49 protein-coding genes, 1 tRNA gene and 2 riboswitches (1 of these 52 running past the window's edge) are annotated in these 48,427 nt (G+C 66.6%); of the genes, 25 read left to right on the top strand and 25 right to left on the bottom strand.

What is annotated here, in order from left to right; genetic code table 11:
• Window positions 1-106 precede the first annotated feature (106 nt).
• Entirely contained in the window at window positions 107-1,516 is a 1,410-nt protein-coding gene (locus tag AB0313_RS15210; protein ID WP_366306493.1) for an aldehyde dehydrogenase family protein, read from the top strand.
• Between the two features lie 66 nt (window positions 1,517-1,582).
• Here AB0313_RS15210 and AB0313_RS15205 read toward each other — a convergent pair whose 3' ends face one another.
• From AB0313_RS15205 to AB0313_RS15175, 7 genes are all read right to left on the bottom strand, one after another.
• Complete coding sequence (locus AB0313_RS15205) at window positions 1,583-1,969, bottom strand: hypothetical protein (protein WP_141946723.1); 387 nt, start codon at window positions 1,967-1,969, stop codon at window positions 1,583-1,585.
• Window positions 1,970-2,180: 211 nt separating this feature from the next.
• The gene (locus AB0313_RS15200; RefSeq protein ID WP_141945393.1) at window positions 2,181-2,606 is read right to left on the bottom strand and encodes a helix-turn-helix transcriptional regulator; all 426 of its coding nucleotides are present in this window, start codon (window positions 2,604-2,606) and stop codon (window positions 2,181-2,183) included.
• A gap of 15 nt (window positions 2,607-2,621) precedes the next feature.
• The gene (locus tag AB0313_RS15195) at window positions 2,622-3,593 is read right to left on the bottom strand and encodes a DnaJ C-terminal domain-containing protein (protein ID WP_366306491.1); all 972 of its coding nucleotides are present in this window, start codon (window positions 3,591-3,593) and stop codon (window positions 2,622-2,624) included.
• 270 nt (window positions 3,594-3,863) lie between these two features.
• Window positions 3,864-4,553 (bottom strand): nucleotide exchange factor GrpE, encoded by a 690-nt coding sequence (locus tag AB0313_RS15190; protein WP_307303807.1) that lies wholly within the window; start codon window positions 4,551-4,553, stop codon window positions 3,864-3,866.
• Window positions 4,554-4,555: 2 nt separating this feature from the next.
• Window positions 4,556-6,427, bottom strand: a complete 1,872-nt coding sequence (dnaK, locus tag AB0313_RS15185) for a molecular chaperone DnaK (protein WP_307303806.1) — start codon at window positions 6,425-6,427, stop codon at window positions 4,556-4,558.
• A 234-nt stretch (window positions 6,428-6,661) separates the two neighbouring features.
• Entirely contained in the window at window positions 6,662-6,958 is a 297-nt protein-coding gene (locus AB0313_RS15180; RefSeq protein WP_366306488.1) for a hypothetical protein, read from the bottom strand.
• Between the two features lie 96 nt (window positions 6,959-7,054).
• A complete protein-coding gene (locus AB0313_RS15175) occupies window positions 7,055-7,798 on the bottom strand; it encodes a WHG domain-containing protein (RefSeq protein ID WP_307303802.1) in 744 nt (247 codons plus the stop codon).
• Between the two features lie 135 nt (window positions 7,799-7,933).
• Between AB0313_RS15175 and AB0313_RS15170 the strand changes: the two genes are divergently transcribed.
• The gene (locus AB0313_RS15170) at window positions 7,934-8,854 is read left to right on the top strand and encodes an NAD-dependent epimerase/dehydratase family protein (protein WP_141946719.1); all 921 of its coding nucleotides are present in this window, start codon (window positions 7,934-7,936) and stop codon (window positions 8,852-8,854) included.
• 18 nt (window positions 8,855-8,872) lie between these two features.
• Here AB0313_RS15170 and AB0313_RS15165 read toward each other — a convergent pair whose 3' ends face one another.
• Entirely contained in the window at window positions 8,873-11,074 is a 2,202-nt protein-coding gene (locus AB0313_RS15165; RefSeq protein ID WP_366306486.1) for an efflux RND transporter permease subunit, read from the bottom strand.
• A gap of 206 nt (window positions 11,075-11,280) precedes the next feature.
• Here AB0313_RS15165 and AB0313_RS15160 point away from each other — a divergent pair, with 206 nt between their 5' ends.
• The 8 genes from AB0313_RS15160 (at window position 11,281) to AB0313_RS15125 (ending at window position 18,414) form a co-directional block, all read left to right on the top strand.
• On the top strand, window positions 11,281-11,781 hold the full coding sequence (locus AB0313_RS15160; RefSeq protein ID WP_366306484.1) for a MarR family transcriptional regulator: 501 nt from the start codon (window positions 11,281-11,283) through the stop codon (window positions 11,779-11,781).
• Between the two features lie 29 nt (window positions 11,782-11,810).
• Entirely contained in the window at window positions 11,811-12,629 is an 819-nt protein-coding gene (locus AB0313_RS15155) for a methyltransferase domain-containing protein (RefSeq protein WP_141945379.1), read from the top strand.
• 67 nt (window positions 12,630-12,696) lie between these two features.
• A complete protein-coding gene (locus AB0313_RS15150; RefSeq protein ID WP_366306482.1) occupies window positions 12,697-12,996 on the top strand; it encodes a type II toxin-antitoxin system prevent-host-death family antitoxin in 300 nt (99 codons plus the stop codon).
• The gene (locus AB0313_RS15145) at window positions 12,993-13,385 is read left to right on the top strand and encodes a type II toxin-antitoxin system VapC family toxin (RefSeq protein ID WP_366306480.1); all 393 of its coding nucleotides are present in this window, start codon (window positions 12,993-12,995) and stop codon (window positions 13,383-13,385) included. Before AB0313_RS15150 ends, AB0313_RS15145 begins: the two co-directional genes overlap by 4 nt.
• Window positions 13,386-13,430: 45 nt before the next feature.
• On the top strand, window positions 13,431-14,054 hold the full coding sequence (locus AB0313_RS15140) for a LysE family transporter (RefSeq protein ID WP_141945375.1): 624 nt from the start codon (window positions 13,431-13,433) through the stop codon (window positions 14,052-14,054).
• 183 nt (window positions 14,055-14,237) lie between these two features.
• Window positions 14,238-14,771 (top strand): low molecular weight protein-tyrosine-phosphatase, encoded by a 534-nt coding sequence (locus tag AB0313_RS15135; protein WP_366306478.1) that lies wholly within the window; start codon window positions 14,238-14,240, stop codon window positions 14,769-14,771.
• 110 nt (window positions 14,772-14,881) lie between these two features.
• Window positions 14,882-16,978: an aminodeoxychorismate synthase component I gene (gene pabB / locus AB0313_RS15130; RefSeq protein WP_366306476.1), complete on the top strand. Its 2,097-nt coding sequence runs from the start codon at window positions 14,882-14,884 to the stop codon at window positions 16,976-16,978.
• A gap of 137 nt (window positions 16,979-17,115) precedes the next feature.
• On the top strand, window positions 17,116-18,414 hold the full coding sequence (locus tag AB0313_RS15125; protein ID WP_366306474.1) for a multidrug effflux MFS transporter: 1,299 nt from the start codon (window positions 17,116-17,118) through the stop codon (window positions 18,412-18,414).
• Window positions 18,415-18,430: 16 nt separating this feature from the next.
• Here the strand turns inward: AB0313_RS15125 and cls are convergent, their stop codons facing one another.
• Window positions 18,431-19,903: a cardiolipin synthase gene (gene cls / locus AB0313_RS15120; RefSeq protein ID WP_366306498.1), complete on the bottom strand. Its 1,473-nt coding sequence runs from the start codon at window positions 19,901-19,903 to the stop codon at window positions 18,431-18,433.
• A gap of 96 nt (window positions 19,904-19,999) precedes the next feature.
• Between cls and AB0313_RS15115 the strand changes: the two genes are divergently transcribed.
• Together AB0313_RS15115 and AB0313_RS15110 are read left to right on the top strand one after the other, a co-directional pair.
• The gene (locus AB0313_RS15115; protein WP_366306472.1) at window positions 20,000-20,926 is read left to right on the top strand and encodes an aminodeoxychorismate lyase; all 927 of its coding nucleotides are present in this window, start codon (window positions 20,000-20,002) and stop codon (window positions 20,924-20,926) included.
• Window positions 20,927-20,986: 60 nt separating this feature from the next.
• Window positions 20,987-21,451, top strand: coding sequence for a pyridoxamine 5'-phosphate oxidase family protein (locus AB0313_RS15110; protein WP_141945363.1), 465 nt, complete (start codon window positions 20,987-20,989; stop codon window positions 21,449-21,451).
• A gap of 6 nt (window positions 21,452-21,457) precedes the next feature.
• Here the strand turns inward: AB0313_RS15110 and AB0313_RS15105 are convergent, their stop codons facing one another.
• On the bottom strand, window positions 21,458-22,162 hold the full coding sequence (locus AB0313_RS15105) for a TetR/AcrR family transcriptional regulator C-terminal domain-containing protein (RefSeq protein WP_366306470.1): 705 nt from the start codon (window positions 22,160-22,162) through the stop codon (window positions 21,458-21,460).
• 223 nt (window positions 22,163-22,385) lie between these two features.
• On the opposite strand from AB0313_RS15105, the gene AB0313_RS15100 reads away from it, so the two are divergent.
• Window positions 22,386-22,640 (top strand): hypothetical protein, encoded by a 255-nt coding sequence (locus AB0313_RS15100; protein WP_366306468.1) that lies wholly within the window; start codon window positions 22,386-22,388, stop codon window positions 22,638-22,640.
• Between the two features lie 56 nt (window positions 22,641-22,696).
• Here the strand turns inward: AB0313_RS15100 and opgC are convergent, their stop codons facing one another.
• The gene (gene opgC, locus AB0313_RS15095) at window positions 22,697-23,167 is read right to left on the bottom strand and encodes an OpgC domain-containing protein (RefSeq protein WP_366306466.1); all 471 of its coding nucleotides are present in this window, start codon (window positions 23,165-23,167) and stop codon (window positions 22,697-22,699) included.
• Window positions 23,168-23,193: 26 nt separating this feature from the next.
• Here opgC and AB0313_RS15090 point away from each other — a divergent pair, with 26 nt between their 5' ends.
• The 4 genes from AB0313_RS15090 to AB0313_RS15075 all read left to right on the top strand — a co-directional run bounded on the left by AB0313_RS15090 (window position 23,194) and on the right by AB0313_RS15075 (window position 25,783).
• Window positions 23,194-23,361 (top strand): hypothetical protein, encoded by a 168-nt coding sequence (locus AB0313_RS15090; protein ID WP_366306464.1) that lies wholly within the window; start codon window positions 23,194-23,196, stop codon window positions 23,359-23,361.
• Window positions 23,362-23,774: 413 nt separating this feature from the next.
• Window positions 23,775-23,890: riboswitch (SAM riboswitch) on the top strand.
• 13 nt (window positions 23,891-23,903) lie between these two features.
• Window positions 23,904-24,167, top strand: a complete 264-nt coding sequence (locus AB0313_RS15085; RefSeq protein WP_366306462.1) for a DUF1737 domain-containing protein — start codon at window positions 23,904-23,906, stop codon at window positions 24,165-24,167.
• Window positions 24,164-24,574 carry a rhodanese-like domain-containing protein gene (locus AB0313_RS15080; RefSeq protein ID WP_141945352.1) on the top strand — a complete coding sequence of 137 codons (411 nt, stop codon included), beginning with the start codon at window positions 24,164-24,166 and terminating at the stop codon, window positions 24,572-24,574. The genes AB0313_RS15085 and AB0313_RS15080 overlap by 4 nt, the downstream gene beginning before the upstream one ends.
• A complete protein-coding gene (locus AB0313_RS15075) occupies window positions 24,575-25,783 on the top strand; it encodes an O-succinylhomoserine sulfhydrylase (RefSeq protein WP_366306460.1) in 1,209 nt (402 codons plus the stop codon).
• Between the two features lie 127 nt (window positions 25,784-25,910).
• Here the strand turns inward: AB0313_RS15075 and AB0313_RS15070 are convergent, their stop codons facing one another.
• The 5 genes from AB0313_RS15070 to AB0313_RS15050 form a co-directional block, all read right to left on the bottom strand.
• On the bottom strand, window positions 25,911-27,137 hold the full coding sequence (locus tag AB0313_RS15070) for a glutamate--cysteine ligase (RefSeq protein ID WP_366306458.1): 1,227 nt from the start codon (window positions 27,135-27,137) through the stop codon (window positions 25,911-25,913).
• A gap of 69 nt (window positions 27,138-27,206) precedes the next feature.
• Window positions 27,207-28,730 (bottom strand): UDP-N-acetylglucosamine 1-carboxyvinyltransferase, encoded by a 1,524-nt coding sequence (locus AB0313_RS15065; RefSeq protein ID WP_141945346.1) that lies wholly within the window; start codon window positions 28,728-28,730, stop codon window positions 27,207-27,209.
• Between the two features lie 119 nt (window positions 28,731-28,849).
• Window positions 28,850-29,650: an energy-coupling factor transporter transmembrane component T gene (locus tag AB0313_RS15060; RefSeq protein ID WP_366306456.1), complete on the bottom strand. Its 801-nt coding sequence runs from the start codon at window positions 29,648-29,650 to the stop codon at window positions 28,850-28,852.
• Window positions 29,647-31,194 (bottom strand): ABC transporter ATP-binding protein, encoded by a 1,548-nt coding sequence (locus AB0313_RS15055; RefSeq protein ID WP_307303776.1) that lies wholly within the window; start codon window positions 31,192-31,194, stop codon window positions 29,647-29,649. Before AB0313_RS15055 ends, AB0313_RS15060 begins: the two co-directional genes overlap by 4 nt.
• Window positions 31,194-31,817, bottom strand: coding sequence for an ECF transporter S component (locus AB0313_RS15050; protein ID WP_366306454.1), 624 nt, complete (start codon window positions 31,815-31,817; stop codon window positions 31,194-31,196). The genes AB0313_RS15055 and AB0313_RS15050 overlap by 1 nt, the downstream gene beginning before the upstream one ends.
• Before the next feature lie 66 nt (window positions 31,818-31,883).
• Window positions 31,884-32,024, bottom strand: a riboswitch (TPP riboswitch).
• Window positions 32,025-32,111: 87 nt separating this feature from the next.
• Here AB0313_RS15050 and AB0313_RS15045 point away from each other — a divergent pair.
• A complete protein-coding gene (locus tag AB0313_RS15045) occupies window positions 32,112-32,654 on the top strand; it encodes a heme-degrading domain-containing protein (RefSeq protein WP_141945338.1) in 543 nt (180 codons plus the stop codon).
• Window positions 32,655-32,783: 129 nt separating this feature from the next.
• Window positions 32,784-33,047, top strand: coding sequence for a DUF4235 domain-containing protein (locus tag AB0313_RS15040; RefSeq protein WP_141945336.1), 264 nt, complete (start codon window positions 32,784-32,786; stop codon window positions 33,045-33,047).
• Between the two features lie 8 nt (window positions 33,048-33,055).
• On the opposite strand, the gene mnhG is transcribed toward AB0313_RS15040, so the two are convergent.
• The 6 genes from mnhG to AB0313_RS15010 are packed head-to-tail and all read right to left on the bottom strand — an operon-like array spanning window position 33,056 to window position 39,544.
• Window positions 33,056-33,460, bottom strand: a complete 405-nt coding sequence (gene mnhG, locus AB0313_RS15035) for a monovalent cation/H(+) antiporter subunit G (RefSeq protein WP_366306451.1) — start codon at window positions 33,458-33,460, stop codon at window positions 33,056-33,058.
• Window positions 33,450-33,725, bottom strand: coding sequence for a monovalent cation/H+ antiporter complex subunit F (locus tag AB0313_RS15030; protein ID WP_174237624.1), 276 nt, complete (start codon window positions 33,723-33,725; stop codon window positions 33,450-33,452). The genes mnhG and AB0313_RS15030 overlap by 11 nt, the downstream gene beginning before the upstream one ends.
• Complete coding sequence (locus AB0313_RS15025) at window positions 33,725-34,270, bottom strand: Na+/H+ antiporter subunit E (protein WP_366306449.1); 546 nt, start codon at window positions 34,268-34,270, stop codon at window positions 33,725-33,727. The genes AB0313_RS15030 and AB0313_RS15025 overlap by 1 nt, the downstream gene beginning before the upstream one ends.
• The gene (locus AB0313_RS15020; RefSeq protein ID WP_366306447.1) at window positions 34,267-35,874 is read right to left on the bottom strand and encodes a Na+/H+ antiporter subunit D; all 1,608 of its coding nucleotides are present in this window, start codon (window positions 35,872-35,874) and stop codon (window positions 34,267-34,269) included. The genes AB0313_RS15025 and AB0313_RS15020 overlap by 4 nt, the downstream gene beginning before the upstream one ends.
• Window positions 35,871-36,488, bottom strand: a complete 618-nt coding sequence (locus tag AB0313_RS15015; protein ID WP_141945325.1) for a Na(+)/H(+) antiporter subunit C — start codon at window positions 36,486-36,488, stop codon at window positions 35,871-35,873. The genes AB0313_RS15020 and AB0313_RS15015 overlap by 4 nt, the downstream gene beginning before the upstream one ends.
• Window positions 36,485-39,544 (bottom strand): Na+/H+ antiporter subunit A, encoded by a 3,060-nt coding sequence (locus tag AB0313_RS15010; protein ID WP_366306445.1) that lies wholly within the window; start codon window positions 39,542-39,544, stop codon window positions 36,485-36,487. The genes AB0313_RS15015 and AB0313_RS15010 overlap by 4 nt, the downstream gene beginning before the upstream one ends.
• 195 nt (window positions 39,545-39,739) lie before the next feature.
• Here AB0313_RS15010 and AB0313_RS15005 point away from each other — a divergent pair, with 195 nt between their 5' ends.
• The 3 genes from AB0313_RS15005 to AB0313_RS14995 all read left to right on the top strand — a co-directional run bounded on the left by AB0313_RS15005 (window position 39,740) and on the right by AB0313_RS14995 (window position 42,877).
• Window positions 39,740-41,143 carry an MFS transporter gene (locus AB0313_RS15005; protein ID WP_307303766.1) on the top strand — a complete coding sequence of 468 codons (1,404 nt, stop codon included), beginning with the start codon at window positions 39,740-39,742 and terminating at the stop codon, window positions 41,141-41,143.
• Between the two features lie 64 nt (window positions 41,144-41,207).
• The gene (locus tag AB0313_RS15000) at window positions 41,208-41,690 is read left to right on the top strand and encodes a cation:proton antiporter regulatory subunit (protein WP_141945318.1); all 483 of its coding nucleotides are present in this window, start codon (window positions 41,208-41,210) and stop codon (window positions 41,688-41,690) included.
• A gap of 5 nt (window positions 41,691-41,695) precedes the next feature.
• Window positions 41,696-42,877, top strand: a complete 1,182-nt coding sequence (locus AB0313_RS14995) for a cation:proton antiporter (RefSeq protein ID WP_141945316.1) — start codon at window positions 41,696-41,698, stop codon at window positions 42,875-42,877.
• A gap of 34 nt (window positions 42,878-42,911) precedes the next feature.
• Here the strand turns inward: AB0313_RS14995 and dcd are convergent, their stop codons facing one another.
• Window positions 42,912-43,487 carry a dCTP deaminase gene (gene dcd, locus AB0313_RS14990; RefSeq protein WP_141945314.1) on the bottom strand — a complete coding sequence of 192 codons (576 nt, stop codon included), beginning with the start codon at window positions 43,485-43,487 and terminating at the stop codon, window positions 42,912-42,914.
• A gap of 142 nt (window positions 43,488-43,629) precedes the next feature.
• Here dcd and AB0313_RS14985 point away from each other — a divergent pair, with 142 nt between their 5' ends.
• Window positions 43,630-45,342, top strand: a complete 1,713-nt coding sequence (locus AB0313_RS14985) for a CAP domain-containing protein (RefSeq protein ID WP_366306442.1) — start codon at window positions 43,630-43,632, stop codon at window positions 45,340-45,342.
• 21 nt (window positions 45,343-45,363) lie between these two features.
• Here the strand turns inward: AB0313_RS14985 and AB0313_RS14980 are convergent, their stop codons facing one another.
• A complete protein-coding gene (locus AB0313_RS14980) occupies window positions 45,364-45,825 on the bottom strand; it encodes an SRPBCC family protein (protein WP_141945312.1) in 462 nt (153 codons plus the stop codon).
• A gap of 235 nt (window positions 45,826-46,060) precedes the next feature.
• On the opposite strand from AB0313_RS14980, the gene AB0313_RS14975 reads away from it, so the two are divergent.
• Window positions 46,061-46,134 (top strand) — tRNA-Gly (locus tag AB0313_RS14975).
• Window positions 46,135-46,150: 16 nt separating this feature from the next.
• On the opposite strand, the gene AB0313_RS14970 is transcribed toward AB0313_RS14975, so the two are convergent.
• A complete protein-coding gene (locus AB0313_RS14970) occupies window positions 46,151-47,530 on the bottom strand; it encodes an MFS transporter (protein WP_141945310.1) in 1,380 nt (459 codons plus the stop codon).
• A gap of 141 nt (window positions 47,531-47,671) precedes the next feature.
• Between AB0313_RS14970 and AB0313_RS14965 the strand changes: the two genes are divergently transcribed.
• On the top strand, window positions 47,672-48,427 hold the 5' portion of the coding sequence (locus tag AB0313_RS14965) for a LysR substrate-binding domain-containing protein (RefSeq protein ID WP_141945308.1). The gene runs 99 nt beyond the window's last position; the window shows 756 of its 855 coding nt (coding positions 1-756); the start codon lies at window positions 47,672-47,674; its stop codon lies beyond the right edge, outside the window.

Below are 48,427 nucleotides of genomic sequence, written 5' to 3'. Positions count from 1 at the left end.
ACCGACGCTTGACTTCAGGCGACATCTTGTTCGGGGCGTACCTGGGCATTGGAATCCCTCACGATCAGGATTCGCAACGACCGTTAGACACTGCCTGGAGTATCCCTTGGAAACCTATGATGCGCTCCTCGCGTCCGTTGCCCCCGACTCCGGCACAGGCCGGACCATCTTTGACCCGGCAACCGGTGAAGCCGTGGGCGAAGCCCCCATCCACGACCTCGATTACCTGGAAAACGCCGTGGCCGCAGCCGTCGCTGCCCAGCCCGCCTGGGCTGCCCTGGGCCACGACGCCCGATCAGCCGCGCTCCTGAAAGCAGCCGACGCCGTCGAACGCTCCGCCGAGGAACTGGCCCAACTGCTCTCCCGCGAGCAGGGCAAGCCGCTCAACGGCCCCAATGCCCGGTTCGAAGTCGGCGCCTGCGTCGCGTGGCTGCGTGCCACCGCCGGCCTGCCGCTGGAACCGGAAACCATCGTGGACGACGGCGAGACCCGGGCCGAACTGCACTACCGGCCCATCGGCGTCGTCGGCGCCATCGGCCCCTGGAACTGGCCCATGATGATCGCCGTCTGGCAGCTGGCCCCGGCCCTGCGCATGGGCAACGCCGTAGTCGTCAAGCCCTCCGGCAACACCCCGCTGTCCGTCCTGGCCCTGGTCAAAGTCCTCAATGAGGAACTCCCGGAAGGCATCCTTTCGGTGGTCTCCTGCGGCCGCGACGTGGGCGCGCGACTGACCGACCACCCCGCGATCGGCAAGATCATGTTCACCGGTTCCACCGCCGGCGGCCGCGCCATCATCAAGTCCTCCGCCGACACCGTCAAGCGCCTCACCCTGGAACTGGGCGGCAACGACGCCGGCATCGTCCTGCCGGATGCCGACCCCAAAGCCATCGCGCAGGACATCTTCTGGGGTGCGTTCCTGAACACCGGCCAGACCTGCGCCGCCTTGAAGCGCCTCTACGTCCACGACAGCATCTACGACGCCGTCTGCGAGGAGCTCGTATCGGTGGCCAGGCAGATGCCCATGGGCAACGGCCTGGACGAGAACAACGTCCTGGGTCCGCTGCAGAACAAGGCACAGTACGACGTCGTAGCGAACCTCGTAGAGGCGGCCAGGGCCTCCGGAGCACGCGTCCTCCTCGGCGGAAACCCGGACACCAGCCAGCCCGGCTACTTCTACCCCACCACTCTCGTGGCCGACATCGACAACGACAACCCGCTGGTGGCAGAGGAACAGTTCGGGCCCGCCCTGCCCATCATCCGCTACAGCACCATCGACGAAGCAGTGGAAAAAGCGAACGGGCTCGACGTCGGCCTGGGCGCCTCCGTCTGGTCGCGCGACCTGAAGGCCGCCCGTGAGGTCGCCGCCCGCATCCAGGCAGGCACCGTCTGGATCAACCGGCACGGCGCCGTGGACCCCCGTATCCCCTTCGGGGGCGCCAAGCAGTCCGGCTACGGGGTGGAGTTCGGCGTCGAAGGACTCAAGGCGCTGGGCGTGCCGCAGGTCATCAACGGCTGAGAGGTCCTGGAAACGGGAGCCCCGCATGCCAGCCGGCGTGCGGGGCTCCCGGGCTTTTGGTCCTGGCTACCCCATGGCCGGGGCGGTGGACGTGCGCCCGGCGAACTGCCGGCGGGCCCACCGGGCAAGCTTCTTGCCCTTGCCCTTCCACCAGTTGTCCTCGTCCTGGTTGTGGTGGAACCGGAAAACAATGGCCACCAGCACGAACATTCCCATCACCACATCCACCCAGGACGACATCACCAGGGCCACGAAGACCGTCATGGCGTTGGCCATGACCGACGGGATCGCCAGCGTGCGGAACACGGTGCTGGCCACGTAGCGGCGGTGCGACCTCGGGACGGACAATTCACGGACCATGTCGAAGCAGACGCACACCACCACTATGGTCTGCCCGAGGGCCAGCAGGATCTGGCCCGGCATTGAGCTGCTGAAGGCAGCCACGGACTGCATTCCCGGACTCATGGCCGGGCCTTGCGGTTGAAACCTTTGCTGAGAACCTTAAGCACGAAAACCCCCGGAACTTGTGGAACCACCGCCGCTGATCCGGCGATGGTTCCATTCAAGTTCCGGGGGTTCGTCCGGACACGAGTAGTGGGTACTCTAATTTTCCCGGCTGCCGAAGAGCGGTACTTGCTGTCCCGGGCTTCTACTGGCCTGGGTTCTACTGGCCGATCGCCCTGGGGCGCCACAGCACCACGGCCTGTGACCGGGGACGGGGCCGCTGTCCCCGGGCCAGGCTCACCACGTCACCGGCTGCGCCGGCGGCGAAGATCCGGGAGTCCACGGACCGGGGGCGCCGCCCGAGTTCCTCGGTGAGTTCCGAGATGCGGCTTTGGAGGGCGGCCACCTGGTTTTCGAGCTCCAGGATGCGCTTGATCCCCTCCAGCGATACGCCTTCCTGGGACAGCCGCTGCACTTCCCGCAGCATGTTCACGTCACGCTGTGAGTAGCGCCGGGACTTGCCGGGCGCGCGGCTGGGCTTGACGATGCCAAGCCTGTCGTACTGCCGCAGGGTCTGCGGGTGCATGTCCGCCAGTTCGGCCGCCACGGAGATCACGAAGATCGGCTGGTCAGCACTGATGTCCACGGCTCACCTCCGACCCTAGAGCCGGGCCTTGGCTGCCAGGCCCTCGCGGACGTCCGCCGACGCCGTGGCTTCGGCGAACGCCTTGACCGCAGCTTCGGCGTCCTTGTTGAGGTTCTTGGGGACCGCGACGTCGATGGTCACCAGGAGGTCGCCGGTGCCCTTGGAGGTCTTCACGCCTTTGCCCTTCACCCGCAGGGTACGGCCCGACGGCGTTCCCGCCGGCACGCGCACCTTCACTTTGTCGCCCTCGATGGTGGGAACTTCGATGTCCGCTCCCAAGGCAGCTTCCGGGAAGGTGACGGGAACGTGGATACGCAGGTTGTCGCCGTCGCGCGTGTAAAAGGCGTGCGGCTGGACGGAAACGGACACCACAAGGTCACCGTTGCCGGCCGCACCGGGCTGGCCCTTGCCGCGCACGCGGACTTTCTGGCCGTCCTTGATGCCGGCGGGAACACGGACGTCAATGACCTCGCCGCTGGGTTCACGCAGGCCGATGGTGGTGCCGCGGATGGAACCGGCGAAGGAAATGCTGGTGGAGGCGGTCCGGTCGGCGCCCTTCTGCGGCGTGCGCTGGAACCCGGGGGACCCGCCGAATCCGCCAAAGAGGTCGGCGAACTCAGGCGGGATACCGCCGCCGGCGGGGTTGAACCCACCAGCGTGACGTCCGGTGTTGCCGGTGAAGAGGCCGCCGAACATGTCCTCGAACCCGCCGTTGGGGGCCCCGGCGCCGCCGGGGGCAAAGCGGGCACCGCTGCCCATGGCCCGGATGGCGTCATACTGCTGGCGCTCGTCGGGGTCCGAGAGCACCGAATAGGCCTCCGAGATGTCCTTGAACTTCTTCTCGGAAGCAGCGTTTCCTGCGTTCGTATCAGGGTGGTGCTGCCGCGCCAGCTTCCGGTAGGCCTTCTTGATATCGGCATCGGAAGCGTCCTTGGCAACACCAAGGATCTTGTAAAAGTCCTTGTCCACCCAATCCTGGCTAGCCAATGGCGTTTCCTTTCAAGTCTCTTAACTAATAGCTCTCCGCGGTACAGGGGCCCCCGCCCCTACGCGTGGTGGCTCGGTCCTGACGGACCAAGCCACCACGCTCCGGCAGGCCCGATGCCACTCCCGGGGCCCCTGTACCGCTGCGAGCTTCGTGGTTACCTCACCTTAGGCGAGATGACCGTTGGCGCGGAGGCCGGATATGGGGCGGCGGTGTGGAGGGCACCGCGAAGCGGGCACCGCCCCATATCCGGCGTAGCGCCTGGTGACCGACTACGCAGGGACCGCGACGATGACCTGGGCTGCGCGGAGGACGCGTTCTCCTGATTTGTAGCCTGAGCGGAGGACCTGGCTGACGGTGTCAACCTCGATGTCTTCGCCGGGCTGCTGGATCAGGGCCTCGTGGATCGTGGGATCGAACTCCACGCCGGTCTCGTTGATGCGGACCAGGCCGTAGGTCTTCAGCGCGTTCTCCAGTTTGTTGGCGATCGCGGCGAAGGGCCCGTCGGTGAGGTCGCCGTGCTGCCGGGCGGCGTCGACGTCGTCCAGGACCGGGAGCAGGGAGTTCAGGACGCCGATGACGGCCATTTCCCCTGCCACGGCGCGGTCGCGTTCAACGCGCTTGCGGTAATTGACGTACTCAGCCTGGAGGCGGAGGAGGTCGTTGCGCAGTTCGGCCGCCTCGGCGTTGCCGGAGCCGGCCGGGACGCCCTGGGCCACGGAGTCCTCCGCCGGCACGTCCACGCCGTTGAGAATCTCCTCGGCCTGGGCCAGGGCGTCGCCGTCGGAATCCGCCGGGGAACCGGTCCCGTGGGCGGACTGGCCACCCTCGGGGTGCCGGGCCTGGCCGGTCACCGGGTCAACCTTGCGGTTGTCCCGGATGACCGGTTCCTGGCCGTTGCCCTGATTGGCGTCATGGTTCGCGGATGAGTTGTGCTCTTCCTCGTTACCGTGGTGCGGCATGGCTACTTCTTCGCTTCGTCTTCGTCGATGATCTCGGCGTCGACGATGTCCTCATCGGCCTTGCTGCCCGCAGAGGCACCTGAGGCACCCTGGGCACCGGCAGCGCCGGCACCGTCCGGCGAACCGGCCTGGGAGTAGATGGCTTCGCCGAGCTTGGTCTGGGAAGCCTGCAGCTTCTCGAATGCGGACTTCACAGCGGCGTCGTCGGTGCCTTCGAGGGCCTTCTTGAGGCTGTCGACGTCGCCCTGGACCTCGGTCTTGACCTCTTCGGGCAGCTTGTCCGCGTTGTCGGCGATCAGCTTGTCCACGGAGTAGGCCAGCTGCTCGGCCGTGTTGCGGGTGTCGGTCGCCTCGCGGCGGGCCTTGTCCTCGGCTGCGTGCTCTTCAGCGTCACGGACCATCCGGTCGATGTCCTCCTTGGAGAGGCTGGAGCCGCCCGTGATGGTCATGGACTGTTCCTTGCCGGTGCCCTTGTCCTTCGCGGACACGTGGACAATGCCGTTGGCGTCGATGTCGAAGGTGACCTCGATCTGCGGGATGCCGCGCGGTGCCGGGGCGATGCCGGTGAGCTCGAACGTGCCCAGCGGCTTGTTGTCCCGGGTGAACTCACGTTCGCCCTGGAAGACCTGGATGGCCACGGACGGCTGGTTGTCGTCGGCCGTGGTGAAGGTCTCGGACCGCTTGGTGGGGATGGCGGTGTTGCGTTCGATCAGGTGCGTCATCACGCCACCCTTGGTCTCGATGCCGAGGGACAGCGGGGTGACGTCGATCAGCAGGACGTCCTTGCGCTCACCCTTCAGCACACCGGCCTGCAGGGCTGCGCCGACTGCCACGACCTCGTCCGGGTTGACGCCCTTGTTGGGCTCCTTGCCGCCGGCCAGTTCCTTCACCAGCTCGGAGACCGCGGGCATACGGGTTGAACCGCCCACCAGTACGATGTGGTTGATGTCGGAAAGCTTGATGCCGGCTTCCTTGATGACATCGTGGAATGGCTTCTTGGTGCGCTCCAGCAGGTCCTTGGTGAGGTCCTGGAACTTGGCGCGGGTCAGCTGCTCGTCCAGGTGGACCGGGCCGTCGGGGGTGACGGAGAGGTACTGGAGCGAGACGTTGGTGCTGGAGGAGGAGGACAGTTCCTTCTTGGCCTGCTCGGCAGCTTCACGAAGGCGCTGCAGGGCGATCTTGTCCTTGGAGAGGTCGATGCCCTTGACCTTGAGCTGGTTCAGCAGGTAGTCAACGACGCGCTGGTCCCAGTCGTCGCCGCCCAGGCGGTTGTCACCGGCGGTGGCGCGCACCTGGATGGTGGAGAAGTTGTCTTCATCCTTGCCGACTTCCAGCAGCGAGACGTCGAACGTACCGCCACCGAGGTCGAAGACCAGGATGAGTTCGTCTTCCTTGCCCTTGTCCAGGCCGTAGGCGAGTGCCGCGGCGGTGGGTTCGTTGACGATGCGCAGGACGTTCAGGCCGGCAATTTCGCCGGCTTCCTTGGTGGCCTGGCGCTCGGCGTCGTTGAAGTAGGCCGGGACGGTGATGACGGCGTCGGTGACCTTTTCGCCCAGGTACGACTCGGCGTCGTTCTTGAGCTTCATGAGGATGCGGGCGGAGATTTCCTGCGGGGTGTACTTCTTGCCATCGATGTCCACCTTCCAGTCAGTGCCCATGTGGCGCTTGACCGAAGCGATGGTGCGCTCGATGTTGTTGACGGCCTGGCGCTTGGCGATTTCACCAACCAGGACCTCGCCGGACTTGGAGAATGCAACGACCGACGGCGTGGTGCGGCCACCCTCGGCGTTGGCAATAACGGTGGGCTCGCCACCTTCGAGAACGGAGACGACGGAGTTGGTGGTTCCGAGGTCGATACCTACTGCACGTGACATGTGTTGCTTCCTTCTTTCCTTGGAAACTGGTTGGCGCCCTAAGCATTGAGCGTTCTGCACTCAACTCTACTCAGGGCGCCAGCGATGTCAATCCAAAGTTGAGCGAAGGACGCTCAACTTTGAGGGCTACGCACAGATTCAGCCTTCACGTTCCGCGGATTTTCGCCGCCACAGCCGCAAAAGTTCGACGGCGGCGGGCAGGTTCGCTTTCGGAGAACGGCTGTGCGGAGGTGCTCAGCGCTCCGTGCCGCGGTCTCCGTGCAGGGGGCCGCGCTCGTCGTCCGCTGCCTGGACCTGGCCTGCCGTGAGCCCTTCGCGGATGGCTTGCTCGGTGCGGGCGCCACCGGTCGAGCCGGCATCGCCGTAGTCGCCTTCCTCGTATTCACCGTCAGCGGCACCCCGTTCGGGCTCATTGATCGTGCCGGCATCGCCATAGTCGCCGTCCACATACTGCCCGCCCTCACCCTCCAGCCCCGGTGCACTGCTGGCCCTGCGGGGCTCCTCGGCGGCAACTTCAGGATTCTCAGTCATGGTGCATCTCTCCTTCGAGGCTCGGCGTCCTTGGGGGGCGCACTTGGCAGTCTATCGACGGAGCGGGCGCACCAACAGGGCTGCGACGGCCCCGCCTCAGCCGACCGCCGGCGGCAGGCCCGCGACGCCGGCCAGGACTGAAAGATGGTGCTCGAAGAGCTCCGCCGGGGCCGTGAAGGTGTCCGGCCCGTACTGGTTGAACACCTCGAAGCTCACCGCACCGAAGAGTGAACTCCACACCAGGACGCCACGGGCCACAAGCTCCTCCGGCATCGCCAACCCGAACTGCTTCCGGATGGCGGCCAGGTTCCCTGCCAGCGTGGGCGGCAATTGCGGGGACGGTCCCGCAGCCGCAAGACATCCCGCCCTGGAGGCGGACTCCAGGATGCCGATCAGGCTCACAATGACACGGGTGCCCGGTGCGGTGGTGCGGTCGGCCGGCGCGTTGTAGCCCGGAACCGGGCTGCCGAACAGGAGTGAGTAACAGGCAGGTTCCCGGAGGGCCCACGTCCGGACCGCCCGGCCCAGCGCTGCGAAGCGGCCAAAGTGATCCCCTTCCGGTGCCTCGCCCACAGCCGCATCCACCTCATCCCCCAGCTCATCGAAGGCATCGATGAGCAGAAGCGTCAGCAGTTCATCCCGGCTCTCCACGTAGCGGTAGACGGCGGAGGACACCACCCCCAAGTCCCTTGCCACGGCGCGCAGGGAGAGCGCAGCCGCCCCGTCAGTGGCCAGGTGCTGCCGGCCCAGCCGGACAATGTCCGCCACGGTCTGCACCCTTGCCCGCTGCCGCGGCGTCAGCGGGCGGGACTTGCCGGCAGTGCTGTCGATGTCATCCACAGCTTCAGCATGCCACGAAAGAGAGCAACAGCACCAAAAGAGAGCACCGCTCTTGACTTTTCCTTCAGGCAGCTCCATGCTGGCCTCTAGAGAGCAGTGCTCTCGCTAACTCAAGAGGAGACCAAAGTGTCGGATATGTATGTGGTGACAGGCGCGGGCCCGGTGGGCTGGACGGTCGCAAAGCAGCTGGTGCAGCAGGGGCGCCAGGTCCGCATCCTCACGCGATCAGGAAGTGGGCCGGAGCACCCGCTGATCGAGCGGATCAGCGGGGATGCGATGGATCCGGCGGTTGTGGGGGGCGCCCTTGCCGGCGCGAAAGCGGTCTTCCACTGCATCCACGGGTCGGCCTACACCGCCCAGGCCTGGCGGGCCGAACTCCCGGCCGCCGAGCAGGCGGTACTCAAGGCAGCCCGGGAGGCGGGCGCCGTCGTCGTCTTTCCCGAAAGCCTCTACTCCTACAGCGAGCCGGACCGCGTGATGACCGAGGACAGCCCCCGCCGGGCAGTCGGGGGCAAGCGCGGCGTACGGACGGAGCTGCTGCAGGCCCGCGAGGCCTCACCCACGCCAACGGTGAGCGTGGTGTCGGGCGACTTCTTTGGTCCCCGCGTCCGGATGGCCCACGGCGGCGAACGCATGGTGGCTCCCATCATGGCGGGGAAGAACGTCAGCGTGGTCGGAAGCTCCCGGCAGCCCCACTCGTTCACGTTCGTTCCTGACCTTGCCCGCGCCATGATCGCTGCGGCCAACAGTCCGTCTGCCTGGAACGCCGTATGGCATGCACCCACGGGCCCTGCCATCACCCAGAAGGAACTTGCATCCGCCTTCGCCGCCGCTGCGGGACAGCCCGCCCCCAAGGTTCGCGTCCTCCCCGGCTGGACGCTCCGGGCGGCGGCCCTCATCTCGGCGGATGCGCGGGAGCTCGCCGAGATGCTGTACCAGTTTGAGCGTCCGTTCGTCATGGACTCTGCGGCGTCCGAGGCAATGCTGGGCGTCAAACACACCCCATTGGAAACGGCTGCTGCCGCCACCGTGGAATGGTGGCGGCAACAGGGTTAGCCTCCGGCAAAGGCCGGCCTAGCGGCTGGGAACCTCTTCAAGGGGCTCGACGCCGGACTCCCGCCTGCGGACGGCATTGCCGGCATCCGTCCGGCCCAGTTTGCTGGGCCACCAGATCTTCGGGCCAATGTCGTACGCCAGGGCCGGCACCAGCAGCGAGCGCACCAGGACCGTATCCAGCAGGACGCCGAAGGCCACGATGAAGGCCAGCTGCACCAGGAACATGATGGGAATGACACCCAGTGCAGCGAACGTGGCGGCCAGGACTACGCCGGCCGAGGTGATCACGCCGCCGGTCACCACCAGGCCGCGCAGGATGCCGGGCCTGGTGCCGTGCTTGAGCGATTCCTCGCGGACGCGGCTCATCAGGAAGATGTTGTAGTCCACGCCCAGGGCCACCAGGAAGACGAAGCCGAAGAGCGGAACGGTGGCGTCGGCTCCCGGGAATCCGAAGAGGTTGTTGAACACGAAGGCCGAGACTCCCAGTGCGGCCGCGTAGGACACCACCACCGAGAGCACCAGCAGGACCGGGGCCACGACGGAGCGCAGCAGCAGCATCAGGATGAAGAGGATCACCACCAGGACCACCGGGATGATGACCACCAGGTCGTGCTGGGCGGTGGTGTTGGTGTCCAGTGCCGTAGCAGTCACGCCACCCACCAGGGCACCGGGATCAACGGCCTTCACCTCGGCACGCAGGGCCTTGATGGTCTCCTCCGCCTCAAGCGAGTCAGCGGCATTCTTCAGCGTGGCGTTGATGAGGACCTTTCCGTCCCGGACGTCCGGTGCGGTGGGAGCGCCCGGGGCTCCGGTGACGGGCACGCTGCCGCGCCCCAGCAGGTAAGCGTCGCCCACGCCGCCGTCCGCTTTCACCTTGTCCAGCACCTCGGCCGCCTTGCCCTGGTCCGCAACCACGACGGCGGGGCTGCCGCTGCCGGCGTCGAAGTGGCGGGCCAGCGCGTCCTGGCCGTCCACTGCGTTGGAGGCGGTGAGGATGACATCGGTCTGCGGCACGCCGTTGGCTTTCAGCTGGAACAGTCCGCCCGCGGCAACCAGCAGCAGGAGGACCGAGGCCACCCAGATGGTCCTGGGGCGCCGCGACACGAGGGAACCCGTAGCCCGCCAGAGGCCCTTTTGGCCTTCCAGGCCGGTGACCAGGTCCGGTTCGCGCTGGTCCGCAGGAAGGAGCTTGGGCCGGAAGGGCCAGAAGGCGGCCCGGCCCAGCAGTGCCATCAGGGCCGGCAGCAGGGTCAGCGCGGCGAACAGTGCACAGAGGATGCCTGCGGCCGCAACCGGGCCCAGGGCCTTGTTGGAGTTGAGGTCGGAGAAGAGCAGGCACAGCAGCGCGATGATCACGGTGGCCCCGGACGCGAGGATTGGCTCGAAGGATGCCTTCCAGGCCGTGAGGACGGCTGCCGTCCGGTTGGTGGTGTGGGTGAGGGCCTCCCGGAACCGCGCCACGAAGAGGAGGGCGTAGTCCGTGGCGGCGCCGATCACCAGGATGGAGAGGATCCCCTGGCTTTGGCCGTTGAGCTGGATCCAGCCGGCCTTTGCCATGCCGAACACCAGCAGGATGGCGGCGCAGAGGGCGAACACCGAGGTGAGCAGGACCATGATGGGCAGCAGCAGGGACCGGTAGACGATCAGGAGGATGACGAACACCGCGGAGAGTGCCACGAGCAGGAGGATCCCGTCAATGCCGCCGAACGCTGCAGTGAGGTCCGCCGCCAGGCCGGCCGGCCCGGTAACGAAGGTCCGGGCACCCTCCGGGGCCGCCGCCGTGACGGTGTCGCGGAGTTCCTTCACTGCGTCCTTGATCTCGCCCGAGGACCCGATGGGAACCACGAACTGGACTGCCTTGGCGTCCTTCGACGGTATCGGGCCAATCACGGTGCTGCCCAGCTTGAGGTCTTCAAGGCTGGTCTTCAGCTTGGCCAGCTCCCCGAGCTGCTGGGGAGTGAAAGCCTCGTTCTTCTCGATGACGATGATGCCGGGAACCTCGTCCGAGTCCCGGAACTTCGACTGCCAGTCCTGGGCCTCGGTGGCCTCCGCGCTTGCGGGGAGGAAGGACGCCTGGTCATTGGATGAGACCTCCTCCAGGCGCCCGAACGTGGGGCCGCCAACCCCGGCGAGTCCCAGCCAGGTCAGCACCAGGACCACCGGTACCAGCCAGCGAAGCCAGAACGGAACACGTTCCCTGGCGACTTTTGTGCGATTCATGATGCCTTCCGTCCACGAGCAGGGGGAGTAAAATTTGTTTCCAGCATAGATTATCTCCGCCATAGAGATAAGTGCCAGTCAAGCTTTATGCGGATTGTGTGATCCGGTCAGCAGCAACGTCAGCAGGCGATGTCCCGCGCTGGAGTAATATCCGTCAGGACGCCGGCACAGAAAGTGGCCCGGGACGGAACGACAGGGAGGTGGAGATGGAAGGAAAGAGCGCTCCCCCGCCATCCTCCTTCGAGCGGTCGGGCCCGGAGTTCGGCCATCCCCTGCTCAGGATCCTGCAGGAGTTCACCATTGAAGCGAACCGGTACGTCGATGCCGCCGGGGAGCGCAAGGACATGCACCGCACTGACATGAACGCCCTGGCTGTGATCATGCGGCATACGGCACGGGGCAACGTGGTGACGCCGGGCCTGCTGCGGAAGGAACTCAACCTGAGTTCACCGGCCACCACGGCGCTGATCGACCGGCTGGACAGCTCCGGACACGTGGTCCGTGAACGGCACAGTACGGACCGGCGGCAGGTCCAGCTGAAGATGACTCCAAAGGCCTTCCAGGAGGGCGGGGCCATCTTCGCCCCGCTGGCGCAGCACATGGGCACCGCCATGGCAGGGTTCTCCGAAGCGGAACTGGAAACCGTCACGCGCTTCATGACGGCCATGATCGATGCCACCGTGGCGGCCAGGACGGAATCCGGGTAGCGGGCCCCCGCAAGGGGTAGCGTTTGGTTATGAGTGCGCAGCAGCCTGAAGAAGACGTTTACACGCACGGCCACCACGAGTCCGTGGTCCGGGCCCATGCCGCCCGCACCGCCGAGAACTCGGCCGCCTTCGTTCTCCCGTACCTCACACCCGGGTCAACCCTGCTCGACGTCGGCTGCGGGCCCGGAACCATCACCTGCGATTTCGCCGCCCTTGTCAGCCCGGGCCATGTCACCGGCCTGGACCGCTCGCCTGACGTCATCGCCCAGGCACAGGCACTCGCCGTAGAGCGGGAAGTGCCCAACGTCGAGTTCGTGGCGGGCAACATCTACGACCTGGACTTCCCCGACGAAACGTTCGACGTCGTCCACGCACACCAGGTGCTCCAGCACCTCACGGACCCCGTGGAGGCACTCCGGGAGATGCGGCGGGTGGCCAAGCCTGGCGGCATCGTGGCGGTCCGCGACGCCGACTTCCACGGGATGAGCTGGTACCCGGAAATTCCGGAACTGGACGAATGGATGGATCTGTACCAGCGGATCGCCCGGCGCAACGGAGCAGAGCCCGACGCCGGGCGGCGGCTGGTCAGCTGGGCCCAGTCAGCGGGTTTCACCGACGTCGCTCCCACCAGCAGCAACTGGCTGTACGCCACAGCCCAGCAGCGCCGCTGGCAGGCGCGCGTCTGGGGCGAACGGGTCCTGCATTCCGCCTTCGCTGAGCAGGCACTGGAGTACGGATTCGCCAACGCGGCGGACCTTGCCCGGATTTCGGCCGGCTGGCACCGCTGGGGTTCCACGGACGACGGCTGGTTCCTGATCCCGAACGGCGAGGTGATTGCCCGGGCCTGATCCCTGGTTGTCCCCATAGCCGGAGCTTCCTTCCCTGCGCAGGATTGGCCGCACGCAGCCTCGGGACATGACGTACTTCGGCGACAACGGCTACTGGTCCGAACCTACTGCGGAGGAGGTTGACCAAGTAGACTTGGTCAACATGGGGCAATACAACGTCCAGGAAGCCAAGACCCGCCTTTCCGAGCTGTTGAACCTTGTGGAGCGCGGTGAGGACGTGGTCATAGCCAAGTCCGGCAGGCCCGTTGCGCGGCTGGTCAAAATAGAGCGGCCCCTCAAGCGGGAGCTGGGCTTCCTTGCTCCGCTCCACATACCCGACGACTTTTACGAGCCTTGGACTGACGAGGAAATGGGAGTTGCCGAGTGACGCAGCTGCTGCTGGATACCCATGTGTTCCTGTGGGCGATCGCCGAGCCCAGGAAACTCTCATCCCAAGCCCGGAATGCGATCACGAAACTCGAAAACCAGGTCTTCGTCTCACCGGTGACAGCCTATGAGCTGTCCTATAAGCACCGGCAGGGAAAGCTCCCCTCCGGAGCTGCGATCGTCACCAGCTTCGGGCGCCAGGTTGCCCACCTTTACGCCTCCGAGATCGGGATAAGCTCGCCACACGCACTTGCCGCAGGGCAGCTGGACTGGGATCACAAGGACCCGTTCGACCGGATGCTGGCGGCCCAGGCCATGGTGGAAGGGTTCACGCTTGTCACCGCCGACGATCATCTGAGGGCCTTCGAGCCGGTTTCCACGCTCTGGTAAGGGTTCCCCGCCATGGACAACCGGCCTTGGCCATAAGATTGATCAGTGCAATTTTCCCTGTGGCTGGCCCTGGCGGGTGCCGGCGCCCTCATCAGCTTCACCCCCGGAGCCGGGGCCATCAACACCATGAGCAACTCCCTGAATGCCGGATTCCGGCGCTCCATCTGGGGGATCCTCGGGCAGCAGGCAGCCCTCATCGTCCACGTGCTGATTGTGGCCCTGGGCGTCGGCGTGCTCGTGGCCAGCTCGCCCCTCGCCTTCAACGTGATCCGCTACGCCGGGGCGGCCTACCTCGTCTACCTGGGCATCCGCCAGTTCCTCAGCAAGCCATCCGCCGCACAGGAGCAGGCCGCCGCGCTCAGCAACGAGCCCGCCTGGTCCATCTTCCGGCGCGGCTTTTGGGTGAACCTGCTCAATCCCAAAGCGATCGTATTCTTCCTCGCCTTCACGCCGCAGTTCATCCGCCCGGACCAGCCACTGGTCACGCAGTATGCGGTTCTGACGGCCACCATCGTGGCCATCGACATCCTGGTCATGTGGTTCTTCTTTGCCGCCGCGGCGAAGTCATTCCAGCGCTTCACCACCACGGACCAGGGGCAAATGGTCCTCAGCAGGGTGTTCGGCGTCCTGTTCGTGGCTGTCGGCATCCTGCTGGCCCTGATCCACTGACCGAGGCCCCGGCTGGAGCTGCTCAACCACCAAGCAAACGGAGCTGCTGACGCCGGCCACTCAGAACGGGCACCATCGTGGGACGTACCCATGCCGGCGCCCGTCATGCATCTTTACAAGGCTGTAAAGCAATGTGAACCGACAGCTAGCCAAGAGCGATCGGATGCGCGCATGCTTGGGGGCATGGACTCAACGTCGAGCGCATACCGCGTCATCACCGTCTGCACGGGCAATATCTGCCGGTCCCCCATGGCCGAGCTCATGCTCAAGGCAGCACTGGAACGCGAGGGCCTTGACGGGTTGGTGGAGGTGGACTCCGCCGGAATCACCGGCTACGAGGCCGGGCGTCCCATCGATCCCCGGGCAGCGCGCCGGCTCGCTGCAACCCAGCTGGCCTCGGAACAGCACATCGCGCGCGAATGGGAGCCGGACTGGTTCCACGAGCGAGACCTGATCCTGGCCCTCGACATCGACCACTTTGCCTGGCTGAGCCAAGCGGCGCCGGACCAGGATTCCCTGGGCAAGATACACATGCTCCGCAGTTTCGATCCCGCCATGGCGGAGCGGGACCGGCTGGACCAAGGCATTGAGGACCCCTGGTACGGCGGCCACGCGGACTTCGATGCCGTGTGGCACCAGATCCACGCCGCCCTGCCCGGCCTGGTCCGGCACATCAAGGCAGCTGTCCTGCAGAACACCCAGCTTCAGCCGCACTAGCTGGGTCCCGTCGCAGGAAAGAACCGGTGCAACCCGGCAGGAGGAATGCCTCCCGGCAAAGCGCCGTTCATGGATGAAAGCTGCCAAGGGAAAACGGTACGCTCTAGTCCATGAGCCCAGCCCCCGTCATCATCGCCGTCGACGGGCGTTCCGGCGCAGGGAAGACCACCCTCGCCGTCGAGCTTGCGGCCAGGCTCCGCGCCCACCATAAGGTCTCACTGTTCCACCTTGAAGACATCTACCCCGGCTGGAACGGCCTGGCGGCCGGCGTCGAACGCTATGTCACAACAGTCCTTACGCCGCTGAGCCGCGGCGAGGCCGCCACCTGGACAAGCTGGGACTGGAAGAACCATTACGACGGCGACACCAGGGTGACGCTGCCCGCGGAGATCGTGATTATCGAGGGAGTGGGGGCAGCGGCAGAGGCAGCCCGGCCGATGCTCCAAGCAGTGATATGGGCGGAGTCTCCCGACGACATCCGCAGGACGCGGGCGCTGGACCGCGACGGGGCGACGTATGAGCCGTACTGGGACCAGTGGGCAGCGCAGGAGGACGAGTGGCTGGGCCGCGACGACGTCCCCGGCCATGCGGACCTCCGGGTCCACAACCTTGCCGACGGCTCGGCTCCGGCCGAGCTGCTGCAGCTCCTCCCCTATCTGCCCGCCCTGGCACCGGCGCTGGCGCCTGAATTGTCCGCACGCCGCGGCCTGCGCCTGCATGCCGAGCGCCTGACAGCCATCTCCGATGCGCCCGCGCTGTTCCACGCCCTGTACGGCCGCTCTGCCAATGCCGTCTGGCTGGATTCCTCGAATGCGGCTGCCGGCAAGGACGACGCTGGACAGGACGCGGGGGACCAGGCAGCACGGACGGCAGCGGAGCGCAGCCGGTTCAGCATCATGGCGGACGACGGCGGAACGTTCGGCCAGTTGGTGACGCACCGCGCAGGCGTAAGCCGGATCAAGGCGGGCTCGTGCACGGCCACCGTTCCGGGCCCGTTCTTCCGCTGGCTGGACACTGTGTGGGGCCGGCGGGCGGTGGCCGTCCCGGACGGATACCCCGGCGAGTTCACCTTGGGCTGGCTCGGCTGCCTCGGCTACGAGCTCAAGCGTGAAACCGGCGGCAGCGACGTTTCGGCGCCCACGCCGGATGCCGCCCTGATCTTTGCCGGCCGGGCGCTGGTCCTGGACCACGCCGATGGTGCCGTCTGGCTCCTGGCCCTGGAAGCTCCCGACGCCGGCGAGTGGCTGGCTCAGGCACGCACGGCTGTTGAGAATGCCGCGATCCGCGCCGATCCTGGCCGAGCAGCGGAAGCCGGCGCCAGCACCGGCGTCGTACTTCCTGAACCGCCTGTCTTCCGGAGCCGGGACACGGGCAAACGGTACCGGGAGAAGATCACCGCCGCCCAGCACCAGATCGCCGAGGGAAACACCTACGAGGTCTGCCTGACCACCACCCTCGAGGCCCGGATCCCGGCCGCCTCGCTGGATCCCTGGACCACCTACCTGGCCTTGCGCCGGAGGAACCCGGCCCCGTTCGCCAGCTACCTGCGGCTGGGAGAACTCTCTGTGGCCAGCACCTCGCCCGAGCGGTTCCTGAAGATAGCGTCCGACGGCGGGATGCGCGCCGAGCCGATCAAGGGCACCCGGCGCCGGGCAGCCGACCCGGAAGAGGACCGGCAACTGCGCACCGACCTGGCCACGTCCCTGAAGGACAGGGCCGAGAACATCATGATCGTGGACCTGCTGCGCAACGACCTGAGCCACTTTGCCGAGCCCGGATCGGTGACCGTCAGCAGGCTGTGTGCGATCGAAACCTACGCCACGGTCCATCAAATGGTCAGCACCATCGACGCCCGCCTCCTTCCCGGTGCCCTGCGGGCGGAGGCGGTGGCAGCGTGCTTCCCGGCCGGTTCCATGACCGGTGCCCCGAAGATCAGCACCATGGCCATCCTGGACCAGCTCGAAGCCGGGCCCCGCGGCCTCTACTCGGGCGCCATCGGCTACTTTTCGCTCAACGGGGCGGCGGACCTCGCCGTCGCCATCCGGACCCTGGTGGTCAGCACGACGGGTGACGCAACGGCTGAACTGTCCCTCGGCGTCGGGGGCGCCATCACGTCGGATTCCGTACCGGACGATGAATATGAGGAGATCCGTACAAAGGCCCACGGGGTGCTCTCCACCCTCGGTGCGGACTTCCCCGACGACTGATTCCAGGTGACCGGTTCCCCTATCCACAGTGCGGACGACCGTTTAGGAGGAACCAGCCGGGGGTAGGCACCTGATGGTCAGCTGACCCGCCCAAGCCATGCGGCGGACCCAAGCGCCCACACAAGGTAGGTTGCCGCATGACGGAACCATCCCATCCCCAAAACTCCAGCAGGCAGGCACCGCGCAGTTTCAAGTATGTGCTCATGCTCGGGGCCCTGGCGGCGCTTCCGGCGCTCACCACGGACATGTACCTGCCCTCCCTGCCCGCCGTGGAGGCGGACCTCCACACCACGCAGGCGGCCGCCCAGCTGACGTTGTCCGGAACGCTCGTGGGCGCCGGCATCGGCCAGCTGGTCATCGGCCCCTTCTCGGACCGGTTTGGGCGGCGGCTGCCGCTGCTCATCGGCATCTCACTTCACGTCGCCATCTCGCTGTTGTGCTCCATGACGCCAAACATCGAAACGCTCACAGGGCTGCGCGTGCTGCAGGGCTTTTTCAACGCGGCCGCCGCCGTGGTGGCCCTCGCCGTCATCCGCGACCGGTTCGTCGGCTCCGCCGCAGCCCGGCTGCTGTCCCGGCTGATGCTGGTGATCGGGGTGGCACCGCTCCTGGCCCCGACCGTGGGGCAAGCCATCGCCGGAGCCTGGAACTGGCGCGCCGTCTTCTATGCGCTGGCTCTCATCGGGTTCTATGCGCTGGCTCTCATCGGGCTGGTTCTTGTGGCGGTTGTCGTGAAGTTCATGCCGGAAACGCTGCCGGAGGACCGGCGCAGTTCCGGCCACCCCAGGCATGTGGCCCGTGCATACTGGACGCTGCTGCGGGACCGGCACTTCATGGCCCTGGCAGTCATCCCGGGCCTGGGCCTGGCCCTGATCATGAGCTACGTGGTGGGCTCGCCCTTTGTCTTCCAGAACGAATACGGCCTCAGCCCCCAGCAGTTCGCCCTGGTCTTCGCCCTCAACGGCGCGGCATTGGTGCTGTCAGCCCAGCTCAACGCCGCCCTGGTCCGAAAATTTCCGCCGTCACGCCTCCTGCGCACCGCCCTCCTGGTCCAGCTGGGCTTCGCCCTGCTGCTGCTCCTGGTGGTGGCAACCGGTGCCGGCGGCGCATTTGGAGTGGTCGCCGGGCTGTGGCTGGTCCTGTCAATGCAGGGAATGATCCCGGCCAACGCTTCCGTCCTGGCCCTCCACAACTACGGGCATATGGCAGGGACGGCGGCGGCCGTCATCGGAGCCCTCCAGTCCGGCGTGGCGGGGCTCGTCAGTCCCCTGGTAGGGGTCCTGGGCGGAAACTCGCTGTCCATGGTCTGCGTCATGATCGGCAGCTGCGCCCTGGCGGTCCTGGTGCTGGCCCTGGGAACTCCTGCGTACCGGAAGGGCGGCTGGCCCGAGCACGCAGGGAACGACGGCGGCCAACGGGTAGGTGCCGACGGGTAAGTACGTGCCGTCCGCCCTATTGGACCGTGGCTGTCAACCGGGCCACGTTGTCCACATACCGTGCAGCGAGCGGCCGGGTTAGCCAGTCCGCGAGTTTGAGCTCGTGCGAGATGTCCCGGTAGGTGTCCTCCACCGCCCGCATCTTGTTGACGATGTCCTCGCCCAGGAGCATCACCGAGACCTCCAGGTTCAGGGAGAAGGACCGCATGTCCATGTTGCTGGAGCCCAGGACGGCCACCTCGTCGTCGATGGTGAAGTGCTTGGCGTGCAGTACGAACGGGGCCTTGTACAGATAGATGCGCACGCCGGCTTCCAGGAGCGCCTCGTAGTAGGACCGCTGGGCGTGGTGGACCAGGAACTGGTCCCCCTTCTCCGAGACGAACAGCTCTACGTCGACGCCGCGCTGGGCCGCGGTGGTGATCGCATACAGCAGCGAATCGTCCGGAACGAAGTAGGGGCTGCAGATCGAGATCCGGTGCTGGGCGGAGTAGATGAGCGTGTTGAACAGACGGAGGTTGTTCTCGGTGATGAACCCGGGCCCGCTGGGTACTACCTGGGCCGTGACGCCGCCGGGCTCGGGATCCGCCGGAAGCTGCAGCTGTTGTTCCAGTGACTCGTTCGTTTCGCTCAGCCAGTCGGTGGCGAAGACCACGTTCAGGGTGGTGACGATTGGTCCCCGCAGGCATGCCATCAGCTCCACCCACTCACGGCCCGCTTTGCGGTGCCGGGGATTGTTATAGGAGGGCTCGATCAGGTTCTGCGACCCCGTGAAGGCGACCTCGCCGTCCACCACCATGATCTTGCGGTGGTTGCGCAGGTCCGGCCGGCGCCACTGGCCGTGGATGGGCAGGAGCGGGAGCATCCGCTTCCATTGGATCTTGCCCGCCCTCAGGCGCTTGAGCAGCTTCCTGTAGCCCTTGATGCGCAGCGTGCCGATGTGGTCGAACAGGACGCGCACTTCCACGCCCCGCTCCGCGGCTTCCTCCATGGCAGTGAGCAGATCATTGGTCACGTGGTCCGAGCTCATGATGTAGAACTCGGCGTTGACGAATTTCTTCGCCTTCCGCACGGCCTGCGTCATGGCCAGGATGGAGTCCGGGTACCCGGGGATAAGGTCCACGGTGTTGCCGTCCACCATGGGCAGCGACCCCAGCGTGCGGTTGAGTTCAGCGGCGGACGTGACCCACTCCGGACCCGGGTAGTCGCTTTCGGCGTCCGAGAGCGCAGTGATGCCGGCCTGCACCCGGTCGTTGACCAGCTGCTGCTGCGCGCGGCGGCGGCTGGACAGCTGGAAGTTGCCGAACAGCAGGAAAAGGACGATGCCCACAAACGGGATGAAGAAGATGCCCAGCAGCCAGGCCATGGCCGTGGTGGGGCGCCTGTTGCCGGGGATGATGCCGAGGGCGAGTACCCTGATGGCCAGGTCGATGAAGCCCAGGAGCACCACTACCCATGTCGGCGCGGTGCCGGCAAGCGAAAAAGGCCACAACACGTCTATAACTCCCGGGAGATTGGGCTCCGGGGAACGGCTTCCGGCCGGTGCACTCCGCCCAGCTTAGCCGCGGCACCGCACTAAGCTGGTGCCATGACCTCTCCAGCACCCGTGGTTCTCCTTTTCCTCGACCCCGATTTCCCCGACGGCCGGGTGGCCGATGCGTCCAAGCCCCAGCTGCTGGTCACGGACCTGGGGGTTACCAGGGGCGATGGCATCTTTGAAACCATGCTGGCTGTGGGTGGGTCGGTGCGGAAAATGCAGGCCCACCTGGACCGGCTTGCCGGCTCTGCGGCGGCACTGGACCTGGCCATTCCGGAGCAGGACGTGTGGCGCCGGGCCATCACTGCTGCCGTGTCCCGGCACCGGACGGAAAACCCGCCGCCAGACCCCGCGGCTGATGAACTGGTAGTCAAGCTGGTGGTGACCCGCGGGGTGGAGGGCGCCCCGGCTCCCACGGCCTGGGTGCAGGCGTCCCCGGCGGGTGCGTCCGGCCGCCGCCAGCGGGAAACAGGCATCGACGTGATCTTCCTTGACCGTGGCTATGACAGCGATGTGGCCGAACGGGCACCCTGGCTGCTCCTTGGCGCCAAGACGCTTTCCTACGCCGTCAACATGGCGGCACTCCGCTATGCCCACAAGCAGGGTGCGGACGATGTCATCTTCCTGTCCTCCGACGGCCGCGTCCTGGAAGGCCCAACCTCCACCGTGCTGCTCGCGCACGTGAAGTCCGACGACGGCACTCCGGTTAAGCGGCTCATCACACCTCAGTTGGACAGCGGCATCCTGCCCGGAACGTCCCAGGGCGCACTCTTCGCCGCCGCCAAGGCGGCAGGCTGGGAACTGGGGTACGGCCCCCTGGAGCCACAGGATCTGCTGGACGCCGACGCTGTCTGGCTGATATCCAGCGTCCGCCTGCTGGCACCCGTGAACACGATCGACGGCAAGCAAATCGGCACCCCGGCAGTCCAGAAGGAACTGACAGCGGAATTGAGCGGACTTTTCGCCGGCATCCACTAGACCTGCGCCCGGCGCCGCGGTCCCTTTTCCCGCCCCCTGATCACCCGTAAGGTGTGGATCATGGACTCGCGAAACCTGCCGATCGAAAAACTGTCCTTCGACGACTGCTGGGAACTGCTCGACACCGACACGGTGGGCAGGCTGGCCATTGTGGTGGATGAACATCCGGAGATCTTCCCGGTGAACTACGTTGTCCATCTGCGCAGCATCGTCTTCCGCACGGCTCCGGGCTCAAAGCTGTGGGGCGCACGGATGGAACGGCCGGCAGCCCTGGAAATCGATGGCTATGATCCCTCCAGTGAGCAGGCCTGGAGCGTAGTGGTCCGGGGCGACACGGAAATCATCGAGGACCAGGCCGTCAGGGATGCTGTGGACGGCCTTGGCCTGGAGCCGTGGCAGCCCGGCGAGAAGGCCAATTACGTCAGGCTCAACGCCAAAGCGCTGACAGGGCGCCGGTTCAAAGTCAACAGGCCTGATGTCTGGAACACCCGCCTCCAGGACCGGCGCCGGGCCTCGTTCGAGTAGCCGTCGTCAGCGACCGGAACGGGCAGCCTGCCTGGAAAGCTGTGCCTCCAGCCCGGAAAGCAGGATGGTAAGTCCCTGGTCAAGCTCCGTGGCGCCATCGTACTCCGCCAGCGCCGGGGCCAGGGCGCGCAGCTTTGGAAACTCCTTGGCGGGGAGGCGGTGCAGGCCAAGCCGCAGCAGGACTTCGTTCTCTTCAGGGTCCACCACGTACTCCTGCAGTTCGTTGAGGATGTGCCCGTAGAGGAAGCCGTAGTAGGCGCGGTAGACGTGCAGCGCATCGGCCGGTTCGAATCCTGCGGCCACCAGCAGGGACAGGATCTGCTCCAGGGGCCGCAGCGTGCCCAGCGGGCGCAGGCCCAGCGGGGTGGAAAGGGGCCGGGTGACCAGCAGCGGCACCACGTTGGGGTGCCTAAGTGCCAGCATGCGCAAATTGTGCGCGATTTTCCGGAGCTGCTCTTTCCAGTCCGGGTCCTCGGGATGGATGTTGAGCTGGTTGAGGACCAGTTCCGAGACTCCATCCAGGAGGGCGGCCCGGTTCTCGGCGTACCGGTAAAGGCTCATCGGATCCCGGCCAAGCTCCATGCCCAGGCGGCGCATGGTCAACGCATCCAGCCCTTCGGCATCCACGATTTCCAAGGCCTTGGCCAGCACCACCTCCCGGCTGAGCGGGGCCTTGCGGCCGGCTGTTGTCACCGTTTTTGGGGAAGCCATTTTGTCCGTCCTGAGTGCCGGCGCTTCATGCGACCAGTTACTCCAGTCGCTTGCCGTATCTGTAGTCTACGAGTAAAGTCTACATCGTAGATACGGAGTTAGCGCCGCTTCTGGGCCAGGGGTATAAAGGCCCAATTCACCCTTCTTTGCCCCCGTGCAGGGCATCGAGGTCCGCTGCTGTAGCCGAATAGCGGCACCGAGCACCGAGCGAAGGGACGCCGTCATGGCACATTCGCAGTTCGACATTTTCCTCAACGAAGCCACCTACTTCGACCAGGCGTCTGAAACCACCCTGGATCCGGACCGCCTTTACGGGCTCTACACGAGCTGGTGCTTCATCAACCAGCAGGCCCCCCGCCCGGAATCAAAGTTCTGGGCCGCGATGAAGACCAAGGTGTCACCCGGCCACCGGGGCCTTCGCATGAAGGGCCCGGCTGCCGCGGACTACATCCTGAGCAGCTATCCGGGACTCGTGTAAGGGCAACAAGCAGTAGACGATCAATGCTGCGGCACGCACAGGTGCCGCAGCATTTTTCATGTGGGGATGATTCGGAAAAGGAACCTGGTACGGACCATGACCCACAACAGCCCCAGGACCACGGCATAGGCCGCTGTGTTGAGAAAGCTGCTTTGTTGCTGGAGACCGGGAATATTGGGGACGACGGCGATCAGCACCACGTGCATGATGAAGACGTTAAGCGTTGCCCTGCCCAGCGGGATCAGGAACCAGCCAAGTAGACGCTGCACCGGTTTCCAATAGGCGCTGAGGAACGCATAGGCCGCCACCACCAGGACCAGGACGACGAGCAGCCGGCCGGGGGCCAGGTACGTCCGGCCGAAGAGTGCGTCATACATGGGGCGGTAGGCGGCATCCGGTACGAGCGCCAGGCGGACGTCGTAGGTGTTGGCCAGGTAGGGATTGCCCCAGGACAGGAAGGCCAGCGCGAACGCGGCTGCCGTTCGTATCCAGCAGGGCGAAACCTTCGCTTCCGGGCTGCGGCGCATTCCGGCTCCGGTCGAAGGGGTAGCCCGTGCCCAGGTACGGCGCCCACACCATGGTGGCCCTGCCGCCGTCGTACTTCCTGAACGCCGCCGCCACGTTCCGGAATGCCTTCCGGCAGTCGGCCGGCTGCTGGCAGGGCGTGCGACCCTTTGGTTGCGGCCTGCTGGAGGAAGCCGTCGAGGTCATTTTGTTCTGAATCCCGGTAGGGAACGGTGATGTCGTGCCCGAAGACGGCGGGACTGGCCCCGAGCCGGTCGCTGAAGCCGGCGGCGGTATCCTCACCCCACTCGAGCACGGCCCCCAGCCACGGCTTTCCCTTGTCCGGGGCCGTGTCTGCCGCCCGGGCCGGCACTGCCGGGACCAACAGGGCCACGAGGGCGATCAGTGCGGCTGCCAGGAAGGTTCCGGCGGAACACGGACGGTTCCGCCCGCCGGCGGCGTGGTGGTGCGATACGTGTGCCCGCATGCTGACAAGGACCCACGTACTCATTGCTCTGGAGACGGGGCGGCGCCCCCGGTAAGAACTTTATCGCCCTGCCGCCCGCTCAATTACGGAACATGACGACGGCGGCGGTGCAGGTTGGCGCCTCAGGTGTTATTTTTTTGGGGAGTAATGAGTACCGGTGCTAAGCCCTGACTGGCCGGTCGGCAACCCTCCCTTTCGCGGCGGGGTGCCTCAGGTGAATACTCGGCATATCGACCGATTCGAGCTGCAAGCGTGAAAGAAGGAGATCCGTCGTGTCTGACGCACCCGCCCCTGACGAAAGACTGTCCTACCGCCTGATTACCGGGGCGGACAACCGTGAATTCTGTGAACGGATCTCGGCTGCGCTGGCGGACGGCTACGTGCTGCACGGCAGCCCGGCAGCAACGTTCAACGGCACCAGCGTGATCGTGGCGCAGGCCGTCGTCCTTCCGGCCGCAATCGCGTCCGCGGATGCCGCAGTGGCCACTGCCGTGGACGAACTGGAGGGCGAGTTCGACGGCGAGGGCCACGCATGAGCTACGCAGGGGACCTGACGCCCCAGGAAGCCTGGGCCAAACTGGAGCAGGGCGCCGTCCTGGTGGATGTCCGCACCGAGGGTGAATGGGCCCACATTGGCATTCCGGACACCAAAGCCACCGACAACGACCCCCTCTTCATCCAGTGGACCTTCCCGGGCGGCATCCCCAACCCCGACTTCGTGAAGGACCTCAAGGAGCAGGCACCCCAGGACCCTGCCACGGAACTGGTGTTCCTGTGCCGTTCCGGCCAGCGTTCCATCGCCGCAGCCACCGCAGCCACGCAGGCGGGCTTCACGGCCTACAGCGTCCTGGAGGGTTTCGAAGGCGACCCCGACCGGTACGGCGAACGCACCCTCAATGGCTGGAAGAACCGCGGCCTGCCCACCAACCTCGGGAAGAACTAAGTGACTTTCAACCAAGACTCCTCCGGCTGGAGCCCCGATACCCAGGCTGTCCGCGGCGGGCTGGACCGCACCAACTTCCAGGAAACCTCGGAAGCCCTCTTCCTCAACTCCGGGTTCGTCTATGAGTCCGCGGCCGCGGCCGAACGAGCCTTTACCGGGGAAGACGAGCGGTTCGTGTACTCCCGCTACGGCAACCCGTCGGTGGCCACGTTCCAGGAGCGGCTCAGGCTGCTGGAAGGCACCGAAGCATGCTTTGCGACGGCGTCGGGCATGTCCGCCGTGTTCACTGCGCTGGGTGCATTGCTGGCTGCCGGCGACCGGGTGGTAGCTGCCCGTTCCCTTTTCGGTTCCTGCTTCGTGATCCTGAACGAAATCCTTCCGCGGTGGGGCGTGGAGACCGTGTTCGTCGACGGGCCGGACCTGGACCAATGGCGTGAAGCCCTCTCCAAGCCCACCACCGCCGTCTTCTTCGAGTCCCCGTCCAACCCGATGCAGGAAATCGTGGACATCGCCGCGGTCAGCGAACTGGCGCACGCCGCGGGCGCCACAGTGGTGGCCGACAACGTCTTTGCCACTCCCCTGCTGCAGCGCTGCGGTGACCTGGGCGCGGACGTGATCGTCTACTCCGGCACCAAGCACATCGACGGCCAGGGCAGGGTCATGGGCGGTGCGATCCTGGGCACCAAGGAATTCATCGACGGGCCGGTGAAGCAGCTGATGCGCCACACCGGCCCCGCGCTTTCCCCGTTCAATGCCTGGGTCCTGACCAAGGGCCTGGAGACGATGGGCCTGCGGGTGAAGCACTCCTCCGCGACTGCCCTCCGCCTCGCCGAGTGGCTTGAACAGCAGCCTGCCGTCAGCTGGGTGAAGTATCCGCTGTTGAAGTCGCATCCGCAGTACACCCTGGCGGCGAAGCAGATGAGCGCCGGCGGCACGGTACTGACCCTCGAGCTCGCCCCTTCCGGCGGACGCTCCGGCAAGGAAGCCGCCTTCGCACTGCTGGATGGGCTGCGCATCATCGACATCTCCAACAACCTGGGCGATTCCAAGTCCCTGATCACCCACCCCGCCACCACCACGCACCGCGCCATGGGCCCGGAGGGGCGGGCGGCGATTGGACTGAGCGACGGCGTGGTCCGGCTCTCCGTTGGGCTCGAGGACCCGGAGGACCTCATCCGCGACCTGGAACAGGCGCTGAAGCAGATCTAGGTTTCGACGCGCCTTCGCATTATCGACGCGCACGATCCCCTTCGCGGCCCGAATGTGAGTCGCGTAGGGGAATCTGCGCGTCGAAAAGGAAACGGTGCGTCGCCCATGAATTGTCGCGGGCTGACCGTCAGGCCTGGCGGACGCGCAGGAGCTCGGGCGTTGTCTCCACCTCTGCCAGGTCCAGCGAACCGCGCATGGTCACGTACACGGCCTGCCGGACCACCGCGCCGAACCCCATGTCTTCCGGCGGCGGTCCGGCAAGGGCCTTATCGCGGGCGCGGCGCTGTTCAGCGGCCCCCGTTCCGCGTGCAATGATGTCCTCCACTCCACGCCGGGCCAGGGCCAGTTCCCCCTGCTCTTCCAGCACGGGGGCAAGGTAGTCCACCAGGGAACGGGCCACGTCCGCGGCCGGGGCGGGGCGGAAGTTGCCAAAATCAAGGAGCTCACCGCTCAGCCCTTCACTGCTTGCCTGCCATGAGGCCATCCGCAGCAGGACGGTGGGAACGGGTGCCGGGTCCACGTCCCCACGCCATTCCCGGCTTGCCGACTCCACCAGCGCCCGGACCAGCACAGCGATGAGCGCGGCGTCCTCGGCCCGAAGGCAGACATCCGCAACGCGAACCTCCACGGTGGGGTGGTTGCGGGACAGACGGGCATCGAAGTAGAGCATGCCTTCGTCCAGCATGACCCCGGTGTCCAGCAGCCGGGTCACTACGCGGCGGTAGGCAGGATAGGTACTGTAGATGCCCGCCGGACCCGCCGTCGGCCAGCGGTTCCACGCCTGCGTCCGGTAGCTTTCGAACCCGGTGGAGACCCCGTTCCAGAACGGCGAATTGGCACTCAGGGCTGTGAGCACTGCCAGTTTGTCGCGGATGCGGTCCAGGACCGCCACGCCCTCTTCCGGCGATTCGATGTAGGTGTGGACGTGGAAGCCGCAGGTCAGCTGCTCCTGGGCGGTGAGGCCAAAGCGTTCCAGCATCCTCGCGTAGCGGGGATCGGGTGTCGTGTGGCTGGGGGAGGCCACCGGCGACGTGGCGAGCGCCGCCACCCGGGCCCCGTGCTTCCTTGCTGCCTGGTCCGCCAAGGCACGGCCGGCACGGATTTGTTCCAGCAGGCTGCCGTACTCCGGGCACGGCCGGGTCTGCGTCTCGATCTGCTCAAGCTTCAGCTCGGCACTCAAGCCCATTTCGTCGTCGTAATCCGCTTGGTTCCCGATGTGGTGGACATCCCGGTCCACGGGAAGATCGTCAGCTGCCACGTTGTGGCCTGCAAGGAGGGCGTCAGCCAGGGCAAGCGGCTCTCCGGACTCCGGATCAACAATCAGGAGTTCTTCTTCTACGCCGAATGTACGCATACGAACATTCTGCGGGCAGCAGCCGGGCATAGGAACTGTCACACGCGGTTCATGACGAACCGTGAATGCTTAGCCCTGGAAGTACTCCACCCTGGCGCCGATGGTGTTCAGCCTCTCCGCCAGGTCCTCGTAACCGCGCTCGATGACATAGATGTTCCGCAGCTCCGATACCCCCCGCGCGGCGAGCATGGCCAACAGCAGGCAGGCGGCCGGACGGAGCGCGGGCGGGCAGCCCACCTCGGCGGCACGCCACTTGGTGGGTCCATTGACGTAGATCCGGTGGGGGTCCAGCAGCTGCACCTGGGCACCGAGCCGGTTGAGTTCCGTCAGGTAGATCGCCCGGTTCTCATAGACCCAGTCGTGGATCATGGTCTGGCCGTGGGCGTTGGCGGCAATGACGGCAAAGAAGGGCAGGTTGTCGATGTTCAGCCCGGGGAAGGGCATGGGGTGGATCTTGTCCTCGGGGGCGCGCAGCTCGGAGGGCTTGGTGGTCACGTCCACCAGCCGGGTGCGGCCGTTGCGGGCCATGTACTCGCCGGAGATCTCCAGCTTCTGCCCCATCTGGCCCAGGGTAGCCAGCTCGATTTCCATGAACTCGATGGGGACCCGCCGCACGGTGACCTCGGAGTTGGTGACAATGCCGGCGGTGATGAGGCTCATGGCCTCAATGGGATCCTCAGAGGGGAAGTATTCGATCTCGGCATCGATTTCCGGCTTGCCCGTGATTTTCAGGGTGGTGGTGCCTACGCCTTCAATACTGACGCCCAGCATCTGGAGGTAGAAGCACAGGTCCTGGACCATGTAGTTGGGGCTGGCGTTGCGGATCACGGTTGTGCCCGGCCGGTGTGCGGCGGCCATGATGGCATTCTCGGTGACGGTGTCGCCGCGCTCGGTGAGGACGAAGGAGCGGTCGCGGGTATCGGCAGGGGGCGCCTGGACCGTGTAGAAACCGGCCGTGGCCTCCACGGACAGGCCGAACTCGCGCAGCGCCTGCATGTGGGGCTCCACGGTGCGGGTGCCAAGGTCGCAGCCTCCGGCGTAGGGCAGCCGGTACTCGCGCGACTCGTCCAGCATGGGGCCGAGCAGCATGATGACGCTTCGCGTCCTGCGTGCCGCGTCCACATCCATGGCTTCAAGGTCCAGGACAGCTGGGCGGCGCAGGCGCAGGTCCGTGTCGTTAAGCCAGGTGCACTCCACGCCGATGCTGGACAGCACCTCGACGATGCGGTTGACTTCCTCGATCCGCGCCAGGCGGCGGAGCACAGTGGTTCCGCGGTTGATGAGGCTGGCGCACAGCAGGGCCACACCGGCGTTCTTGCTGCTGTTCACGTCAACGGCACCGGACAGGGTGCGGCCGCCCTCCACCCGCAGGTGCGTCATCTGCGGCTTGCCCACGTTGACGATGCTGCGGTCGAAGATGTTCTCCAGCCGCTGGATCATCTTCAGGCTCAGGTTCTGCTTGCCCTGTTCCATCCGGGCAACAGCACTCTGGCTGGTGCCGAGTTCGGCGGCCAACTGGCCTTGCGTCCAGCCCTTTTCGCTCCGGGCATTCCTCAGCATGGCGGCAACGTGTTCGGCGGTTTCCTGCGTCATACCCGAAAATATATCATAAATGAGTTACTGCGCCGGTCTTGGGGGTGCTACGGGCTCCATATGGGGGCCGGCCCTCCACTCCTACCCAGCAGATGCGATAGGGGCTCGCACAGCACAAGTCAGCTGCCCAGCCACACCATGTTCCAGGTCCCCGCGGTGACCGCCGCAATCAGGGCGAGCGCGGCCACGAGGACACCGCCGGCCACCACCCAGAGGTCCAGCACGCTGAACGTGGATGTGCGTGCCCAGGTCCGCTTGCCGCCGCCAAAGCCCCGCGCTTCCATGGTCACGGCCAGCCGTGACGCGCGCCGGATTGCCTGCACCAGGAGCCCGAAGCTCTGTCCCAGTGTCGCCTTTACCCGCTGTGCCAGGTTGCCGCGCGAACCCACGCCCCGCGCCCGGCGCGCCATGCCGATGGTCTGCCACTCCTCGGCCATCAGGCCCACCAGGCGCATCGCGGCCAGGGTCCCCAGGACGAACCGGTGCGGCAGGCGTGCTTTCTGCGCCAGCGCGTCTGCCAGGTCCGTCGGGTCGGTGCAGCTCATCAGGAGCACTGCCGGCAGGGCGATGGCAAAGCCGCGCAGGAGGAAGCCGATGCCCAACTGGAGGGAGCCTTGGCTCATGGTCCAAATGCCGGCGTCGAGCAGGATCCTTCCACTGTCCGGCGCCAGGATGGACGTGCTCCAGCCTCCGATGGCGGCCGCAACAATCAGCGGCCAGCCGCGCTGCCACAGCAGTGACAGGGTGAGTCCAGCCAGGGGAAACAGGAAAAGTTCAAAGACCAGGGCCACTGATGCAGACACCCAGTCGATGGACAGCGCCAGGACCGCCGTGATCAGCAGCACTGCCACGAATTTGCTCAGCGGGTTGGCGCGGGCCAGGAGCGCATGGTTGCCGTGCAGCGTCAGTTCCTGCCTCATGGGGCCACCACTTCCGCCGCAGCCATCCGCAGCTCCACCCCGCCCAGGGCGGCCGTGAACTCGGCATCGTGGGTGACGGACACCACCGCTGTGCCTGCGTCCAGGAGCTCGGACAGGAACGAGGCCAGCTCAGCCCAGGTGTTGGCGTCCTGCCCGAACGTGGGCTCATCGAGGACCAGGACCTGCGGGCTGGCGGCAAGGACGGTGGCTACGGACAACCGCCTCTTTTCACCCCCGGAGAGCGTGTAGGGGTTGGCGTCCACCACGTGCGTGAGGCGCAGGCGCTCCAGCAGTTCGTCAACCCGTTCCTCGCCGTGGCCCAGGTGCCGCGGGCCGAACAGCAGCTCATCAAGCACCTTGCCGGTCACGAACTGGTGCTCCGGCTCCTGGAACACTGTCCCCACGCGGGAAATCAACTGCTCGGCCTTCCACTTGTACGGGTCGATACCCGCGCCCTGGCTGAGGTCCAGGCTCGCGGAAACCTTTCCGGATACGGGCTCCAGCAGCCCGGCGAGGGTCAGCGCGAAGGTGGATTTTCCTGCTCCATTGGGACCGGTAACAGCCAGGGCCTGCCCGGCGCGGACCTGGGCGGCCACCCCGTCCTGGACGGGGACCGGCGGTATCCTGCGGAAACCCTTGCGGCGGGGACGTTCGCGGGAAACTGCCAATTGTTCGGCGGCCAGCAGGAGGTTTCCCGTTCCGGGTGCCGGTACCAAATCCCTGGTCCGGGTGGCCGGCACATAGCCGGGGACCCACACCCCCGCGGCGGCGAGCATGGTCCGCGCCTCGCGGAGCACCCGGTCCGGCGGGCCGTCCAGGAGCACGGCAGATTCGCTGCTGCTGCCCGGCTGCAGGACGACGATCCGGTCCACCAGGTCCTTCCAGACAGACACCCGGTGTTCCACCACCACCAGCGTGGCCCCGGTCTTGTCCAGGCAGCGGGCAACGGCGTCCCGGACTTCCAGCACGCCGTCCGGGTCCAGGTTGGCGGTGGGTTCGTCCAGCAGGATCAGGCCGGGACGCATGGCAAGGATGCCGGCCAGCGCGAGGCGCTGCTTCTGGCCACCGGACAGGGCCGAGGTCGGGTGGTCCAGCGGGAGGTGGGCGAGCCCGACGTCGGCAAGCGCCTCGTGCACGCGCGCCCAGATGGCGTCGCGGGGTACGGCGAGGTTTTCGGCACCAAAGGCGACGTCGTCCCCAACGCGCGACAGCACCACCTGCGTTTCCGGGTCCTGCTGCATGAGCCCGGCCCGCCCGCGCTGGGCGCGGGGCACGGCGCCGTCAACCAGCAGCGAACCGGACTCGTCGGCGTCCCCGGACTCGCCGTCGTCGTTGATGTCCCCCAGCACGCCGGCGAGCGCATGCAGCAGCGTGGACTTCCCGGCGCCGGAAGGTCCGAGGAGGAGCACGCGCTCACCGGGAGCGATGTCCAGGTCGAGGGCATGGACGGCGGGCCTGGATCGGCCGGCATGCCGCCACCCCCATCCGCGGGCGCTGACGGCGGCGGGGCGGACCGCGCCGCCGGCGTCCTGGGAGGGGACCATCAGGAGAAGACTGGCTCCGTGGCGGCCTTGCGGGACGCGAAGGAGCTCAGCACCCCGGTGCGGGCCAGGCCGCGGGTGGCAAGCCAGCACAGGGCACCGGCCAGGATGGCCCCGGAGACCGTGGTGAGGACGATGTAGGCGAGCTTGTCCGCGCCCGAGTAGGCGATGTTCCAGCCCCAAGGGGCGAAGGAGTCATTCAGGCCGCAGAAGAACCCGGCCGCCGCGCCTGCCAGCAGGGAGACGGGCAGGTTGAACTTGCGGTAGACGAAGATGGCGAAGATGATTTCCGCGCCCAAGCCCTGGATCAAGCCGGAGAAGAGGACGGACGCGCCGTACTGCGAGCCCATGAGGAGTTCCCCGGTAGCGGCAACCGTTTCGCAGAAGATAGCGGCGCCGGGCTTTCGGATGATGAGCATGCCCAGCACGCCGGGAACCATCCAGCCGCCGGCCAGCAGCCCGGTGAGGGGTGGGTAGGCGGCGTTCATGGGGGCGGACAGCGCGGCGGCACCCTGGTCCCATGCCCAGAAGATGACGCCACCCGCGATGGCCACCAGGGCCGCCACGACGATGTCCACGACGCGCCAGGACTTGCCGGCGCTTTTCTTGATTGCTGCAGTGCTCATGTAATCCTCCTGGGAAACAGGAGGGGAAAGTGGACCCGGCCCACGGCCGTTGCCGTAGGGCCGCGACACCCCGAGAACTCGACTCCCTTGCGCCGGTACTAACCGGATCAGGTTCGAGGGTCTGCGGCTGTCCGCACTCTCAGCGCCCACCTGCGGTGCCCGGCTTCTGCCAGGATGCCCGACGGCGGCGCTCCCCTGTCGTTTTTAGTGATGCTTTTTGGGTTGGGTAAGGCTTCAATATCCGCCCAGCTGGGCGTGGTCAAGTTTACACCGGACAGGGGTAGATTGAGGGCCATGACCGCCAATACACCGGTTGTGACCGGGTTCGATCCCGATTCCGGCGACGCGCAGCCCGAAGGCTCCCTGGAAGCATTGATCCTCCGGGTCGAGGCTGAAGTCCGGGAACTCCAATTCCCCGGTTTCTCGCCGGATGACTCCTTGAATCTGGGCCTGCTGCTGGTGGAGCTTGGCAAGGAGCGGGCCCTGCCCGTTGCCATCGACATCACCAAGGGCGAGCAGGTCCTGTTCCACGTTGCGCTGCCGGGTGCCACTCCGGACAACGAATACTGGATCCGCGCCAAGCAACGCACTGCCGCCCGGTACGAGGTGCCGTCCCTATTGGTGGGCCTGCGGGGCCGGCTTGGCGGCGGCCGGATCGAGGACAACGCCTGGTTTGACCAATCCCGGTATGCGGCACACGGAGGTGCATTTCCAATCTATGTCACCGGAGTGGGCGCAGTGGCTACGGTCGCGGTCTCCGGGCTGCCGCAACTGCAGGACCATGACCTGGTGGTGGAGGCGCTGCGGGACATCCTGGGGTCGGCCCTGCGGGACTAGGAACCCGCATGCCTGGGCCGTGTCCCGGTCCATCAACCCGCCCCGGCTTGCCACGCCCTTGCCCTGACCGGGACACGCGTGCGGCTAGGCTGGAGGCAGTCCGTTTTCCGCCCGCAAGGAGTAATAGGAATGAACCTTCTCATCAAGCTGCTCGGGACCGGGGTGAGCCTGGGTGCAGGCCTGGCCGGCACCAAACTGGTCAACACCATCTGGGAAAAGACCACCGGGCAGAAAGCGCCCACGGGCAAACATGAGGACGTCCCCACCAGCCTGCGTTCGGCGCTGACCTTCGCGCTGATCTCGGCGTCCGTCAGTGCCATCATCCAGGTTCTGGCCAACCGGGGCACGCAGCGCGCCATTGCCCGGTTCGCCAAGACGCAGGACATCGTCTGAGCGCAGCGCTACCGGCCGCCGCCGGGGTCGTCCTTCAGGGCAGCCTCGGCGGCGGCTTTTTGCACTACGGCCTCCAGCTCATCCGCAGTGAGCACTTCCCGGTGCAGATGCTTGGTGCGGTAACCGGCACGGCCCACCATATGTGCGGACACGGGCACCGTGAGCAGCTGGAAGATCCACGCCACCGCCAGGACCGGCCACACCCACCACGTCCGCAGCTGGAGCCCAATGGCGGCCAGCAGCAGGAACAGGCCCAGGACCTGCGGCTTGGTGGCGGCGTGCATGCGGCTCAGCAGGTCCGGAAAGCGGAGCAGGCCGATCGCAGCGCCCAGGGACATGATCGCCCCCACCACCATGAACACTGCCGAGAGGGTGTCGATCCAGGCGTCCGGGCCGGAGAAGTCAGGATTCATTGGGCTTCACCCTCCGGTCCGCCACGAACCGGGCCACCGTCACGGAGCCGATGAACCCGATGATGGAGATGGACACCACCAGCATCAGGTTGTTCAGGTGCCGGTTCACGGCCATGTCGACGCAGAGCGCGCCGCCCAGGATTGCCAGCAGCACGTCGGCCGCGAGCACCCGGTCCAGCAGCGAAGGGCCGCGGGCAATCCTGATGATGGCTCCGGCCGCGGCCAGCGAGAAAATGACGGCTGTAACAGCCAGGACAACGTGCATCACGTGGCGGCCTCCAATCGGACGGCTTCAAGTTCTTCCGCGGTGCCCATGATGCGGATCAGGCCAGCCTCGATGGACCTCACCTCGTTCCGCAGGCCCTCCACGTCCCGCTTGGACGTGATGTTGAGCGCGTGCAGGTAGAGGGTGGAGGTGGAGCGGTCCACCTCCACCACCAATGACCCCGGGATCAGGGAAATGACGTGCCCGGTGGCGGTGACAATCAGGTCCTGGTGGCTGCGCAGCCGCACGGCGACGACGGCGTTGGTCACCTTGGGTCCGCGGACGGCGGCCAGGTACAGGACCTGGGCGCTGGCCACCACCACTTTCCACAGGAACGCCATGGCGAACGGGACGGCGCAGAGGATGTTGAAGCGCCCGCTGAGCTCGACGGGCGGAAGGTAGAAGAGCCGGGCGACGCCGACTGCCAGCAGCGCACCGAACAGGAGGTTGCCGGGGCTGAAGTCCTGCCACAGCGCGCCCCAGACGATCACCAGCCAGACCAGAAGCGGCAGCTCCTGACGCAGGGATATGCGCTTGCGGCTCATCGCGTTCCTCCCGCGGCAGTGGCCCCCGGAACGGCGGCGGCATCACCCAGCACCGCGTGGATGTAAGGGCCGCGGTCCAGCATGTCGCGGGCGGCCCGGTCCGACAGGCCGAACAGCGGCCCGGCGAAGACGGTCAGCGCAACCCCAACCATCACCAGGGCCGCCGTGGAGCCCACCATGGTGTGCGGCAGCAGCGTCACGGTGCTGTTGAGCTTGGCCCCCGGCCCGGCGACCCGCACCGGCTGCGGGGCAAGCAGCACCGGGTCGGGATGCTCCGCGTCCGTGGGCCGGCGCCAGAATGCGCGGTTCCATACCCTGGCGATGGCCAGGAGGGTCAGCAGGCTGGTCACCACCCCGCCGGTCACCAGCGCGTACGCCAGCGGCGTGCCGAGTTCAACGCCGGCCTGCAGGAGCCCCACCTTGCCCAGGAAACCGGAGAACGGCGGGATGCCGGCCACGTTCATCCCGGGGATGAAGAACAGCAGCGCCAGCATCGGCGAGAGTTTGGCCAGCCCGCCCAGCCGGTCCACCGAGGAACTGCCGCCGCGGCGTTCGATGAGGCCGGTCACCAGGAAGAGGCTGGTCTGGATGGTGATGTGGTGGGCCACGTAGAAGACCGCCGCCGCGAGCCCCGCCGCGGAGGACATGGCAAGACCGAACACCATGTAGCCGATGTGGCTGACCAGCGTGAACGAGAGCAGTCGCTTGATGTCGCTCTGGGCCAGCGCGCCAAGGATGCCCACCACCATGGTCAGCAGCGCAGCCACCATCAGGGGCGTGTTCAAAGTGTCGCCGGGAAAGAGCAGGGTCTCCGTCCGGACCATGGCGTACACGCCCACCTTGGTCAGCAGCCCGGCGAACACGGCCGTGACGGGCGCCGGGGCCGTGGGGTAGGAGTCGGGCAGCCAGAAGGACAACGGAAAGACGGCGGCCTTGATGCCGAACGCCACCAGCAGCATCACGTGCAGGAGGGTCCTGGTGCCCTGGTCCAGGTCACCGAGCTTGAGGGCCAGGTCCGCCATGTTGACGGTGCCGGTGGCCCCGTACACCATGGCGATGGCAATCAGGAACAGCACAGATGACACCACGGACACCACCACATAGGTGACACCGGCGCGGATGCGCGGGCCGGTGCCGCCCAGGGTCATCAGCACGTAGCTTGCGGTCAGCAGGATCTCAAAGCCCACATAAAGGTTGAAGAGGTCGCCGGACAGGAAGGCGTTGGAGACCCCCGCCACCAGGATCAGGTAGGTGGGGTGGAAGATCGAGACGGGGGCGTCGTGGTCGCCGTCGGCCATGCCCTGCCCCGTGGCATACACCAGCACTGCCAGGCTCACCGCGGAGGACACCACCAGCATCAGCGAGGAGAACTGGTCCACCACCATGACGATGCCGAAGGGCGGCAGCCAGCCGCCGATGGTTACCGCCGCGGTGCCGCCGTTCCAGGCAGACGCCAGCAGGAGGCATTCGAGCGCCAGGGTCAGCGACAGCAGGGCGATGCTCACCCCGCGCTGGGCACGGGTGTGCCGGATCAGCAGGAACGTGAGGGCGGCCCCCAGGATGGGAAGTACGACGGCGAGCGGTGCCAGGCTGGCGATGGTCACTTGCCGCCTCCTTCCGGGCTGGGGTCAATGTTGAGTGAGCCGGGCTTTTCTTCCGCGGCGGCATGTTCCGCGGGCATCTCCCGGCCGCCGGCCAGGACCGTGGCCGGCGGCTGGTCCGCTTGCTGGTCCGCATGCAGCCCGGCGTCGGCACCGGAAGCCCCGCGGTCGGAGACGTCCATGCCATCAGAGCCGAGCATGGTGAGCGGAAACTCGGAGGTTTCTGCCGGCACTTCGGCATCGTCCTCGGCGTCGAAGCTGGGGGTCGCTGCCACGCGGCGGTCTTCCGCGTCGTCCTGGATCTCATCCTGGCGGGCCAGTAGCCAGGTGCGGTAGATGATGCCCAGCATGAAAGCCGTGACCGCGAATGAAATCACGATCGACGTCAGGATCAGCGCCTGCGGCAGGGGGTCGTTGTAGTCCTTGGCGGCGATGTCCTTGGCGAACAACGGGGCCAGTCCTGCGTACCCCCCGGTCGCCAGGATCAGCAGGTTGGTTGCGTTGGCCAGTAGCATCAGGCCCAGCAGCACCCGGGTCAGGCTGCGCTCCAGGATCAGGTAGATGCCGCAGGCATACAGCGCGCCCATGACGATCAGCAGGGTCAGGTTGACGCTCATGCATGGCCCTTTGCGGTGGTCTCGGCAGGAACCCTGTCCGGTTCCTGATCCTGCTCCGGTTGGTCCTGGCCCGTCTCCCGGGCCTCGTCCAATTCCTGGCCCGCAGCCAGGGACCGCTCCTCCAGGTGCTCGTCAATCTCGGCGCCGAGGCTGCGCAGGACATCCAGCACCAGGCCCACCACCACGACGTACACGCCAATATCGAAGATGGTTGAGGTGACGAACTTGATGTCCCCGAACACAGGCAGCCATACCTGGATGATGGCGGACTGGAACACCTGGCCGCCCAGCAGCAGGGGCATCACGGCAGAGACGGCAGCCAGCGCCAGGCCGATGCCCAGCAGCGCGCCGGCGCTAAGCGGCGCCGCTTCCCGCAGTTCGAACCGGCCGCCGGCCAGGTAGCGGATGGTCAGCGCCAGGCCGGCGGTGAGGCCGCCCGCGAAACCGCCGCCGGGCAGGTTGTGCCCGGCCAGCAGCAGGTAGAGCGAGAAAATGATCATGGAGTGGAAGATCAGCCGGGTGACCACCTCGAAGATGATGGAGCGGCGCTCGGGGGCGAGCGTCCGGCCCGCCACGATCCAGGGGTCACGGGCAGCAGCGGCGAACTTCCGGCTGATGGCCAGGGCCGCACCGTCACGGGAGCCGGGATCCACACCGTGGTAGCGCCCCACCGTTCCCTCCGCCACCGACGCGGAGGCCTGCAGCCTGTGACCGCGGCCCCGGACGAAGATCAGGCTGGCCACGCCGGTGGCGGCGAGCGCCAGGACGCTGATCTCGCCGAACGTGTCCCAGGCGCGGATGTCCACCAGGGTCACATTGACCACGTTCAGGCCGCCGCCGCCTTCATAGGCAAGCTGCGGGAACTGCAGCGATACCGGAATGGCGGTCCGCGCCCCCATGGCGAAGATCGCGGCGAACACCATGGTCACGCCGAATCCCAGCCCGATGATGACCCTCAGCACGCGGTACTTGCCGCCGGTGCGGTCCCGCAGTTCCGGCGGCAGGCTGCGCATGGCCAGGACGAACGCCACCAGGATGATGGTCTCCACCAGCATCTGGGTCAGCGCCAGGTCCGGGGCACCCTGCAGCGCGAACACCAGCGCAATGCCGTACCCGGTCACGGAGACCATGAGCACCGCAAGGAACCGCTTGTTGGCCCTGACGGCGGCCAGGGCGCCGATCACGATGCCTGCACCTGCCACCAACTGCAGCGGGGAGTTGGGATCCACGAGGTAGATGCCCTGCGGCAGGGGGTTGCCGCCAAGCAGGATTGCCGCGAGCGGGAGGACGAAAGCCACGCTGAGGATCACGGCAAGGTAGAAGTACAGTGATCCGCGCTGGGTCCGGCCGGTGAGCCAGACCGCGGCGTCGTCGAGCGCACCGATGGTCAGCTGGTAGGCGCGGTCGCCGTCCACCCACGCAGGCACCAGTGTCTGGGCACGGGCCACGGCGTTGCGGCCAACGTACATCGCAAGGCCCAGCGCGAAGGTGACGGCCGTCAGCCCAAGCGCCGGCGTCAGGCCATGCCACAGCGCAAGGTGACCTGCCTGTTCGGCTGGGGTGCCGGCGTCGGGCGCCTTGGACGCGAACAACGCCGCGTACGGCTGGATCCAGGCGTCCACCGGGGCCGGCCAGAGACCGTAGGCGACGGTCAGGAGGCTCAGGACCGCAGGTGCAGCCAGGAACGAGGGCCTGATGGCCTTGAACGGAATTGGTTCCACGCCGGGCTTGGCCGCGAACGCGCCCCACATGAAGCGGGCACTGTAGGCGAACGTCAGGATGGACCCCACCACCAGTCCCACCAGGACCACCACATCCCACGCGCCGGAATGCGCGTCCCCGGCGTGGTGCACGAAGGCTTCAAGCACCGACTCCTTGGCGACGAAGCCGCCGAGCAGCGGAACACCGGCCATGGAGGCGGCGCCGATGGCGGCCACGATGCCCAACGCGCGCGAAGAGCGGAAAACGCCGGAGAGTTTGCGCACGTCACGGGTTCCCGATTGGTGGTCGATGATGCCCACCACCAGGAAGAGCGTTGCCTTGAACAGGCCGTGGGCCAGCAGCATGGCCAGGCCCGCCAGTGCGGCGTCGGGCGTGCCGAGGCCCACCACCATGGTGAGGAAGCCCAGTTGGCTGACGGTGCCGTAGGCGAGGATCAGCTTGATGTCCGTCTGCCGCAGCGCCCGGTAGCCGCCCACCAGCATGGTGGACAGGCCCAGCCCCAGGACCGCCGGCTGCCAGTAGGCGGTGTCCGAGAACCCAGGGGCAAGCCTCGCTACCAGGTAGATGCCGGCCTTCACCATCGCCGCGGCGTGCAGGTACGCGCTGACGGGGGTCGGCGCGGCCATGGCGCCGGGAAGCCAGAAGTGGAAGGGGACCAGCGCGGACTTGGTGATGGCACCCACCAGGATGAGGACGACGGCGGCGCTCACCGTGGGCGCCGTGGCTCCGCCTGCCAGTGCGGGGGCTTGCTCGAGGATGGCGGAGACGCGGTACGTCCCCGCCGAGTAGCCAAGCATGATCAGGCCCACCAGCATGGCCAGGCCGCCTGCGGTGGTGACCATCAGCGCCTGGAGGGCGGAGCGGCGCGCGGCAAGCCGGGTCCGCGCGAAGCCGATCAGCAGGTAGGACAGGATGGTGGTCAATTCCCAGAAAATGAACAGCAGCAGGAGGTCATCCGCCGTGACCAGGCCGAACATGGCGCCCGCGAACGCCAGCAGCTGGGCGCCGAACGCCCCGAGGTCCTGGTCTTTCCTCTTGAAGTACCGCGCACAGTAGACCAGCACCAGGGAACCAACGCCCAGCACCAGCAGGGACATCACCCAGGCCAGGGCGTCCATACGGAAAGCCAGTTCAAGATGGAGGCTGGGGATCCACTCGAAGGTTTCGGTGACTGCCCCGGGACCCGCATAAATGGGTGCATGCTGGAACATCAGCCAGGCGAAGGAACCCGCGGGGACTGCGGCCAGCGCGTAGAAGGCGTTGCGGCCCCATAGCCTGAAGAGGAAGGGCGCGAGGACAGCCACCGAAAAGTGCACGGCAAGGACTGTGATCACTGGATTCTCCGCAACGTCAGGAATTCGATTGTCAAAAGTTGGAGCAGGCGGCAAAAAAGTAAGGTCCGGGAGGGTTCAGTTTACCAAGGCGGCTCTGCCGCCTTCCCCGCCCTGCGGGCTCACGTGGGCGGAATCCCCGCGGGACAGGGGCCACGGTCCCGCGGGTGTTCGCCAGGGGCGGATACGATGCATCGTATGAACAGCGCCAGCGCGCCGGGAGCAATGCAGCCTGCCTCGGAACTTGAATCCGGAACCCGGTCCTCCAGCAAAGGCCGGGTACTGGCCTGGGCGTCCTGGGACTGGGGCTCGGCGGCCTTCAACGCGGTCATGACCACGTTCGTCTTCACCGTCTACCTGACGTCAAAGGCGTTCGGTGGTGAGGACAACGCCTCGGCAGTCCTGGGTGCGGCCCTGGCGGTCGGCGGGTTTGCCATCGCACTGCTGGCACCCGTGACGGGCCAGCGCTCGGACGCGGGCGGCAGGCGCAAGCTGTGGCTGGGAGTGAACTCGGCCGCCGTCGCCATCCTCACGGCCCTGTGCTTCTTTGTGTTCCCGCGCCCGGAATTCCTGCTCCTCGGTGTCTCCCTGATCGCACTGGGCAACGTCTTCTTCGAATTTGCCGGCGTCAACTACAACGCCATGCTGGCCCAGGTGTCCACGCCGCAGAATATCGGCAAGGTCAGCGGCTTCGGCTGGGGCGCCGGCTACCTTGGCGGGATCGTGGCTCTCCTGATCGTCCTGCAGCTGTTCGTCCAGCCTGCCTTCGACTGGTTCGGATCCTCCACGCAGGACAGCCTCAATATCCGGCTGGTGGCCGTCTTCTCCGCGGTGTGGTTCTTCGTCTTCGCCCTGCCCGTCCTGTTCGCCGTCCCGGAGCTTCCCCGGGACGCCCAATCCACGCGGCTCGGATTCCTTGCCAGCTACGGGCTGCTGTTCCGCCGGATCAAGGCCATCTACGCCACCAGCCCGCACACCATCTACTTCCTGCTCGCCAGCGCCGTATTCCGCGACGGCCTGGCGGCTGTCTTTACCTTTGGCGGCGTCATCGCCGCCGGTACCTTCGGGTTCGCTCTCCCCCAGGTGATCTTCTTCGCCATCTTTGGGAACGTGGTGGCTGCCGTGGGCGCGGTGATCGGCGGGTTCCTGGATGACAAGGTGGGTCCCAAGGCGATCATCACCGGCTCACTCGTTGGGCTCCTGGTTGCCGGGACCGCCATCCTGGTCCTAGGCAACGGAAACTATTCCTTCTTCGGCATGCGATGGGCCGGCACCACCACCTTCTGGGTCTTCGGCCTGTTCCTCTGCCTCTTCGTCGGGCCGGCCCAGTCCTCGTCCCGCGCCTACCTGGCCCGGCTCGCGCCGCACGGGGAATCCGGCGAGCTCTTCGGCCTCTACGCCACCACCGGCAGGGCCGTCAGCTTCCTGGCGCCCGCACTGTTCACGCTCTGCATCACCCTTGCCACGCCGTTGGTTCCCGCCGGCCAGGCCCAGCGGTGGGGCATCCTGGGCATCATGGTGGTCCTCCTCGCAGGGCTCCTGGTGCTGCTGCCGGTGAAGTCACCGGCCAAGGCTCCCATCGCCGTCGTACCCGCCACCTGAGCACCCCGTCGGAGCCCGCGCCGCCTCTCCGACCGGGTGTTGCCAGGCGGACTAGGCTGGATTCATGAACGTGGACGAAACCAACCTTCCGGGCCTTGGCCTCAGGAAGGATTTCATGACCGCCTCCGGACGCCGCATCGGCGTGGTGGAGCGGCGGGAAGGCCAAACGGAACTCATCGTTTCCACCTGGGACGATCCCGACACCTGCCAGGCCTCCATTCCGCTCACCAGCGACGAGGCGGCAACGCTCGGCAACCTGCTGGGCGGCACCCACCTGGCCATGAAGCTCGCGGAGGAGCACAAGGACGTTCCGGGCATCGTCACCCGGCAGTTCTCCATCGCCGCGGACTCCCCGTTCCAAAACCAGCCCATGGGCAAGGCCTGCATCCGCACCCGGTGCGGCGTCTCCATTGTTGCCATCATGCGCGAGGGTGAGGTGCTGCCTTCGCCCGGGCCCGACGTCGTCCTGCACGCCGGTGACCTGCTGGTGGCCGTCGGCACCCAGCAGGGCCTTGACTCAGCGGCCGATATCCTGCGCAACGGTTAGTCCACATGGACCCGCTGGCCCTGACCCTCATTGAACTGGGGGCCGTTGTGTTCTGCCTCGGCCTGCTGGCCAGGCTGGCGGGACGGATCGGGATGTCGCCCATCCCGCTTTACCTGCTGGGCGGCCTCGCTTTCGGAGCCGGCGGCATCATCAAGCTGGAAGGCATGCACGAGTTCGCCCACCTCTCGGGTGAGATCGGCGTCATCCTGCTGCTGCTTATGCTCGGACTGGAATATACAGCGGCCGAACTCTTCACGGGCCTCCGCCGCTCATGGCAGGCGGGCGTTCTGGACCTTGTCCTGAACTTCGTGCCCGGGGCTGCGCTTGCCCTCCTCCTCGGCTGGGGCGGCGTGGGCGCCATGGTCATGGGCGGGGTGACCTACATTTCCTCGTCCGGCATCGCCGCCAAAGTCATCACGGACCTCGGCCGGCTCGGAAACCGTGAAACGCCCGTGGTCCTGTCCATCCTGGTGTTCGAGGACCTCGCCATGGCCGTCTACCTGCCCATCCTGACAGCCACCCTGGCCGGCGTGGGTTTCCTTGGCGGCCTCACCACAGTAGGCATTGCCCTGGCCGTGGTCACCATGGTCCTCATGGTGGCCCTGCGGCACGGGCATCACGTCTCCAAGGCGGTCCACAGCGAGAACTCCGAGGTCTTCCTGCTCAACGTCCTCGGGGCTGCCCTGCTGGTGGCCGGCGCGGCGTCCGCCATGCAGGTCTCCGCCGCTGTGGGGGCCTTCATGCTGGGCATCGCCATCTCAGGCTCCACCGCCCACAACGCCACCCGCATCCTGGAGCCGCTGCGGGACCTGTTCGCCGCCATCTTCTTTGTGGCCTTCGGCCTCAATACGGATCCCACATCCATTCCGCCCGTGCTGGCATGGGCGCTGGTCCTGGCCGTGGCCACGGCAGCCACCAAGATGGCCACCGGGATCTGGGCAGCGAGACGGTCAGGGATAGCCCGGCCCGGCCGCTTCCGTGCCGGAGCCGCGCTGGTGGCCCGCGGTGAGTTCTCGATCGTCATTGCCGGCCTGGCCGTTGCCTCGGGCGCTGTTCCCCATGACCTCGCGGCACTGGCCACCGCCTACGTGCTGCTGATGGCCGTGATGGGCCCCCTGGCGGCGCGCTACGTGGAACCGCTGGCCAGGCCGTTCATCCGGCCTCGGGCGGTCGCACCGCAGGTCTAGGCGCAGGGGCAGCCGCCAGCCGCCCCCGATGCGGCTAGATCCGGGTTTTGTGGAAGTTCAAGTGGCTGCGGCTGGCAGTGGGCCCACGCTGGCCCTGGTACCGGTTGCCGTACTCCCCCTGCCCGTACGGGTACTCCGCAGCGGAGCTGAGCCGGAAGAAGCAGAGCTGGCCGATCTTCATCCCGGGCCACAGCTTGATGGGCAGGGTGGCCATGTTGGACAGCTCAAGGGTGACGTGGCCGGAAAACCCGGGGTCGATGAAGCCGGCAGTGGAGTGCGTCAGCAGGCCCAGCCGGCCCAGCGACGACTTACCTTCCAGGCGGGCCGCAATGTCGTCCGGCAGTGTCACGGTCTCATAGGTGGAACCCAGGACGAACTCCCCCGGGTGCAGGATGAAGGCCTCGTCCTGCTCGACTTCAACCAGCCGCGTCAGTTCGGGCTGCTCCTGCGCCGGATCGATGTGTGCGTACTTGTGGTTGTCGAACAACCGGAAGAACTTATCTATCCGGACATCCACGGACGACGGCTGGACCATCGCCGGATCGTACGGTTCCAGCACGATCCGTTCGGAATCAATTTCGGCACGAATGTCGCGGTCAGAGATCAGCACCGTCCCAAATTACCGTATCGGTTATCCACACCTGCATTTTCCCGTTGTTGCTGTGGCCCAGTGGGGCTAATGTTGCGAATGATAGCCGCCGGAATGGTCTCCCGGATGGCGTAACAGAGCTGGGGATGTTGTGAATAAATTAGTGGCACCGTCTGTCGTCGGCGTGCTCTGTGCGTTTGCGCTGGTCTCTTCGAACGCTGCTGCACCCCCTGCTGCGCTGCCCACCGGCGCGGCAGGACCGGCCAGCATCACGCTTGCCGCTCCCCTGGTGCGCAACAACGGGGGGTCCGCCGCCGTGTCCGGGCCCACCGGCGCCCTCACCCCTGCCGTGGACCCTGACATCCGTGCCGCTTCACCCCTGACGGGTGCCGCCCCCGTGCCGGCGCCCACCACTGCGGCGCCTGCTCCTGCAGGCAGCGGGGCAGCCTCCGCGGTAACGTCGCCGGCACCGGCTGCCGCCTCCACGGGGCCCACCCCGCAAACGGCTTCCATCCCGCCGCTGTGGGCGCCGGACCTGGAACTGGCGTCACCGCCTCCTGCGCAACCGGCCGTACCCGAGTCCGCTGCCGCCCTTCCGTCAACGGAGGCCCTCGTGCCGGACAGCAACTCCGCTGCCATCCTCACGGTGTTCACCAAGATCAACGAGTACCGGGTAGCCAACGGGCTGAACACGGTGAAGTACCACCCCACTGTGGCCGGGTTGGCCCAGGACTGGTCGGATAACATCGCCACGCGCGAGGTGATCGAGCACCGGGCCAGCTTCTGGACCGACCCCCGCGCCCTGAGCCCCAGCAGCGCCGGCGAGGTCATTGCCATCCGGACCGACCGCGACGCCGCACAGCTCGTCGAGTGGTGGAAGGGTTCGCCGGGGCACAACGCCATGCTCCTCGATCCACGGTTCAACGTGATGGGCATCGGCATTTCGTACACCAACTCCACGTACCAGATCTGGGGAGTGGTGGACTTCTTCGGTTACGCCACGCTTCCGGCCGGCACCATCGATTCCCCGGGCGGCTCAGGGTCCGCCAGCTCAGGGTCGGGCGGCGCCTTTCCGCCACCGCCGCCAAGCCTGTGCGACGCCCCCGTACGCCACATGCCGCCCACCCTGAACCTGGCAGCGGCAGCCATCAAGGGACCGGGTGACCTCGTTTCCGTCGACTCAGCCGGCCAACTGCTTGACCGGGCGTCCACCGGCCCCCGCACCTATGCGCCGGCCAGGGTGATCGGCTCGGGCTTCGGCGGGGCCAAGGAAGTCTTCGTCACCGACTGGGACCGCGACGGCACCTATGACGTCCTGGCCCAATGGACCAACGGCAACCTGACGCTGTACCGCGGCATTGCCGCCGGGGGGTTCCAGGCCCCCATCACTCTCGGCACGGGCGGCTGGGACACGCTGACCCTCGCGGTGGGAGGCTGGTGCGCCAACAACCGGATGCCCCAGATCCTGGCCCTGGACAGCGCCGGCAACCTCTACCTGTACGGCAACAAGGGGACCGGCGACATCGCGCAGCGGGTCACGGTCGCCACGGGCATCTACGCCTCCCGGCTCTCCATGGTGGACTACGACGGCGACGGCTTCCAGGATGTCCTGGCGCTGGGGGCGGATGGAAGCGTACAGCTCTACCGCGGGTGGGGCACCGCTTCGCTTCGCACGGAAACCCGGCCCACGGTAGCCACCGGATGGTCAGACGTCACGGGAATCCGGGCGCTGCGCAACGTGACCGGACTGAACTCCACGGGCGTCGCGCTCCGGCGCGCCAATGACACCGTCCAGTACTGGGACCTGAGCGCCGGAAGCCTCGCCTCGCCGTCGAACATTGCCGGACCCTGGACGGGGCAGCGACTGGCGCAGTGACTGGGCGGTGAAGCGGCCGCCTCAGACGGCCGGTTCGAGTTCCAGCACGTGCTTCAGCCGGGCCAGCTGGGCCACATCGGCGCTGACCCGCCGCTGCAGCATTCCGTCAAGGAACCCCAACTTGCTGAGGAATCCAAAGCGTCCCTGGCGTTTCGCTTCCATGGCGAAACGCACCCGCGTTCCGGCCCCTTCAGTGCTGAGGTAGTAACCGCCCCACCGGGTTGCCGGACCGGACACGATGTGGAACTCGATTTCGGCCCCGGGGCGCACATTGGTGATCTCAAGCTCCGCCGGGATGCTCAGGCCGGAGCGGCCGGCCACCATTTTGCGGTACACCGCTCCCTTGGCGTCCGCGGGGCCCTGCATGAGTTTCACGCTGCGCACATCGGTCCGCCATGACGGGAGGTTGGTCGCGTCAAGGAGGTATTGGTACACGGCCGTGGCGTCGCGTTCTATGAGGACCTCGTGCTCTGCGATTGCCATGAAAGAAATTCCTGTGGTTGACGTCGGCTGCCGCAATAGCAGCCTCCCCCAACTCGGCCGCTACCCGGATCAGGTTAGCCAGCGCCTGCGCCCGGACCTAGCGGGCACCGCGGACGTTATTGAAGAGTTACTGGATGACGCGGGGTGAAGGACACGGACCCGCCGCGCGCCGTGGTCACGGGGAGCCCCCGGATCTGCGCTAAGCTAAGTCCTGCCCCGCGCAGGCGGCGGCACTGCGGCTGTAGCTCAATGGTAGAGCGCTAGCTTCCCAAGCTTGATACGCGGGTTCGATTCCCGTCAGCCGCTCCAGTTTTCCCTGCCGGACCTAGGCAGCCGCCCGGCGGGCAATCCGCACCGGATGCCGGCGGTCCCGCCAGTCGACTTTCAGCCGCAGTGAGCCCTTCCGCGCCAGGATTGTGCCTACGGTCATCGCGGCAAGGGCCGGGACGCCGCCCGAGACCAGCAGGGCAGCATGCGGGTTGGCATGTTCGGCGATCGAGCCCAGCATGGGGCCGCCCAGTGCCTGGCCCCCGATCTGCACCATGATGTACAGGCTCATCACGCGGCCGCGGATGCCCAGGTTGGAACTGACCTGCACCAGCTGGTTGCAGCCGGTCAGGAACATGAGGCACCAGAATCCGGACAACACCATTACCGCTCCGAAGGACACCATGGATGGGGCAAGCGCGGCAAGGCAGAGCATCAGGCCGTACATGCCCGCGCAGAACACCACGGACCGAAGACGCAGTTGACGACGGCGGGTGGACGCCACTGCGCCGGACAGCGCGCCGAGTGCCACCAGCGCGTTGAGCACGCCGTAGCCGCCGGCACCCACCTGGAAGACGTGGTCCGCGAACGCAGCAAGGATGACGGGAAGGCTCATGGCGAAGACTGAAACAAAGCCGGCCATCAGCCACGGCCAGTAGATGGTGGGCTTGCTCAAGGCGTAGCGCAGCCCCTCCCGCAGCATCCCCTTGCTCTTGGGGGCAGGCGCGTTGACGTACAGCTGGTCCTTGCGCAGGATCAGGAGCATCGCCACCGTGGAGCAGCAGGCCACGGCATTGGCGGCAAAGGCCCAGCCCGCCCCCACAGCGGTCAGGAGCAGGCCGGCGATGGCGGGTCCGATCAGGCCGCCCAGCTGGAAGGTGGTGGAGTTGACGCTGATGGCATTGCGCAAATAGGTGGGACCCACCAGTTCGTTGACGAACACCTGACGGGCAGGCTGGTCGAGGACGGTCACCAGGCCAAGGACCAATGCGATGCCGTAGACATGCCACACCATGATGACACCGGTGAGCGCAAGGGTGGCCAGCGTTGCAGCCAGGACGGCGGCCACGCTCTGGCACAGGATGAGGATCTTCCGTTTGGCGAACCGGTCAGCGACCATGCCGCCCCAGGGGCCGAGCAGCAGGGAGGGCAGGAACTGCAGCGCTACGGTTACGCCGACGGCGGTCACGGAACCGGAGAGTTGCAGCACCAGCCAGTCCTGGGAGATCCGCTGCATCCAGACGGCAATGACCGCGATGAAGTGGCCGGCGGCGAAAATCCGGAAGTTGGGCACCTTGAGGGAGATGAAAGTGTGCTTCCAGGGGAGCCGCTCCGCAATGACGGGAATCGGCTGGGTTTGGTTTCCAGGAGGCGCTGAACCCGCCGCGTCGATGAAGGGTTGGGAGACGGAGGCCGACGAAGGCGGTGGGGGTGCCACAGGTATGTCCTCAAGATTGCGGGCGGTCTGGGATGCCCTTAACGCTAGGCTGGTAGAACAGATTATGGACACCTATGGTCCCTATAACTCCTATTGCAAAGCGCAATAGGTCGGCCGGGACCTTGGACCACGGGAGCCCCCATGTTTGAACCAGCCCAGTTGCGGTCCTTCCTTGCAGTGGCGGACACCCTCAGCTTCACCAAGGCCGCCGAACGCCTGGGACTGGCGCAGCCCACCATCAGCCAGCACATCCGCAAACTGGAGGCGGCCGCCAAGCGCACCCTGATCACCCGGGACACGCGGGACGTACGGCTGACCGACAACGGCGACGCCATGGCCGGTTTCGCACGGACCATCCTGTCCGCTCATGACGCCGCAGCCCGGTACTTCTCCGGTTCGGCGATGCGCGGGCGGTTGCGGTTCGGTACGGCCGATGACCTCGCCATCACCGGACTGCCGCGGATCCTGCGCGAGTTCCGGCAGATCTACCCCCAGATCAACCTGGAACTGACAGTGGGGCAAAGCGACCAGCTCTACCGCAAGCTCAACGCCGGCCAGCTGGATCTCGTCTTCGTGAAATGGGTGGCGGGGGCGAAGGACGGCACAGTGGTCCAGCACGACTCGTTTTCCTGGGTAGGCCTGGAGCAGACCCTGCTGGAACCCGGCACGCCCGTGCCGCTGATCGCCTACCCGGCCCCCAGCCTCAGCCGCAAACTGGCCATCGATGCGCTGGAAGCCCACGGCCGGACCTGGCGGATCACCTGCACCACCCGGCAGATCAGCGGGGTACTTGCGGCGGTCCGGGCCGGCATCGGTGTGGCTGTCATGCCAACATCGCTGGTGCCCGAAGACTTGAAGATCATCACCCGACGCTTCGACCTGCCCGCAGTGGGGGAT

This window comes from Pseudarthrobacter sp. NPDC080039 (assembly GCF_040702335.1).
GTDB lineage: Bacteria > Actinomycetota > Actinomycetes > Actinomycetales > Micrococcaceae > Arthrobacter > Arthrobacter enclensis_A.
The sequence above is the reverse complement of the archived record's forward strand: the minus strand, read 5'-3'. Positions and strand labels throughout refer to the sequence as shown.

What these genes read in the sequence shown, in the direction of transcription:
- dnaK (WP_307303806.1), bottom strand. Translation starts at nt 6,427, where the DNA reads ATGTCACGTGCAGTAGGTATCGACCTCGGAACCACCAACTCCGTCGTC.
- AB0313_RS15170 (WP_141946719.1), top strand. Translation starts at nt 7,934, where the DNA reads ATGTATGTGGTGACAGGCGCGGGCCCGGTGGGCTGGACGGTCGCAAAG.
- AB0313_RS15015 (WP_141945325.1), bottom strand. Translation starts at nt 36,488, where the DNA reads ATGAGCGTCAACCTGACCCTGCTGATCGTCATGGGCGCGCTGTATGCC.
- AB0313_RS15005 (WP_307303766.1), top strand. Translation starts at nt 39,740, where the DNA reads ATGAACAGCGCCAGCGCGCCGGGAGCAATGCAGCCTGCCTCGGAACTT.
- AB0313_RS15105 (WP_366306470.1), bottom strand. Translation starts at nt 22,162, where the DNA reads ATGGCTTCCCCAAAAACGGTGACAACAGCCGGCCGCAAGGCCCCGCTC.
- AB0313_RS15000 (WP_141945318.1), top strand. Translation starts at nt 41,208, where the DNA reads ATGAACGTGGACGAAACCAACCTTCCGGGCCTTGGCCTCAGGAAGGAT.
- AB0313_RS15025 (WP_366306449.1), bottom strand. Translation starts at nt 34,270, where the DNA reads ATGAGCCGCAAGCGCATATCCCTGCGTCAGGAGCTGCCGCTTCTGGTC.
- AB0313_RS15040 (WP_141945336.1), top strand. Translation starts at nt 32,784, where the DNA reads ATGAACCTTCTCATCAAGCTGCTCGGGACCGGGGTGAGCCTGGGTGCA.
- AB0313_RS15030 (WP_174237624.1), bottom strand. Translation starts at nt 33,725, where the DNA reads ATGCACGTTGTCCTGGCTGTTACAGCCGTCATTTTCTCGCTGGCCGCG.
- AB0313_RS14980 (WP_141945312.1), bottom strand. Translation starts at nt 45,825, where the DNA reads ATGGCAATCGCAGAGCACGAGGTCCTCATAGAACGCGACGCCACGGCC.
- AB0313_RS15205 (WP_141946723.1), bottom strand. Translation starts at nt 1,969, where the DNA reads ATGCAGTCCGTGGCTGCCTTCAGCAGCTCAATGCCGGGCCAGATCCTG.
- AB0313_RS15160 (WP_366306484.1), top strand. Translation starts at nt 11,281, where the DNA reads ATGGAAGGAAAGAGCGCTCCCCCGCCATCCTCCTTCGAGCGGTCGGGC.
- AB0313_RS15070 (WP_366306458.1), bottom strand. Translation starts at nt 27,137, where the DNA reads ATGCGTACATTCGGCGTAGAAGAAGAACTCCTGATTGTTGATCCGGAG.
- opgC (WP_366306466.1), bottom strand. Translation starts at nt 23,167, where the DNA reads ATGCGCCGCAGCCCGGAAGCGAAGGTTTCGCCCTGCTGGATACGAACG.
- AB0313_RS15155 (WP_141945379.1), top strand. Translation starts at nt 11,811, where the DNA reads ATGAGTGCGCAGCAGCCTGAAGAAGACGTTTACACGCACGGCCACCAC.
- AB0313_RS15080 (WP_141945352.1), top strand. Translation starts at nt 24,164, where the DNA reads ATGAGCTACGCAGGGGACCTGACGCCCCAGGAAGCCTGGGCCAAACTG.
- AB0313_RS14995 (WP_141945316.1), top strand. Translation starts at nt 41,696, where the DNA reads ATGGACCCGCTGGCCCTGACCCTCATTGAACTGGGGGCCGTTGTGTTC.
- AB0313_RS15065 (WP_141945346.1), bottom strand. Translation starts at nt 28,730, where the DNA reads ATGACGCAGGAAACCGCCGAACACGTTGCCGCCATGCTGAGGAATGCC.
- AB0313_RS15060 (WP_366306456.1), bottom strand. Translation starts at nt 29,650, where the DNA reads ATGAGGCAGGAACTGACGCTGCACGGCAACCATGCGCTCCTGGCCCGC.
- AB0313_RS15050 (WP_366306454.1), bottom strand. Translation starts at nt 31,817, where the DNA reads ATGAGCACTGCAGCAATCAAGAAAAGCGCCGGCAAGTCCTGGCGCGTC.
- AB0313_RS15045 (WP_141945338.1), top strand. Translation starts at nt 32,112, where the DNA reads ATGACCGCCAATACACCGGTTGTGACCGGGTTCGATCCCGATTCCGGC.
- AB0313_RS15165 (WP_366306486.1), bottom strand. Translation starts at nt 11,074, where the DNA reads ATGAATCGCACAAAAGTCGCCAGGGAACGTGTTCCGTTCTGGCTTCGC.
- AB0313_RS15110 (WP_141945363.1), top strand. Translation starts at nt 20,987, where the DNA reads ATGGACTCGCGAAACCTGCCGATCGAAAAACTGTCCTTCGACGACTGC.
- AB0313_RS15115 (WP_366306472.1), top strand. Translation starts at nt 20,000, where the DNA reads ATGACCTCTCCAGCACCCGTGGTTCTCCTTTTCCTCGACCCCGATTTC.
- AB0313_RS15125 (WP_366306474.1), top strand. Translation starts at nt 17,116, where the DNA reads ATGACGGAACCATCCCATCCCCAAAACTCCAGCAGGCAGGCACCGCGC.
- AB0313_RS15135 (WP_366306478.1), top strand. Translation starts at nt 14,238, where the DNA reads ATGGACTCAACGTCGAGCGCATACCGCGTCATCACCGTCTGCACGGGC.
- pabB (WP_366306476.1), top strand. Translation starts at nt 14,882, where the DNA reads ATGAGCCCAGCCCCCGTCATCATCGCCGTCGACGGGCGTTCCGGCGCA.
- AB0313_RS15190 (WP_307303807.1), bottom strand. Translation starts at nt 4,553, where the DNA reads ATGCCGCACCACGGTAACGAGGAAGAGCACAACTCATCCGCGAACCAT.
- AB0313_RS15100 (WP_366306468.1), top strand. Translation starts at nt 22,386, where the DNA reads ATGGCACATTCGCAGTTCGACATTTTCCTCAACGAAGCCACCTACTTC.
- mnhG (WP_366306451.1), bottom strand. Translation starts at nt 33,460, where the DNA reads ATGAATCCTGACTTCTCCGGCCCGGACGCCTGGATCGACACCCTCTCG.
- AB0313_RS15150 (WP_366306482.1), top strand. Translation starts at nt 12,697, where the DNA reads ATGACGTACTTCGGCGACAACGGCTACTGGTCCGAACCTACTGCGGAG.
- AB0313_RS15055 (WP_307303776.1), bottom strand. Translation starts at nt 31,194, where the DNA reads ATGGTCCCCTCCCAGGACGCCGGCGGCGCGGTCCGCCCCGCCGCCGTC.
- AB0313_RS15180 (WP_366306488.1), bottom strand. Translation starts at nt 6,958, where the DNA reads ATGACTGAGAATCCTGAAGTTGCCGCCGAGGAGCCCCGCAGGGCCAGC.